Origin of the sequence: Paracoccus aeridis (assembly GCF_004923205.2) — a bacterium.
Classification (GTDB): domain Bacteria; phylum Pseudomonadota; class Alphaproteobacteria; order Rhodobacterales; family Rhodobacteraceae; genus Paracoccus; species Paracoccus aeridis.
On the sequence record NZ_SELD02000002.1, the window covers coordinates 1 to 51,294 of the forward strand.

General features: G+C 69.2%; 64 protein-coding genes and 2 pseudogenes. 57 read left to right on the forward strand and 9 right to left on the reverse strand.

Annotation, left to right across the window (positions count from 1 at the left end):
- Nucleotides 1-114 precede the first annotated feature (114 nt).
- The 29 genes and pseudogenes from ELI80_RS00930 (at nucleotide 115) to rplQ (ending at nucleotide 17,147) form a co-directional block, all read left to right on the forward strand.
- Complete coding sequence (locus ELI80_RS00930; protein WP_161596405.1) at nucleotides 115-828, forward strand: BPL-N domain-containing protein; 714 nt, start codon at nucleotides 115-117, stop codon at nucleotides 826-828.
- Between the two features lie 214 nt (nucleotides 829-1,042).
- Nucleotides 1,043-1,351 carry a 30S ribosomal protein S10 gene (gene rpsJ, locus ELI80_RS00935; protein ID WP_036704922.1) on the forward strand — a complete coding sequence of 103 codons (309 nt, stop codon included), beginning with the start codon at nucleotides 1,043-1,045 and terminating at the stop codon, nucleotides 1,349-1,351.
- Between the two features lie 10 nt (nucleotides 1,352-1,361).
- Complete coding sequence (gene rplC, locus ELI80_RS00940) at nucleotides 1,362-2,213, forward strand: 50S ribosomal protein L3 (RefSeq protein ID WP_136649069.1); 852 nt, start codon at nucleotides 1,362-1,364, stop codon at nucleotides 2,211-2,213.
- Nucleotides 2,210-2,830 (forward strand): 50S ribosomal protein L4, encoded by a 621-nt coding sequence (gene rplD / locus ELI80_RS00945; RefSeq protein WP_136649070.1) that lies wholly within the window; start codon nucleotides 2,210-2,212, stop codon nucleotides 2,828-2,830. The genes rplC and rplD overlap by 4 nt, the downstream gene beginning before the upstream one ends.
- Complete coding sequence (locus ELI80_RS00950) at nucleotides 2,827-3,138, forward strand: 50S ribosomal protein L23 (RefSeq protein WP_136649071.1); 312 nt, start codon at nucleotides 2,827-2,829, stop codon at nucleotides 3,136-3,138. Before rplD ends, ELI80_RS00950 begins: the two co-directional genes overlap by 4 nt.
- Before the next feature lie 114 nt (nucleotides 3,139-3,252).
- The gene (gene rplB, locus ELI80_RS00955; protein WP_136649072.1) at nucleotides 3,253-4,089 is read left to right on the forward strand and encodes a 50S ribosomal protein L2; all 837 of its coding nucleotides are present in this window, start codon (nucleotides 3,253-3,255) and stop codon (nucleotides 4,087-4,089) included.
- Between the two features lie 3 nt (nucleotides 4,090-4,092).
- Nucleotides 4,093-4,371, forward strand: coding sequence for a 30S ribosomal protein S19 (gene rpsS / locus ELI80_RS00960; RefSeq protein WP_136649073.1), 279 nt, complete (start codon nucleotides 4,093-4,095; stop codon nucleotides 4,369-4,371).
- A 6-nt stretch (nucleotides 4,372-4,377) separates the two neighbouring features.
- A pseudogene (rplV, locus tag ELI80_RS00965) lies at nucleotides 4,378-4,746 on the forward strand (50S ribosomal protein L22); the annotation flags it as partial.
- A gap of 113 nt (nucleotides 4,747-4,859) precedes the next feature.
- Nucleotides 4,860-5,576 (forward strand): 30S ribosomal protein S3, encoded by a 717-nt coding sequence (gene rpsC, locus ELI80_RS00970; protein ID WP_136649075.1) that lies wholly within the window; start codon nucleotides 4,860-4,862, stop codon nucleotides 5,574-5,576.
- Nucleotides 5,577-5,588: 12 nt separating this feature from the next.
- The gene (rplP, locus tag ELI80_RS00975; RefSeq protein ID WP_131673288.1) at nucleotides 5,589-6,002 is read left to right on the forward strand and encodes a 50S ribosomal protein L16; all 414 of its coding nucleotides are present in this window, start codon (nucleotides 5,589-5,591) and stop codon (nucleotides 6,000-6,002) included.
- Between the two features lie 217 nt (nucleotides 6,003-6,219).
- Nucleotides 6,220-6,426, forward strand: coding sequence for a 50S ribosomal protein L29 (rpmC, locus tag ELI80_RS00980; protein ID WP_136649076.1), 207 nt, complete (start codon nucleotides 6,220-6,222; stop codon nucleotides 6,424-6,426).
- A gap of 12 nt (nucleotides 6,427-6,438) precedes the next feature.
- Nucleotides 6,439-6,690, forward strand: a complete 252-nt coding sequence (rpsQ, locus tag ELI80_RS00985) for a 30S ribosomal protein S17 (protein WP_136649077.1) — start codon at nucleotides 6,439-6,441, stop codon at nucleotides 6,688-6,690.
- 70 nt (nucleotides 6,691-6,760) lie between these two features.
- Nucleotides 6,761-7,129, forward strand: coding sequence for a 50S ribosomal protein L14 (gene rplN, locus ELI80_RS00990; RefSeq protein WP_131673292.1), 369 nt, complete (start codon nucleotides 6,761-6,763; stop codon nucleotides 7,127-7,129).
- On the forward strand, nucleotides 7,129-7,434 hold the full coding sequence (rplX, locus tag ELI80_RS00995) for a 50S ribosomal protein L24 (protein ID WP_136649078.1): 306 nt from the start codon (nucleotides 7,129-7,131) through the stop codon (nucleotides 7,432-7,434). Before rplN ends, rplX begins: the two co-directional genes overlap by 1 nt.
- A complete protein-coding gene (gene rplE / locus ELI80_RS01000) occupies nucleotides 7,434-7,994 on the forward strand; it encodes a 50S ribosomal protein L5 (protein ID WP_136649079.1) in 561 nt (186 codons plus the stop codon). The genes rplX and rplE overlap by 1 nt, the downstream gene beginning before the upstream one ends.
- A 19-nt stretch (nucleotides 7,995-8,013) precedes the next feature.
- Nucleotides 8,014-8,319 (forward strand): 30S ribosomal protein S14, encoded by a 306-nt coding sequence (rpsN, locus tag ELI80_RS01005; protein ID WP_136649080.1) that lies wholly within the window; start codon nucleotides 8,014-8,016, stop codon nucleotides 8,317-8,319.
- A gap of 11 nt (nucleotides 8,320-8,330) precedes the next feature.
- Entirely contained in the window at nucleotides 8,331-8,729 is a 399-nt protein-coding gene (gene rpsH, locus ELI80_RS01010; protein ID WP_136649081.1) for a 30S ribosomal protein S8, read from the forward strand.
- Nucleotides 8,730-8,739: 10 nt separating this feature from the next.
- Nucleotides 8,740-9,273 carry a 50S ribosomal protein L6 gene (gene rplF / locus ELI80_RS01015; protein ID WP_136649082.1) on the forward strand — a complete coding sequence of 178 codons (534 nt, stop codon included), beginning with the start codon at nucleotides 8,740-8,742 and terminating at the stop codon, nucleotides 9,271-9,273.
- 11 nt (nucleotides 9,274-9,284) lie between these two features.
- Nucleotides 9,285-9,644, forward strand: a complete 360-nt coding sequence (gene rplR, locus ELI80_RS01020) for a 50S ribosomal protein L18 (protein ID WP_131673298.1) — start codon at nucleotides 9,285-9,287, stop codon at nucleotides 9,642-9,644.
- 119 nt (nucleotides 9,645-9,763) lie between these two features.
- Nucleotides 9,764-10,378: a 30S ribosomal protein S5 gene (gene rpsE, locus ELI80_RS01025; RefSeq protein WP_136649083.1), complete on the forward strand. Its 615-nt coding sequence runs from the start codon at nucleotides 9,764-9,766 to the stop codon at nucleotides 10,376-10,378.
- 3 nt (nucleotides 10,379-10,381) lie between these two features.
- Nucleotides 10,382-10,567 (forward strand): 50S ribosomal protein L30, encoded by a 186-nt coding sequence (gene rpmD / locus ELI80_RS01030; protein WP_131673300.1) that lies wholly within the window; start codon nucleotides 10,382-10,384, stop codon nucleotides 10,565-10,567.
- Nucleotides 10,568-10,681: 114 nt separating this feature from the next.
- A complete protein-coding gene (locus ELI80_RS01035; RefSeq protein ID WP_136649084.1) occupies nucleotides 10,682-11,659 on the forward strand; it encodes a zinc-binding dehydrogenase in 978 nt (325 codons plus the stop codon).
- A gap of 169 nt (nucleotides 11,660-11,828) precedes the next feature.
- On the forward strand, nucleotides 11,829-12,332 hold the full coding sequence (rplO, locus tag ELI80_RS01040; RefSeq protein WP_136649085.1) for a 50S ribosomal protein L15: 504 nt from the start codon (nucleotides 11,829-11,831) through the stop codon (nucleotides 12,330-12,332).
- A 129-nt stretch (nucleotides 12,333-12,461) separates the two neighbouring features.
- On the forward strand, nucleotides 12,462-13,832 hold the full coding sequence (gene secY, locus ELI80_RS01045) for a preprotein translocase subunit SecY (protein WP_136649086.1): 1,371 nt from the start codon (nucleotides 12,462-12,464) through the stop codon (nucleotides 13,830-13,832).
- A gap of 39 nt (nucleotides 13,833-13,871) precedes the next feature.
- Complete coding sequence (locus ELI80_RS01050) at nucleotides 13,872-14,591, forward strand: adenylate kinase (RefSeq protein WP_136649087.1); 720 nt, start codon at nucleotides 13,872-13,874, stop codon at nucleotides 14,589-14,591.
- A 107-nt stretch (nucleotides 14,592-14,698) separates the two neighbouring features.
- Nucleotides 14,699-15,067: a 30S ribosomal protein S13 gene (gene rpsM / locus ELI80_RS01055; RefSeq protein WP_136649088.1), complete on the forward strand. Its 369-nt coding sequence runs from the start codon at nucleotides 14,699-14,701 to the stop codon at nucleotides 15,065-15,067.
- Nucleotides 15,068-15,082: 15 nt separating this feature from the next.
- Entirely contained in the window at nucleotides 15,083-15,472 is a 390-nt protein-coding gene (rpsK, locus tag ELI80_RS01060; protein WP_131673306.1) for a 30S ribosomal protein S11, read from the forward strand.
- 117 nt (nucleotides 15,473-15,589) lie between these two features.
- Complete coding sequence (locus ELI80_RS01065) at nucleotides 15,590-16,606, forward strand: DNA-directed RNA polymerase subunit alpha (protein ID WP_136649089.1); 1,017 nt, start codon at nucleotides 15,590-15,592, stop codon at nucleotides 16,604-16,606.
- Nucleotides 16,607-16,724: 118 nt separating this feature from the next.
- Nucleotides 16,725-17,147, forward strand: coding sequence for a 50S ribosomal protein L17 (gene rplQ / locus ELI80_RS01070; RefSeq protein WP_136649090.1), 423 nt, complete (start codon nucleotides 16,725-16,727; stop codon nucleotides 17,145-17,147).
- A 94-nt stretch (nucleotides 17,148-17,241) separates the two neighbouring features.
- Here rplQ and ELI80_RS01075 read toward each other — a convergent pair whose 3' ends face one another.
- A complete protein-coding gene (locus ELI80_RS01075; RefSeq protein WP_136649091.1) occupies nucleotides 17,242-17,517 on the reverse strand; it encodes a hypothetical protein in 276 nt (91 codons plus the stop codon).
- Here ELI80_RS01075 and ELI80_RS01080 point away from each other — a divergent pair.
- From ELI80_RS01080 to ELI80_RS01135, 12 genes are all read left to right on the forward strand, one after another.
- Entirely contained in the window at nucleotides 17,511-18,122 is a 612-nt protein-coding gene (locus tag ELI80_RS01080; protein WP_136649092.1) for an autoinducer binding domain-containing protein, read from the forward strand. The genes ELI80_RS01075 and ELI80_RS01080 overlap by 7 nt on opposite strands.
- A gap of 65 nt (nucleotides 18,123-18,187) precedes the next feature.
- Nucleotides 18,188-18,778 (forward strand): acyl-homoserine-lactone synthase, encoded by a 591-nt coding sequence (locus ELI80_RS01085; RefSeq protein WP_136649093.1) that lies wholly within the window; start codon nucleotides 18,188-18,190, stop codon nucleotides 18,776-18,778.
- A gap of 62 nt (nucleotides 18,779-18,840) precedes the next feature.
- The gene (locus ELI80_RS01090) at nucleotides 18,841-20,166 is read left to right on the forward strand and encodes a replication-associated recombination protein A (RefSeq protein ID WP_136649094.1); all 1,326 of its coding nucleotides are present in this window, start codon (nucleotides 18,841-18,843) and stop codon (nucleotides 20,164-20,166) included.
- Nucleotides 20,167-20,200: 34 nt separating this feature from the next.
- Complete coding sequence (gene crcB, locus ELI80_RS01095; protein ID WP_136649122.1) at nucleotides 20,201-20,590, forward strand: fluoride efflux transporter CrcB; 390 nt, start codon at nucleotides 20,201-20,203, stop codon at nucleotides 20,588-20,590.
- Nucleotides 20,587-21,648 carry an RluA family pseudouridine synthase gene (locus ELI80_RS01100; protein ID WP_136649095.1) on the forward strand — a complete coding sequence of 354 codons (1,062 nt, stop codon included), beginning with the start codon at nucleotides 20,587-20,589 and terminating at the stop codon, nucleotides 21,646-21,648. The genes crcB and ELI80_RS01100 overlap by 4 nt, the downstream gene beginning before the upstream one ends.
- Complete coding sequence (locus ELI80_RS01105) at nucleotides 21,648-22,361, forward strand: HAD-IA family hydrolase (protein ID WP_236641265.1); 714 nt, start codon at nucleotides 21,648-21,650, stop codon at nucleotides 22,359-22,361. The genes ELI80_RS01100 and ELI80_RS01105 overlap by 1 nt, the downstream gene beginning before the upstream one ends.
- Nucleotides 22,358-23,071, forward strand: coding sequence for an ATP12 family chaperone protein (locus ELI80_RS01110; RefSeq protein WP_136649096.1), 714 nt, complete (start codon nucleotides 22,358-22,360; stop codon nucleotides 23,069-23,071). Before ELI80_RS01105 ends, ELI80_RS01110 begins: the two co-directional genes overlap by 4 nt.
- Nucleotides 23,072-23,282: 211 nt before the next feature.
- Nucleotides 23,283-24,314, forward strand: a complete 1,032-nt coding sequence (locus tag ELI80_RS01115; protein ID WP_136649097.1) for an amino acid ABC transporter substrate-binding protein — start codon at nucleotides 23,283-23,285, stop codon at nucleotides 24,312-24,314.
- 113 nt (nucleotides 24,315-24,427) lie between these two features.
- The gene (locus tag ELI80_RS01120) at nucleotides 24,428-25,681 is read left to right on the forward strand and encodes an amino acid ABC transporter permease (RefSeq protein WP_236641266.1); all 1,254 of its coding nucleotides are present in this window, start codon (nucleotides 24,428-24,430) and stop codon (nucleotides 25,679-25,681) included.
- Between the two features lies 1 nt (nucleotide 25,682).
- Nucleotides 25,683-27,134, forward strand: a complete 1,452-nt coding sequence (locus ELI80_RS01125) for an amino acid ABC transporter permease (protein ID WP_136649098.1) — start codon at nucleotides 25,683-25,685, stop codon at nucleotides 27,132-27,134.
- A gap of 70 nt (nucleotides 27,135-27,204) precedes the next feature.
- Nucleotides 27,205-27,954, forward strand: coding sequence for an amino acid ABC transporter ATP-binding protein (locus tag ELI80_RS01130; protein ID WP_136649125.1), 750 nt, complete (start codon nucleotides 27,205-27,207; stop codon nucleotides 27,952-27,954).
- A 32-nt stretch (nucleotides 27,955-27,986) separates the two neighbouring features.
- Nucleotides 27,987-28,844, forward strand: a complete 858-nt coding sequence (locus tag ELI80_RS01135; RefSeq protein WP_136649099.1) for a calcium-binding protein — start codon at nucleotides 27,987-27,989, stop codon at nucleotides 28,842-28,844.
- Between the two features lie 104 nt (nucleotides 28,845-28,948).
- Here ELI80_RS01135 and ELI80_RS01140 read toward each other — a convergent pair whose 3' ends face one another.
- The 4 genes from ELI80_RS01140 to ELI80_RS01155 all read right to left on the reverse strand — a co-directional run bounded on the left by ELI80_RS01140 (nucleotide 28,949) and on the right by ELI80_RS01155 (nucleotide 33,483).
- Nucleotides 28,949-29,809 carry a D-amino-acid transaminase gene (locus ELI80_RS01140; protein WP_136649100.1) on the reverse strand — a complete coding sequence of 287 codons (861 nt, stop codon included), beginning with the start codon at nucleotides 29,807-29,809 and terminating at the stop codon, nucleotides 28,949-28,951.
- Nucleotides 29,810-30,116: 307 nt separating this feature from the next.
- Nucleotides 30,117-31,694 (reverse strand): dipeptide ABC transporter ATP-binding protein, encoded by a 1,578-nt coding sequence (locus tag ELI80_RS01145; protein ID WP_136649101.1) that lies wholly within the window; start codon nucleotides 31,692-31,694, stop codon nucleotides 30,117-30,119.
- Nucleotides 31,691-32,506 carry an ABC transporter permease gene (locus ELI80_RS01150; protein ID WP_136649102.1) on the reverse strand — a complete coding sequence of 272 codons (816 nt, stop codon included), beginning with the start codon at nucleotides 32,504-32,506 and terminating at the stop codon, nucleotides 31,691-31,693. Before ELI80_RS01150 ends, ELI80_RS01145 begins: the two co-directional genes overlap by 4 nt.
- Nucleotides 32,507-32,544: 38 nt before the next feature.
- Nucleotides 32,545-33,483, reverse strand: coding sequence for an ABC transporter permease (locus ELI80_RS01155; RefSeq protein WP_136649103.1), 939 nt, complete (start codon nucleotides 33,481-33,483; stop codon nucleotides 32,545-32,547).
- Nucleotides 33,484-33,638: 155 nt separating this feature from the next.
- Between ELI80_RS01155 and ELI80_RS01160 the strand changes: the two genes are divergently transcribed.
- Nucleotides 33,639-33,893, forward strand: coding sequence for a DUF333 domain-containing protein (locus tag ELI80_RS01160; RefSeq protein WP_136649104.1), 255 nt, complete (start codon nucleotides 33,639-33,641; stop codon nucleotides 33,891-33,893).
- A gap of 41 nt (nucleotides 33,894-33,934) precedes the next feature.
- Here ELI80_RS01160 and ELI80_RS01165 read toward each other — a convergent pair whose 3' ends face one another.
- A complete protein-coding gene (locus tag ELI80_RS01165; RefSeq protein ID WP_136649105.1) occupies nucleotides 33,935-35,566 on the reverse strand; it encodes an MFS transporter in 1,632 nt (543 codons plus the stop codon).
- 226 nt (nucleotides 35,567-35,792) lie between these two features.
- Entirely contained in the window at nucleotides 35,793-36,059 is a 267-nt protein-coding gene (locus tag ELI80_RS01170; protein ID WP_136649106.1) for a GlsB/YeaQ/YmgE family stress response membrane protein, read from the reverse strand.
- Nucleotides 36,060-36,390: 331 nt separating this feature from the next.
- Between ELI80_RS01170 and ELI80_RS01175 the strand changes: the two genes are divergently transcribed.
- From ELI80_RS01175 to ELI80_RS01185, 3 genes are all read left to right on the forward strand, one after another.
- Nucleotides 36,391-37,155, forward strand: coding sequence for a L,D-transpeptidase (locus ELI80_RS01175; RefSeq protein ID WP_136649107.1), 765 nt, complete (start codon nucleotides 36,391-36,393; stop codon nucleotides 37,153-37,155).
- Between the two features lie 113 nt (nucleotides 37,156-37,268).
- Nucleotides 37,269-37,913, forward strand: a complete 645-nt coding sequence (locus tag ELI80_RS01180) for a hypothetical protein (RefSeq protein ID WP_136649108.1) — start codon at nucleotides 37,269-37,271, stop codon at nucleotides 37,911-37,913.
- Between the two features lie 76 nt (nucleotides 37,914-37,989).
- Nucleotides 37,990-38,937, forward strand: coding sequence for a lytic transglycosylase domain-containing protein (locus tag ELI80_RS01185; RefSeq protein ID WP_236641267.1), 948 nt, complete (start codon nucleotides 37,990-37,992; stop codon nucleotides 38,935-38,937).
- A gap of 59 nt (nucleotides 38,938-38,996) precedes the next feature.
- Here ELI80_RS01185 and ELI80_RS01190 read toward each other — a convergent pair whose 3' ends face one another.
- Both ELI80_RS01190 and ELI80_RS01195 read right to left on the reverse strand, forming a co-directional pair.
- On the reverse strand, nucleotides 38,997-40,466 hold the full coding sequence (locus tag ELI80_RS01190) for an ABC transporter substrate-binding protein (RefSeq protein WP_136649109.1): 1,470 nt from the start codon (nucleotides 40,464-40,466) through the stop codon (nucleotides 38,997-38,999).
- Between the two features lie 115 nt (nucleotides 40,467-40,581).
- Nucleotides 40,582-41,292: a CDP-alcohol phosphatidyltransferase family protein gene (locus ELI80_RS01195; protein WP_136649110.1), complete on the reverse strand. Its 711-nt coding sequence runs from the start codon at nucleotides 41,290-41,292 to the stop codon at nucleotides 40,582-40,584.
- A 143-nt stretch (nucleotides 41,293-41,435) separates the two neighbouring features.
- Between ELI80_RS01195 and ELI80_RS01200 the strand changes: the two genes are divergently transcribed.
- The 12 genes and pseudogenes from ELI80_RS01200 to ELI80_RS01255 all read left to right on the forward strand — a co-directional run.
- Nucleotides 41,436-42,257 (forward strand): ferredoxin--NADP reductase, encoded by an 822-nt coding sequence (locus tag ELI80_RS01200; protein ID WP_136649111.1) that lies wholly within the window; start codon nucleotides 41,436-41,438, stop codon nucleotides 42,255-42,257.
- Nucleotides 42,258-42,371: 114 nt separating this feature from the next.
- Entirely contained in the window at nucleotides 42,372-43,061 is a 690-nt protein-coding gene (locus ELI80_RS01205; RefSeq protein WP_136649112.1) for a DUF4142 domain-containing protein, read from the forward strand.
- 161 nt (nucleotides 43,062-43,222) lie between these two features.
- Complete coding sequence (topA, locus tag ELI80_RS01210) at nucleotides 43,223-45,901, forward strand: type I DNA topoisomerase (RefSeq protein ID WP_136649113.1); 2,679 nt, start codon at nucleotides 43,223-43,225, stop codon at nucleotides 45,899-45,901.
- Nucleotides 45,902-46,011: 110 nt separating this feature from the next.
- Nucleotides 46,012-46,392 (forward strand): MliC family protein, encoded by a 381-nt coding sequence (locus ELI80_RS01215; RefSeq protein ID WP_136649114.1) that lies wholly within the window; start codon nucleotides 46,012-46,014, stop codon nucleotides 46,390-46,392.
- Between the two features lie 72 nt (nucleotides 46,393-46,464).
- Complete coding sequence (locus ELI80_RS01220; protein ID WP_136649115.1) at nucleotides 46,465-47,160, forward strand: CoA transferase subunit A; 696 nt, start codon at nucleotides 46,465-46,467, stop codon at nucleotides 47,158-47,160.
- Between the two features lie 96 nt (nucleotides 47,161-47,256).
- The gene (locus ELI80_RS01225) at nucleotides 47,257-47,865 is read left to right on the forward strand and encodes a 3-oxoacid CoA-transferase subunit B (RefSeq protein WP_201740508.1); all 609 of its coding nucleotides are present in this window, start codon (nucleotides 47,257-47,259) and stop codon (nucleotides 47,863-47,865) included.
- Nucleotides 47,855-48,460 carry a putative glycolipid-binding domain-containing protein gene (locus tag ELI80_RS01230; protein WP_201740506.1) on the forward strand — a complete coding sequence of 202 codons (606 nt, stop codon included), beginning with the start codon at nucleotides 47,855-47,857 and terminating at the stop codon, nucleotides 48,458-48,460. The genes ELI80_RS01225 and ELI80_RS01230 overlap by 11 nt, the downstream gene beginning before the upstream one ends.
- Nucleotides 48,457-49,029 (forward strand): hypothetical protein, encoded by a 573-nt coding sequence (locus tag ELI80_RS01235; protein ID WP_136649118.1) that lies wholly within the window; start codon nucleotides 48,457-48,459, stop codon nucleotides 49,027-49,029. Before ELI80_RS01230 ends, ELI80_RS01235 begins: the two co-directional genes overlap by 4 nt.
- A complete protein-coding gene (ybgC, locus tag ELI80_RS01240; protein WP_136649119.1) occupies nucleotides 49,026-49,460 on the forward strand; it encodes a tol-pal system-associated acyl-CoA thioesterase in 435 nt (144 codons plus the stop codon). The genes ELI80_RS01235 and ybgC overlap by 4 nt, the downstream gene beginning before the upstream one ends.
- Nucleotides 49,461-49,591: 131 nt before the next feature.
- Complete coding sequence (tolQ, locus tag ELI80_RS01245) at nucleotides 49,592-50,284, forward strand: protein TolQ (protein WP_136649120.1); 693 nt, start codon at nucleotides 49,592-49,594, stop codon at nucleotides 50,282-50,284.
- A 1-nt stretch (nucleotide 50,285) separates the two neighbouring features.
- The gene (locus ELI80_RS01250) at nucleotides 50,286-50,756 is read left to right on the forward strand and encodes an ExbD/TolR family protein (protein WP_136649121.1); all 471 of its coding nucleotides are present in this window, start codon (nucleotides 50,286-50,288) and stop codon (nucleotides 50,754-50,756) included.
- Nucleotides 50,757-50,760: 4 nt separating this feature from the next.
- Nucleotides 50,761-51,294, forward strand: a pseudogene (locus ELI80_RS01255) (protein TolA); the annotation flags it as partial.

Sequence of the window (51,294 nt, forward strand, 5' to 3'; positions counted from 1 at the left end):
CGGCAACGGATATCGAGGTGAAAGGCCCGTCCCGGAAGGGGCGGGCCTTGTCATTGCACCGGAGCGTGCACAGGCCTCAGCTACAATCACCGAGCGCCGATGAAGGGAGTCCACATGAGGTTCGCGACCATGCCGTGCATGGCCCTTCTTGCAGGCCTGCTGTCGGCCGCTCCCGCCGCGGCCGGCACGGCACTGGTGTATGATGGTCTCGGCATTTGCGACGGATGCGCCGAAGCGGCGGCCGAGGTCGCGCGGCGCGCCGGGCTCACCCCTCGTCTTGTCGGCCCGGCGGGACTGGAGACACGCGCGCTTGCCGCGGCCGAGGTGATCATCGTCGGCGGAGGCGACGACCTGACCGCCCTGCACGAGGGCATCGGACGCCGCCGCCTCGAGATGATCGCGGACTGGGTGGCGGAGGGCGGACACTACATGGGCCTTTGCGCCGGCGCCTATCTTGCCGGCAGGACGGTGGACGACCCGGGCGACGTGCCGGGACTGGACCTGTTCCAGGGCGATGCCTTCGCCTACAGCCCGTTTGCCGCGCGGGTCGAGACGGTGACATGGCAGGGACAACCGCTGAGGATGTACACGCAGGAGGCCCCCGGCTTCGAGCTTGACGACGACTTCGCGGGCAAGATCGTGGCGCATTATGCTGACGGCACTCCGGCGGCCCTGCTCGTGCGCCATGGGAAAGGCCATGTCGCCCTTTCCGGTCCGCATCCTGAAGCGACGGCCGACTGGCTTGCGGCCGACAGCCTTCCGCCAGAGCCGTTGCCGGGACCCGACCTTGCCGCCGACTTCCTGCGCCTGGTGATATCCCGGCGCTAGGACGTCTGCGCGCGCTCTCCCGACTTGACACGGGGGGCGGCATCCCTCAAAAGCCCTCGTTGTCGCCGCTTCGCTCGACAGATCACGAATCGGCTGCACCTGCGCAGGCCGCCCGCCAAGGGGCGGCCTTGCAGTTTTTACCATGGTCCGATGCTGGCGCCGCGTGGTGTGTCGTCAGCCTCTCGACTGAAATCCCCGATAGAGGGATGCTTTGATGCAAAGCCAGACCATTCGTATCCGGCTCAAGGCGTTCGACTACCGCGTGCTCGACGCCAGCACGCTGGAGATCGTCAACACCGCCAAGCGGACCGGCGCGCAGGTGCGCGGCCCGATCCCGCTGCCGAACAAGATCGAGAAATTCACCGTCCTGCGCGGCCCGCACATCGACAAGAAATCCCGCGACCAGTGGGAGATCCGCACGCACAAGCGCCTGCTGGACATCGTCGATCCCACGCCGCAGACCGTGGACGCCCTCATGAAGCTCGACCTCGCCGCCGGCGTGGACGTCGAGATCAAGGTCTGAGGGGGTCATCATGCTGCGGACTGGTCTCATCGCCAAGAAGCTGGGCATGACCCGGCTGTTCCTCGAGGACGGGCGCCAGGTGCCCGTCACCGTTCTCCACATTGACAACCTGCAGGTCGTCGCCCAACGCACCGCCGAGCGGGATGGCTACGTCGCCGTCCAGCTGGGCGCGGGCGAGGCGAAGGCCAAGCGCGTGTCGGCGCCGATGCGCGGCCACTTCGCCAAGGCGAACGTCGCGCCCAAGCGCAAGATCGCGGAATTCCGCGTCGCCGCGGAGAACATGATCAACGTCGGTGAGGAAATCACCGCCGACCACTACTTTGCCGGGCAGTACGTCGACGTCGCCGGCACCTCGATCGGCAAGGGCTTCGCCGGTGCCATGAAGCGGCACAACTTCGGCGGCCTGCGCGCCTCGCACGGCGTGTCGATCAGCCACCGCTCGCACGGCTCGACCGGGCAGTGCCAGGATCCGGGCAAGGTGTTCAAGGGCAAGAAGATGGCCGGTCACCTGGGTGCGGTGCGCGTCACGACCCAGAACCTGCAGGTCGTCCGCACCGACGCCGACCGCGGCCTGATCATGGTCAAGGGCTCGGTCCCCGGCTCCAAGGGCGGCTGGGTCACGATCAAGGACGCCGTCAAGAAGGCGGTCCCCGAGAACGTGATCTACCCCGCCGGCCTGCGCTCGATGGCCGAGGAAGCCCGCCGCCTGGCCGAGGAGGCCGCCGCAGCCGCCGCCGCTGAAGAAGAAGCCGCGCGTCAGGCCGCCGCCGAAGCCGAAGCCGCCGCGATCGCCGCTGCCGAGGCAGACGCCGCCGCCGCACCGGCCGAAGGCGACGCCGCGCCCGAAGGAGACAAGGAATGAAACTCAACGTGATTTCTCTGTCCGCGGGCACCGCCGGGGACATCGATCTGTCGGACGAGATCTTCGGGCTGGAGCCGCGCGCGGACCTTCTGCACCGTGTCGTCCGCTGGCAGCGCGCCAAGGCGCAGCAGGGCACGCACGCGACGCTCGGCAAGTCCGACGTGTCGTACTCGACCAAGAAGATCTACCGCCAGAAGGGCACCGGCGGCGCACGCCACGGGTCCCGCAAGGCGCCGATCTTCCGGAAGGGTGGCGTCTACAAGGGCCCGGTCCCGCGTTCGCACGCGTTCGACCTGCCCAAGAAGGTGCGCGCGCTCGGCCTGAAGCACGCCCTGTCGGCCAAGGCCGCGAGCGGCGAGCTGGTGATCCTGGATAACCTGGACCTCGGCGCAGCCAAGACCTCGGCCGTCGCGAAGGCGGTCAAGGAGCAGGGCTGGAAGCGCGTCCTGGTCATCGACGGCGCCGACGTGAACGAGAACTTCGCGCGCGCCGCCCGCAACCTGGAAGGCGTGGATGTGCTGCCCTCGATGGGCGCCAACGTCTATGACATCCTCAAGCGCGACACGCTGGTGATCACGCGCGCGGGTGTCGAAGCCCTGGAGGCCCGACTGAAATGAGCGCGACGGATCGCAACAAGCCCGAGCACTACGACGTGATCGTGAAGCCGATCATCACCGAAAAGGCGACGCTGACCGGCGAGACCTCGAACGCGGTGGTGTTCCAGGTCGCGAAATCGGCCACCAAGCCGATGATCAGGAACGCGGTCGAGGCGCTGTTCGGCGTCAAGGTGAAGGCGGTCAACACGACCATCACCAAGGGCAAGACCAAGCGTTTCCGCGGCCGCCCCGGCGTCCGCAGCGACGTGAAGAAGGCCTACGTCTCGCTGGAAGCCGGCAACACGATCGACGTGAACACCGGTCTCTGAAGACCGATCGCGCGGCCTCGGGCAAGCCGGGGCCGCGCGGCGCATGACTGAAACGGACCTTCCGGTCCGCGACTGAAACGGACCTCAGGTCCAAGGCAACGGAAGACAGAAAGCATGGCACTCAAGTCGTACAAACCGACGACGCCTGGCCAGCGTGGGCTGGTTCTGATCGACCGTTCGGAGCTTTGGAAAGGCCGCCCCGTGAAGACCCTGACCGAGGGTCTGACCAAGACGGGCGGCCGGAACAACACCGGACGCGTCACGATGTGGCACAAGGGCGGCGGGGCGAAACGGCTCTACCGCGTCGTCGACTTCAAGCGTCGCAAGTTCGACGTGTCCGCGACCGTGGAACGGATCGAATACGACCCGAACCGCACCGCGTTCATCGCGCTGATCCGCTATGACGACGGCGAGCAGGCGTACATCATCGCGCCGCAGCGCCTCGCCATCGGCGACAAGGTCGTGGCCGCGGCCCGCGCCGACATCAAGCCGGGCAACGCGATGCCGTTCTCGGGCATGCCGATCGGCACGATCGTCCACAACGTCGAGCTGAAGCCCGGCAAGGGCGGCCAGATCGCACGTTCGGCCGGCACCTACGCGCAATTCGTGGGCCGTGACGGCGGCTACGCGCAGATCCGCCTGTCCTCGGGCGAGCTGCGGATGGTGCGCCAGGAATGCATGGCGACGATCGGCGCGGTGTCGAACGCCGACCACTCGAACCAGAACCTCGGCAAGGCCGGGCGCAAGCGGCACATGGGCGTCCGCCCGACCGTCCGCGGCGTCGCGATGAACCCGATCGACCACCCGCACGGCGGTGGCGAAGGCCGCACCTCGGGCGGGCGCCACCCGGTGACCCCGTGGGGCAAGCCCACCAAGGGCAAGAAGACCCGCAGCAACAAGTCGACCGACAAGTACATCCTGCGGTCGCGTCACGCGAAGAAGGGGCGCTGATCCATGGCACGTTCTATCTGGAAGGGCCCGTTCGTCGACGCCTATGTCCTTCGCAAGGCCGAGAAGGCCCGCGAATCCGGCAAGTCGGACGTCATCAAGATCTGGTCGCGCCGTTCGACCATCCTGCCGCAGTTCGTCGGCCTGACCTTCGCCGTCTACAACGGGCACAAGCACATTCCCGTTGCCGTCACCGAAGAGATGATCGGCCAGAAGTTCGGTGAGTACTCGCCGACCCGGACCTACTACGGTCACGCGGCCGACAAGAAAGCGAAGAGGAAGTAATCCCCCATGGGTAAGGAAAACAATCCGCGCCGCGTGGCGGAGAACGAGGCGTTCGCCAAGACCAAGATGCTGCGCACCTCGCCGCAGAAGCTCAATCTCGTCGCCGCCATGATCCGCGGCAAGAAGGTGGACAAGGCGCTGGCCGACCTCACCTTCTCGAAGCGCCGGATTGCGGGCGACGTGAAGAAGTGCCTGCAGTCGGCCATCGCCAACGCCGAGAACAACCACAACCTGGACGTCGACAACCTGGTCGTCGCCGAGGCGTGGGTCGGCAAGAACCTGGTCCTCAAGCGCGGCCGTCCGCGTGCGCGCGGCCGGTTCGGCAAGATCATGAAGCCGTTCTCGGAAATCACCATCAAGGTGCGGGAGGTCGATCTGGCCGCCGCCGAGGCCGCCAAGAAGGCCGCGAAGCTGCAGAAGCGGACCGCGTCGAACCGGCAGGCCGAGGCCACCGCAACCCCTGAAGCCGCCGTCGAGGAGCACGCGTAATGGGACAGAAGGTCAACCCCATCGGGATGCGCCTCCAGGTCAACCGCACCTGGGACAGCCGGTGGTATGCAGACGACAAGGACTACGGCAAGCTGCTGCTCGAGGATCTCAAGATCCGCGACTTCATCCACGATGAAGCCAAGCAGGCCGGCGTCAGCCGCGTGATCATCGAACGCCCGCACAAGAAGGCGCGCGTCACGATCCACGCCGCGCGTCCGGGCGTGATCATCGGCAAGAAGGGCGCCGATATCGAGACCCTGCGCGGCAAGCTCGCCAGGTTCACCGACAGCGAGCTGCACCTGAACATCGTCGAGGTCCGCAAGCCGGAACTCGACGCCCAGCTGGTGGCGGAATCGATCGCCCAGCAGCTGGAACGCCGGGTCTCGTTCCGCCGCGCGATGAAGCGCTCGGTCCAGAACGCGATGCGGATGGGTGCGCTGGGGATCCGCGTGAACGTCGCCGGCCGTCTGGGCGGCGCCGAGATCGCGCGGACCGAATGGTACCGCGAGGGTCGGGTGCCGCTGCACACGCTGCGGGCCGACATCGACTACGCGCTGTCGGAAGCCTCGACCCCCTACGGGATCATCGGCGTGAAGGTCTGGATCTTCAAGGGCGAGATCATGGAACACGACCCGCAGGCCCACGAGCGCCGCGCCGCCTCGGCGCAGGAAGGCCCGGCCTCGCGTGGTCCGCGCCGCGACCGCGACGCGCGCTAAGGAGACAGGGAAATGCTGCAACCGAAACGGACCAAGTTCCGCAAACAGCACAAGGGCCGCATCCACGGCGAGGCGAAGGGCGGGTTCAACCTGAACTTCGGCTCGTTCGCCCTGAAGGCAACCGAGCCGGAGCGGGTCACCGCCCGCCAGATCGAGGCGGCGCGCCGCGCGATCACCCGGCACATGAAGCGCCAGGGCCGCGTCTGGATCCGGATCTTCCCGGACGTCCCGGTCTCGTCCAAGCCGACCGAGGTGCGGATGGGCAAGGGCAAGGGCTCGATCGACTTCTGGGCGGCCCGCGTCCACCCCGGCCGGATCATGTTCGAGATCGACGGCGTCAGCGACGACATCGCCCGCGAGGCGCTGCGCCTCGGCGCGATGAAGCTGCCGGTCCTCACCCGGATCGTTCACCGCGAAGACTGGTGATCCCGGCGGGCTCCTGAGGCCTGGTCGAGGTTCTGGGCCCCGCCGGTGACGGCGGGGCCTTTCCGTCGGAAGGTGCGGCTACGGGCGAAAGCCGCCAGCTTCCGCTTGCCATCGGCCGGCGCAGCATGTATGCGCAGGCCTTCATCTCTAACTCCACCGGGAATCAGGGTGGCCCAGGCGACTGGGGCTCTCCGGTGATGTTGAAAGGAAATGGCGCATGAAAGCGCAGGAACTGATGAACCAGACGCCGGAACAGCTGCGCGAGCAGCTGGTGGCGCTGAAGAAGGAAGCGTTCAACCTGCGCTTCCAGCAGGCGACCGGCCAGCTTGAGTCGACCGCCCGCATGCGCGCCGTGCGCCGCGACGTGGCCCGCGTCAAGACCGTCATGAACCAGAAGGCCGCCGCCGCGGCCGCGACGAACTGAGGAGCTTGACCCATGCCGAGACGCATCCTGCAAGGCAAGGTGACCAGCGACAAGAACGAGCAGACCATCACGGTCCTCGTCGAACGCCGCTTCAAGCATCCGCTGCTGCACAAGACCGTCCGTTCGTCCAAGAAGTACCGGGCGCACGACGCGAACAACCAGTTCAAGGTCGGGGACACCGTCCGCATCGTCGAATGCGCGCCGATTTCCAAGACCAAGCGCTGGACCGTCCTGTCCGACGAGGCGCAGGCCGTCCAGGCCTGAGCCGCACCAAGACTGATCGAAACCCTGGGGCCGGACCTGCATCCGGTCCCCAAAGGTCGGGAGAAACCGAATGATCCAGATGCAGACCAATCTGGATGTTGCTGACAACTCCGGCGCTCGCCGGGTGCAGTGCATCAAGGTTCTGGGTGGCTCGCACCGTCGCTATGCGTCGGTCGGCGACATCATCGTCGTGTCCGTCAAGGAAGCCATCCCGCGCGGCCGCGTGAAGAAGGGCGACGTCCGCAAGGCCGTCGTCGTGCGCACCGCCAAGGAAGTGTCGCGCGAAGATGGCACGTCCATCCGCTTCGACCGCAACGCCGCCGTCATCCTGAACAACCAGGGCGAGCCGGTCGGGACCCGTATCTTCGGGCCGGTCGTCCGCGAACTGCGCGCGAAGAACTTCATGAAGATCATCTCGCTTGCGCCGGAGGTGCTGTGATGGCCGCCAAGCTGAAGAAGGGTGACACCGTCGTCGTCCTGACGGGCAAGGACAAGGGAAAGACCGGCGAGATCACGCAGGTCATGCCCAAGGACAACAAGGCCGTCGTCGATGGCGTGAACATCGCGCTGCGTCACACCCGCCAGTCGCAGACGAGCCAGGGCGGCCGCGTTCCCAAGAACATGCCGATCGACCTGTCGAACCTCGCGCTGCTGGACAAGAACGGCAAGGCGACCCGCGTCGGCTTCCGCATGGAAGGCGACCGGAAGGTGCGCTTCGCCAAGACCACGGGAGACGTGATCTGATGCTCGACCAAGCAAGCTACACCCCGCGCCTGAAGGCCGAGTTCCGCGACCGCATCCGTGCGGCGATGAAGGAGGAGTTCGGCTACAGGAACGACATGCAGATCCCGCGCCTGGACAAGATCGTCCTGAACATGGGCGTCGGCGAAGCGGTCAAGGACACCAAGAAGGTCAAGCAGGCCGCCGAGGAACTGTCCCTGATCGCCGGCCAGAAAGCCGTCATCACCCACGCCAAGAAGTCGATCGCCGGCTTCCGCGTGCGCGAGGAGATGCCGCTGGGCACCAAGGTGACCCTGCGCGGCGACCGGATGTACGAATTCCTGGACCGCCTGATCAACATCGCGCTGCCCCGCGTCCGCGACTTCCGCGGCGTCAAGGGCACGTCGTTCGACGGCCGCGGCAACTATGCCATGGGCCTCAAGGAGCAGATCGTTTTCCCGGAGATCAACTTCGACAAGGTCGACGAGGTTCTGGGGATGGACATCATCATCGCGACCACGGCCAAGACCGATGCCGAGGCGAAGGCGCTGTTGAAGCACTTCAACATGCCCTTCAACAGCTGATCGCGCGAGGAATCTGATAATGGCTAAGAAATCCATGATCGAGCGTCAGAAGAAGCGCGAGCGGATGGTGGCGAAGTTCGCCTCCAAGCGCGCTGCCCTGAACGAAATCATCAACGACCAGGACCGGCCGATGGAAGAGCGGTTCAAGGCGACGCTGTCGCTTGCCGAACTGCCGCGCAATTCGTCGGCGACGCGCCTGAACAATCGCTGCGAGCTGACCGGCCGTCCGCGCGCGTATTACCGCAAGCTGCGCCTGTCGCGGATCATGCTGCGCGAGCTCGGCTCGCAGGGCCAGATCCCCGGCATGGTCAAGTCGAGCTGGTAAGGGGGTAACAGATGTCGATGAACGATCCGCTCGGCGATATGCTGACCCGCATCCGCAACGCGCAGATGCGCGGCAAGTCCACGGTCCGCACGCCCGCCTCCAAGCTTCGCGGCTGGGTCCTGGACGTGCTGAAGGCCGAGGGTTACATCCGCGGCTATGAACAGGTGACGACCGACGCCGGTCACACCGAGCTTGAAATCAGCCTGAAGTACTTCGACGGCACCCCCGTGATCCGCGAGCTCGCCCGCGTGTCCAAGCCGGGCCGTCGGGTCTATGCAGGCGCCAGGGAAATCCCGTCGGTCCGCAACGGCCTCGGCGTTTCCATCGTCTCCACGCCCAAGGGCGTGATGTCGGACGCAGCGGCTCGCAACGCCAACGTTGGCGGCGAAGTCCTCTGCACCGTGTTCTAAGGAGGGCAGGATGTCTCGGATTGGTAAGAAGCCGGTCGAACTGCCCAAGGGCGTCACGGCCGAAGTGAAGGGTCAGACCGTCGAGGTGAAGGGGCCGAAGGGCACCCGTTCGTTCACCGCGACGGACGACGTGACCGTCGCGCTGGACGAAGGCCGGATCACCGTCACCCCGCGCGGCTCGTCCAAGCGCGCGCGCCAGCAGTGGGGCATGACCCGCTCGATGGTGGAGAACCTGGCGACCGGCGTGAGCACCGGCTTCCGCAAGGAGCTGGAGATCCAGGGCGTCGGCTACCGGGCGAACATGCAGGGCAAGACCCTGAAGCTGGCGCTTGGCTACAGCCACGACGTCAACTTCGAGGTGCCGGACGGCGTGACGATCACCGCCCCCAAGCAGACGGAGATCGTGGTGGAAGGGATCGACCAGCAGCTGGTCGGCCAGGTCGCCGCGAACATCCGCGAGTGGCGCAAGCCCGAGCCCTACAAGGGCAAGGGCATCCGCTACAAGGGCGAGCAGGTCTTCCGCAAGGAAGGCAAGAAGAAGTAAGGATCACGCAAATGGCACTGAACAAACGAGAGCTGTTCCAGAAGCGCCGTCTGCGCGTTCGGAACAAACTGCGGGCGATGTCCAACGGCCGTCCCCGCCTGTCCGTCCACCGTTCGTCCAAGAACATCAGCGCGCAGCTGATCGACGACGCGAACGGGATCACGCTGGCCTCGGCCAGCACGCTGGAAAAGGACTTGGGCTTCGTCGGCAAGAACAATGTCGACGCGGCGGCGAAGATCGGCTCGGCCCTGGCCGAGCGCGCGCGTGCCAAGGGTGTCGAGGAGGTCGTGTTCGACCGCGGCGGCTTCCTGTTCCACGGCAAGATCAAGGCCCTGGCCGACGCCGCGCGCGAAGGTGGCCTGAAGTTCTGATGATTGCGGGTGGCGGCTGTCGCCACCCCGATGATCCGGGGGCATCGCCTTTCCGCAAGGCGGCCCACCGGGATCGGCACCAACGGCGCCGCCCGTGCGCCAGATAGAAGGAATGCCGCATGGCAGAACGTGAACAACGCCGGGACCGTCGCGACGGCCGCCGCGAAGAGCGTGAGGAAACCCCGGAATTCGCCGACCGCCTGGTCGCGATCAACCGCGTGTCCAAGACGGTGAAGGGCGGCAAGCGCTTCGGCTTTGCGGCGCTCGTCGTCGTGGGCGACCAGCGCGGTCGCGTGGGCTTCGGCAAGGGCAAGGCCAAGGAAGTGCCGGAAGCGATCCGCAAGGCGACCGAACAGGCCAAGCGCGGCCTGATCCGCGTGCCGCTGCGCGACGGCCGCACCCTGCACCACGACATCGAGGGCCGCCACGGCGCCGGCAAGGTCGTGATGCGGACCGCGGTCCCGGGGACCGGCATCATCGCCGGCGGCCCGATGCGCGCCGTGTTCGAGATGCTGGGCGTCCAGGACGTGGTCGCCAAGTCGATGGGGTCGCAGAACCCCTACAACATGATCCGCGCCACCATCGACGGCCTCAAGGCGGAAGCCTCGCCCCGTTCGGTCGCGCAGCGTCGCGGCAAGAAGGTCGCCGACATCATGCCGTCGCACGACCGCGCCCCGGAAGCCCAGCTTGGCACCGACGCGACCGTGACATCGGCCGAAGTGCAGGAGGCCTGATCCATGGGTACCATCGTCGTCAAGCAGATCGGCTCGCCGATCCGCCGCCCCAAGGAACAGCGCGCCACGCTCGCGGGCCTGGGCCTGAACAAGATGAACCGCACGCGCGAGCTGGAAGACACGCCCGCCGTCCGCGGCATGGTCGCGAAGATCCCGCACCTCGCGGTGATCGTCGAGGTCCGGAACTGATCTTCGTCGCCTGACGCGGCTGTTCCGCAAGGGAACATCGAACGCCCCGGCTCGCCGGGGCGTTCTGCTTTCTGAACGCCTGCCATGCGGCAGCCCATTGCGAAAGGATGATCCATGCGCGCCGTCACCCACGACACGTTCGGCGACCCCGCAGAGGTCCTGCGCCAGTCCGACCGGCCCATCCCGCAGCCCGGGCCGCGGCAGGTCCGACTGAAGGTCATCCTGTCGCCCGTCCACAACCACGACCTGTCCACCGTGCGCGGCCAGTACGGCTACCGGCCCGAACTGCCGGCGATCGGCGGGACCGAGGCGGTGGGCATCATCGACGCGGTGGGCGAGGGGCTGGACGCCGGCATGGCCGGGCGCCGCGTTGCCGTCGGCGGCATCCACGGGTCCTGGGCCGAATACGTGCTGGCCTCCGCCACGGGGCTGGTGCCGGTCCCCGACACGATCCCCGACGAAAGCGCCGCGCAACTCGTCGCCATGCCGTTCAGCGCCATCACGCTGCTCGATCATCTCGACGTGTCATCCGGCGACTGGATCATCCAGAACGCCGCGAACGGGGCGGTCGGGCGGATGCTGTCGCGCCTCGCCGCGGCGCGGGGGGTCAACTGCGTGAGCCTCGTTCGCCGGGCAGACGGCGTGGCCGAGCTGCAGGCCAGCGGCATCGCCAACGCCGTCTCCACGGCCGAGAACGGCTGGCAGGACCGGGTGCGCGAGATCACGGCCGGGGCGGCGATCCGCGTCGGGGTCGATTCCGTCGGCGGCACGGCCAGCGGCGATCTTGCCGCGCTCATCGGCGACAACGGGCGGATGGTGGTGTTCGGCTCGATGACCGCGCAGCCGGTGGTGATCCCGCCCGGAGAGTTCATCTTCCGCAACCTGACGCTGCGCGGCTTCTGGGGCTCGTCCGTCATGGCGCGGCTGCCGCAGGAACGGCGGGCCGCGCTGATGGGCGAGGTGATCGGCCGCGTCATGTCGGGCGACTTGCCGCTGCCGGTGGACGGCATCTTCGGGCTGGACCGGCCTGCGGACGCCGTGCGGGCGTCGCTCACGCCCGGGAAGGTCGGCAAGGTGATGTTCCGGCCCTGACCGTAGAGCGGCCACTGAGCCCCGTCCGCTGTCACGCCTGACGCACTCTTGACGCGATGCTGCCGCTTCTGTACCGACCGCGGGTGGCTTCGCGCCACGACTCATGAACAACATGCCGTGTCCGCCCCATCATCGCTTCGGGGGATGTGTCCGGCCAAGGAGAAGCGACATGAAACTGAACGAACTGCGCGACAACGAAGGCGCAACCCGCAAGAAGAAGCGCGTCGCGCGCGGCCCGGGTTCGGGCAAGGGCAAGACCGCCGGCCGCGGCATCAAGGGCCAGACCTCGCGGTCGGGCGTCGCGCTGAACGGCTATGAAGGCGGCCAGATGCCGCTGTATCGCCGCCTGCCGAAGCGCGGCTTCACCAAGCCGAACGCGCTGAAGTTCGCGGTCGTGAACCTGGGCCAGCTGCAGGCCATGGTCGACGCGGGCAAGCTGGCCGCAGGCGCCGACCTGACCGAGGACGCGCTGATCGCGGCGGGCGCCACCAAGCGCAAGCTCGACGGCATCCGCGTGCTGGCCAAGGGCGAGCTGACGTCGGCGCTGAACCTGACCGTCGCGGGCGCGTCCAGGACCGCCGTCGAGGCGGTGGAGCGTGCGGGCGGCCGGATCACCCTGACGCGCCCGGTGCGCGAGCGCGCGGAAAGCGGCGCCGAAGCCTCGGCCGAATAAGCTGTTGAAGGCGTCTGTGCACGCCAATAGATAGATGTCGAGTTTCCAAGCGCCGCCGACCGGGAACCGGGCCGGCGGCGCTGACATGACATCCGGCGCTGCGCGCCGGGCCGCATTCACGAGGGCAGCATGGCGTCAGCCGCAGAACAGATGGCCGCGAACCTCAGCTGGGGGCAGCTGGGCAAGGCCACGGAACTTCGCCAGCGCATCTGGTTCACGATCGGCCTGCTGATCATCTACCGGCTGGGAACCTACATTCCGGTCCCCGGCATCGACGGCGGCGCGCTGCGCAACTTCATGGAACAGGCGCAGTCGGGTATCGGCGGGATCCTGTCGATGTTCACCGGCGGCGCGCTGGGGCGGATGGGCGTTTTCGCGCTGGGGATCATGCCCTACATCTCGGCCTCGATCATCGTCCAGCTTCTGGCGGCGATGGTGCCTTCGCTGGAACAGCTGAAGAAGGAAGGCGAGCAGGGCCGCAAGAAGATCAACCAGTACACCCGCTACGCGACCGTGGCGCTGGCGTTCTTCCAGGCCTACGGCCTTGCCGTCAGCTTGGAGGCGGGGAACCTCGCCCACGATCCGGGGCTGTTCTTCCGCGTGGGCGTGGTCATCACGCTGGTCGGCGGGACCATGTTCCTGATGTGGGTGGGCGAGCAGATCACCGCGCGCGGGATCGGCAACGGCATCAGCCTCATCATCTATGTCGGCATCCTGGCCGAGATCCCGGCCCACATCGCGCAGTTTCTGGCGCAGGGGCGGTCGGGCGCGATCTCGACCCCGGTGGTGCTGGGGATCATCGCGCTGGTCGTGGTGGTCATGGCGTTCGTCGTGTTCATGGAACGCGCGCTGCGCAAGATCCGCATCCAGTATCCGCGGCGCCAGGTCGGGATGAAGGTCTATGACGGGCAGTCCTCGCACCTGCCGATCAAGGTCAACCCGGCGGGCGTGATCCCGGCGATCTTCGCCTCGTCGCTGCTGCTGCTGCCGACCACGATCTCGACCTTCTCGGGCGGTCAGACCGGCCCGGTCATGTCCACGATCCTCGCCTATTTCGGACCCGGGCAGCCGCTGTACCTGCTGTTTTTCACGGCGATGATCGTGTTCTTCAGCTACTTCTACACCCAGAACGTGGCGTTCAAGTCCGACGACGTCGCCGACAATCTCAAGAACCAGGGCGGCTTCATCCCGGGCATCCGTCCCGGCAAGCGGACCGAGGAATACCTCGACTACGTGGTGAACCGGGTCCTGGTGCTGGGCTCGCTGTATCTGGCCGCGGTGTGCCTTCTGCCCGAGGTGATCCGGAACCAGTTCTCGGTCCCGTTCTACTTCGGCGGCACCTCGGTCCTCATCATCGTGTCGGTCACGATGGACACGATCAACCAGATCCAGAGCCACCTGCTGGCCCACCAGTACGAGGGCCTGATCGAGAAGTCGCAGCTTCGCGGCCGCCGCAAGCCCGGCGCGCCCAAGCCGCGCAAGGCACCCGCGCGGCGCTGACCGCCGCGCGTGCATACTGACACGAGGGGGGACGACACGGTGGCGACGAACATCATCCTGCTGGGACCGCCCGGCGCCGGCAAGGGGACGCAGGCCCACCGGCTGGTCGAGGAGCGCGGGCTCGTGCAGCTGTCCACCGGCGACATGCTGCGCGAGGCTCGGACCTCGGGGACCGAGATGGGACGCGTCGTCGCCGACGTCATGGACCGCGGCCATCTGGTCACGGACGAGATCGTGATCGGCCTGATCCGCGAAAAGCTCGAGGCCGGCACCGGCGCCGGCTTCATCTTCGACGGCTTCCCCCGCACGCTGCAGCAGGCCGACGCGCTCGAGGACCTGCTGTCGGGCATGGGCCACCAGATCGACGCCGTGATCGAGATGCAGGTGGACGATGCGGCCCTGGTCGATCGCATCAGCGGCCGCTTCACCTGCGGCAGCTGCGGGTCGGTCTATCACGACCTGACCCGCCCGACCGAGCGCCCCGGCATCTGCGACGTCTGCGGGTCGACCGACCTGCGCCGGCGCGGCGACGACAACGCCGAAAGCCTGAAGACGCGGCTTCTGGAATACTACAAGAAGACCTCACCGCTGATCGGCTACTACTATGCCAAGGGCAAGCTGCGCCCCGTGAACGGGCTTGCCGACGTGGCCGACGTCGCGGCGCAGATCGCGTCGCACCTGCCTTCGGTCCCCGGAAGCGGCGCGGACAACGAGTTGACAGAGGGTGGCGGTTCTACTACGGCACAGTCTCTCGCTTGAGAATCGACCCTTTGGTTGATCGAATCGGGCCCGAAGGCACGCCTTCGGGTCTTTGGTTGTGAAAAAAGGTTCCGGCACCACGGAACCGCAACAGTAAGGATTTACGCGTGGCTCGTATTGCTGGCGTCAACATTCCGACCGGGAAGCGCGTTCCCATTGCGCTGACCTATATCCACGGCATCGGCTCGATGTATGCCGACCAGATCGTTCAGGCCGTGGGGATCGATCCCTCGCGCCGCGTCAACGACCTTTCGGACGCCGAAGTTCTGGCGATCCGCGAATACATCGACGCGAACCTGACCGTCGAGGGCGACCTGCGCCGCGAAAACCAGATGAACATCAAGCGCCTGATGGACCTGGGTTCGTATCGCGGCCTGCGCCACCGTCGCGGCCTTCCGGTGCGCGGCCAGCGCACCCACACCAACGCCCGCACCCGCAAGGGCCCGGCGAAGCCCATCGCCGGCAAGAAGAAGTAAGGAGGGTCCGGGACAATGGCACGCGACAAGACGCGCATGAAGCGCAAGGAACGCAAGAACATCGCCACTGGCGTGGCGCATGTGAACAGCTCGTTCAACAATACCAAGATCCTGATCTCGGACGTCCAGGGCAACGCGATCTCGTGGTCGTCGGCCGGCACCATGGGCTTCAAGGGCTCGCGCAAGTCGACCCCCTACGCCGCCCAGATGGCCGCCGAAGACGCCGGCAAGAAGGCGCAGGAACACGGCGTCCGCACGCTCGAGGTCGAGGTGCAGGGCCCCGGCTCGGGCCGTGAATCCGCGCTGCGCGCGCTGGCCGCCGTCGGCTTCAACATCACCGCGATCCGCGACGTGACCCCGATCGCGCATAACGGCGTCCGCCCGCCCAAGCGCCGGCGCGTCTGACCTGACGACACTTACGCCGGCCCGCGTCGTTCCAGGCGCGGGCCGGCCATTCGCATTTTACCTCGGGCGTTCGCGGCGGCTGGACATGGCGCCGGGAACTGGAATGGAGGCAATCGCATGATCCACAAGAACTGGGCCGAACTGATCAAGCCGCAGCAGCTCGACATCCGTTCCGGCGCCGACGCGTCGCGGGTGGCCACGGTCGTCGCTGAGCCGCTGGAACGCGGCTTCGGCCTGACGCTCGGCAACGCGCTGCGCCGCGTGCTGATGTCGTCGCTCCAGGGCGGGGCGATCACCAGCGTGCAGATCGACAACGTGCTGCACGAGTTTTCGTCCGTCGCCGGCGTTCGCGAGGACGTGACCGACATCGTCCTGAACCTCAAGGGCGTGACGCTGAAGATGGACGTGGACGGGACCAAGCGCCTGACCCTGTCGGCCACCGGCCCGGGCGAGGTCAAGGCCGGCCAGATCCAGGAAACCGCCGGCATCACGATCCTGAACCGCGACCACGTCATCTGCCACCTCGACGAGGGCGCGGACCTGCACATGGAACTGACCGTCGCGAACGGCAAGGGCTACGTTGCCGCCGACCGCAACCGTCCCGAGGACGCGCCGATCGGCCTGATCCCGATCGACGCCATCTTCTCGCCGGTCAAGCGCGTCAGCTACGAAGTCACGCCCACCCGCGAGGGCCAGGTGCTCGACTACGACAAGCTGACGATGAAGGTTGAAACCGACGGCAGCCTGTCGCCCGAGGACGCGGTGGCTTACGCCGCCCGCATCCTGCAGGACCAGCTGGCCGTGTTCGTCAACTTCGACGAGCCGGAATCGGCCGTCCGCGGCGACAGCGACGAGGGCCTGGAATTCGATCCGCGCCTGCTCAAGAAGGTGGACGAGCTGGAGCTTTCGGTGCGTTCGGCCAACTGCCTGAAGAACGACAACATCGTCTATATCGGCGACCTGATCCAGAAGACCGAGGCAGAGATGCTGCGGACCCCGAACTTCGGCCGCAAGTCCTTGAACGAGATCAAGGAAGTGCTGTCGGGCATGGGCCTGCACCTGGGCATGGACGTCCAGGACTGGCCGCCGGAGAACATCGAGGACCTGGCCAAGCGTTTCGACGACCAGTTCTGAGGAATTGCGCGGGGCGGCGCTGCCGCCCCGCGTGACGACCGGGCCGAAGACGCCCCAAGGAGAGCGGTCGAAACGCATCGCCGCCGGACAAAGCAAAACACGACGATAGGAGATCATCATGCGTCACGCCCGCGGCTACCGCCGCCTGAACCGCACCCACGAACACCGCAAGGCCCTGTTTGCGAACATGGCCGGCAGCCTGATCGAGCACGAGCAGATCAAGACGACGCTGCCGAAGGCCAAGGAACTGCGCCCGATCATCGAGAAGCTGATCACGCTCGCCAAGCGCGGCGACCTGCACGCCCGCCGCCAGGCCGCCTCGCAGCTCAAGCAGGACGCGTATGTCGCGAAGCTGTTCGACGCGCTCGGCCCCCGCTATGCCAACCGCCAGGGCGGCTATGTCCGCGTGCTGAAGGCGGGCTTCCGCTACGGCGACATGGCGCCGATGGCGATCATCGAGTTCGTCGACCGCGACACGTCGGCGAAAGGCGCAGCCGACCGCGCCCGCGTCGAAGCCGAATTCGAGATGGACGAGGCGTAAGGCCCGTCCGTAAAGGCTGAAAAAACGAACCCCTGCCCGCGGCCGGGCAGGGGTTTTTCATGTCTTGCGGCGCAGGCGAAACCGCGCGGCGGCTTCAGTCCCGCGGGATGTGAAACTGCCGCGTGACGACATCCGGCCATTGCAGGTGTTCTACAAGCCGCCGCGCGACGACGGTTGCCTCGTCGGCGGACAGGACGCCCGCGGCGCGCATGGCACGCAGGTCATCCCGCCCGCGCGCAGGCAGGATCGACGCATCGTCAGCGTGCGAATCAGATCGTGGCACTTTAACACCAAACTCGGAACACACAGGTACCAGACGAGTTTTCAGATTGACGAAACCTTTGGCAATTTGTCTAAAAAGCCATGTCATCACGTTCTGATATCAACGCGTCTTTGGCCCGCCTGAAGAAGGTCTCGCCGGCAGGATATTTCCTGGCGCTGCACATCCGTTTCGCGGCGCCGCTGATGCAATACCAGACCTATCCGGCCGCTTGGGCCGACCGCTACGTGCAGAACGCCTACGCGTTGCGCGATCCCACCATTGCGTGGGGATTTTCGACCACCGGCTCATGCCGCTGGTCGTCGCTGCCGGTGCCCGATCCGTTCGGCATCTGCAAGGACGCGGCCGCTCACGGCCTGACCTACGGGCTCACCGTGGCGTGCGGCCCGATCAGCTCGCGGACGATCTGCAGCTTTGCGCACGACGAGCGCGAATTCACGGATGACGAGATCGAAATGATCTTGGACACGGTACGACGGCTTCACGAGATTACCGAGCCGCCGGAGAGCCTGACGAAGGCTCAGAAAGAAGCCCTCCGGTGCATCGCGGAGGGTGACCGTCATGCAGCGGCGGCTGCGAAGCTCGGGATCACGGAAAGCGCCTTCAAGGCTCGGCTGATTGCGGCGCGAGAGCGACTTATGGCCCGCACGACCGCCGAGGCGTTGCAACGTGCCAAGGAGTACCGCTTGCTGTAGCGATGGCGCCCTTACCGCGCCGCTCCCGGGGGGGAACCCATCAAAAACCCCCAGGAGATACTTCCATGCAGACCACCACCCTTTCCTTCAGCAACCTCCACGTCCACGGCGAACTGTTTGCAAACCTGTTCCGCGCCCGGCGCGAAAGCTTCATCGTCCAGAAGAACTGGGACCTTCCGCAAGCGGACGGGATGGAGTTTGACCAGTACGACACGCCGCAGAGCCGCTGGATTGCCGTTCACGAGGCGGGCGAGGTGCTGGGCGGCTTCCGGCTGACGCCGACCACCGCCCGCTGCGGCGTCTATTCCTACATGATCCGCGATGCGCAGAAGGGGATCCTCGGCGGGTCGATCCCGACCGACCTGCTGTACGGGGAAGCCCCGGTCGATCCGTCGGTCTGGGAATGCACGCGCGTGTTCGTCAACCACGCGACCCCGCAGGCGATCCGCCGCAAGGTCCACTTCAGCATGGTCGACGCGATGACCGCGTCGGCCCGCGAGGTGGGCGCGTCGCGGCTGATCGCCCTGACCGGCGCGACCTGGCCGCGCTGGTACGGCCGCTGCGGGCTGGAAGCGACCGCGATCGGCCGCGTGATGTGGATCGACGACGGTGACTTCCAGTGCGTGTCGATCAATCTCGCGAGCAAGCTGCACTGACCGGGCGTGTGCAACAGCGGGGGATACCAAGCAACTGGCGGGCAGTCTAACATCTGCCCGCCATGGCCGACCTTTTCGACAGCTCTCCCGACATCGCGCACGCGCCCGCAAGGGCGGCGGCGCGCCCGCTTGCCGACCGGATCCGGCCCGCATCCCTGTCCGAGGTCGTCGGCCAGGACCGCGTGCTGGGTCCCGACGCGCCCCTGGGCGCGATGCTCGCCGCAGGCAGTCTCGGATCGCTGATCCTGTGGGGGCCGCCCGGCGTCGGCAAGACCACCATCGCCCGGCTGCTGGCGCACGAGACGGACCGGGTCTTCGTCCAGATCTCCGCGATCTTTTCCGGCGTCGCCGACCTCAGGAAGGTGTTCGACACCGCCCGGATGCGGCGCGAGCAGGGGGACGGGCAGGGGACGCTGCTGTTCGTCGACGAGATCCACCGCTTCAACAAGGCGCAGCAGGACAGCTTCCTGCCGTTCATGGAGGACGGCACGATCCTGCTTGTCGGCGCCACCACCGAGAACCCGTCGTTCGAGCTGAACGCCGCGCTCCTGTCCCGCGCGCAGGTCGTCGTGCTGGAGCGGCTGAACCTGACCCATCTCGAGCTGCTGGCGCAGCGGGCCGAACGAGAGATGGGCCGCGCGCTGCCCCTGACCGGCGAGGCACGCGACGCGCTGCTGGAAATGGCCGACGGCGACGGCCGCGCCGCGCTGAACCTGATCGAGCAGGTGATGGCGTGGAACACCGGAAAGCCGATCGGACCGGAGGAGCTGGCAAAGCGGCTGATGCGCCGCGCCGCGAGATACGACAAGGCGGGCGACGAGCACTTCAACCTGATTTCCGCGCTTCACAAGTCGGTGCGCGGGTCCGACCCCGACGCGGCGCTCTACTGGCTTGCCCGGATGCTGGAAGGGGGCGAGGACCCGCGCTACCTCGCCCGCCGCATCACGCGGATGGCGATCGAGGATATCGGCCTCGCCGACCCGGCCGCGCAGCGCCACTGCCTCGACGCCTGGGCGCTCTATGAACGGCTCGGCTCGCCCGAGGGCGAGCTCGCGCTGGCGCAGGCGGTGATCTACCTGTCGCTCGCGCCGAAATCGAACGCGGGCTACGTCGCCTACAAGGCCGCGCGGGCCGAGGCGCGGACCACCGGCAGCCTGATGCCGCCCGCGCACATCCTGAATGCGCCGACGGCGCTGATGAAGGACCAGGGCTACGGCGCCGGCTACGCCTACGACCACGACGCCGAGGACGCGTTCTCGGGCCAGAACTACTTTCCCGACGGGATGAGGCGCCCGGTTCTCTATGCCCCGGTCGAGCGGGGGTTCGAGCGCGAGCTGAAGAAGCGGCTGGACTGGTTCGTCAGCCAGCGCGCGAAGCGCGGCGGTTGACTTTGCGCGCCCGGATGCAGAGGACGGCGGCATGATGAAAAGCTGGATCCATGCCGCCCCCTATCTTCAGGTTGCCCTGGGCGGCGCGCTTGGCGCGGCTGCCCGCCTGGGCGTGACCCGGGCCGCGCTGGCGGCGTTCGGGCCGGGCCTCCCGCTCGGCACGCTGGCCGTGAATGTCGCGGGATCGTTCCTGATGGGCGTCCTGTTCGTCGCGCTCTCGGGCCGGGGCGACGGCATGGCGCCGTTCCTGCTGACCGGGGTTCTGGGCGGGTTCACCACCTTCTCGTCGTTCTCGCTCGACACCGTGGTGCTGTGGGAACGCGGCGCGCAGGCGCTGGCGGTCGGCAACGTGGTCGCGAGCGTGGCGCTGTCGGTCCTGGCGCTGGTCGCCGGGCTGGCCGTCGCGCGGGGGATCTGGGCATGAGCACGCCGGTGCAGGTGATCCGCGTCGGCGCGGACGAGGGCGAGCAGCGGCTCGACCGCTGGCTCAGGCGGCAGTTCCCGCAGCTGAACCAGATCGCGATCGAGAAGCTGTGCCGCACGGGCCAGCTGCGCGTCGACGGTGGCCGGGTGAAGCCCGCGACGCGGCTGGAGCCGGGGCAGGAGGTGCGGGTCCCGCCGCTGCCCGACGCGCCCGCGATCCGTGCGCCGCGCGGTCCCCGCGCGGACGCGGGCGTCGGCGACGCTGACGCGAAGATGATCCAGGCCGCGGTGATCTGGAAGGACGAACACGTCATCGCCCTGAACAAGCCGCCGGGCCTGCCGAGCCAGGGGGGGAGCGGTCAGGGCGACCGGCACGTGGACGGCCTCGCGCAGGCGCTGACGTTCGGGTTCAAGGACAAGCCGAAGCTGGTGCACCGGCTGGACAAGGACACCTCGGGCGTCCTTCTGCTGGCGCGCACGGACCGGGTCGCGCGGCGGCTGTCGGAATCGTTCCGGTCGCGGACCACGCGCAAGATCTACTGGGCCGCCGTCGCCGGCGTGCCCAGCCCGCAGATGGGCACCGTCCGCTTCGGGCTGGTGAAGGCCCCCGGCCACGGCCGCGGCGGCGAGGGCGAGAAGATGATCGCCGTGCACCCCGCCCGGGTGGACCAGACCGAGGGGGCGAAGCGCGCGACCACCGACTATGCCGTGCTCGACAGCCTGGGCACCCGCGTCAGCTGGTGCGCGCTTGTCCCGATCACCGGCCGCACCCACCAGCTGCGCGCGCACATGGCGGAACTCGGCCACCCGATCATCGGCGACGGCAAGTACGGCGGGTCGGGGCAGGAGAACCTGGGCGACGGCTGGGGCGCGCAGCTGGGCGGAGAGATCAGCCGCAAGCTGCATCTCCACGCGCGGTCGATCGGCTTCGACCATCCCGTGACCGGCAAGCGCATCACCGTGACCGCGCCGCTGCCCGAACACATGGCGCGCACCTGGAAGACGCTGGGCTGGCACGAGAACGACGTGCCGGCGGACCCGTTCGAGGACCTGACCTGATGGCGGACGCGAAGCCCGACCCGACGCCCGGTCCGACGCCCGGCCTGAAGCTCGTGATCTGGGACGTGGACGGCACGCTGGTGGACAGCGCGGACATGATCATGCGGTCGATGGCGCGCGGCATGGCCGCGGCGGGCCTGCCGGAACTGCCGCCCGCCGCGGTGGGCAGCATCGTCGGCCTGTCCCTGCCGGTGGCGGTCGCGACGCTGCTGCCGGGCACCGATGCGCCCACGCAGGCGGCGGTCGTGGCAGGCTACCGGCAAAGCTACCACGACGACCGCACGCGGGCGGAATCGCCGCTGTTTGCCGGCGCGCGCGAGTTGCTGGACCGGCTGGCCGCCCGCGACGACGTGCTGATGGCGGTGGCCACGGGCAAGTCGCAGCGGGGGTTGACGGCGCTGATCGCGGCGCACGATCTGGGCCGCTACTTCGTGACCTCGCATTGCGCGGACGGGCACCCGTCGAAGCCCGCGCCCGGCATGGTGCTGGCGTGCCTGTCGGACGCGGGCGTTCACGCGGACCGGGCGCTGATGGTGGGCGACACGACCTACGACATCACGATGGCGCGAAACGCGGGCGTTGCCGCGATCGGCGTGGCCTGGGGCCACCACCCCGCCGAGGACCTGGCCGCCGCCGGCGCGCTGGCGGTGGCGCGCGACTTCGCCGAATTGACCCGCCTGATCGAGGGCTGGATCGAAGGGACCCCCGCATGAGCGAATGGAAACCGCGCCGCTTCTGGACCTCGGTCGGCCTGCGGCCCGCGGATGGCGGCTGGCAGGTGGCGCTGGACGACCGGGTCGTGAACACGCCCGGCAAGCTGCCGCTGGTGCTGCCGACGCGGGCGCTGGCGCAGGCGGTGGCCGACGAATGGGACGCCGTGTCCGAGGCGATCGACCCCGGCGTGATGCCCGTCACCCGGGCCGCGAACTCGGCCATCGAGAAGGTCGCGCCGCAGTTCGACGCGGTCGCCTCGATGCTGGCGGACTACGGCGGGACCGACCTTCTGTCCTACCGCGACGACCGGCAGGACGCGCTGGCGCGCGAGCAGGCGGCGGCGTGGGATCCGCTGCTCGACTGGGCGGCCGACACGCTGGGGGCGCGGCTGGCGGTGACGGGCGGCGTGATCCCGGTCGCGCAGGATCCCGGGGCGCTTGCCAGGCTGCACGGCCATGTCGCGGGCCTGGACCCCTGGGGGCTGACCGCGCTTCACGACCTGGTGACGCTGCCGGGGTCGCTGGTCCTGGGGCTCGCGGTCGCGCATGGGCGGCTGACGGCTGAACAGGCGCACGCGCTGTCGCGGCTGGACGAGGATTACCAGGCCCGCATCTGGGGTCGCGACGACGAGGCCGAGGCGGCGGCGCTGCGCCGTCGCGCGGCGATGCTGGACGCCGAGCGGTTCTGGCACCTGTCGCGGCCCGAGTGAGCCGAGACGGGGCGCGCTGCGGCACGCCCAGGGGCTGCAAGCGCGTCCTGCAATCACGATCATCTCTGACGTGTTTCCCCGCGCGAAAATCTTGACGCATCACGCGCCATCGTCAAGATGGCTCTCACCCGGGCGACCTGCCCGCAATGCAAGGGGCCGGATCACGGCCCGCCGTCGGTCCCGAACCACTCGGGCGAACAGAGAGGTCCTGATGACGAAAACGGTTTTCCTTGGTGCGGTCGCGGCTGCCGCCGCCGTCCTGCTGTCCACCGGCGCGCAGGCGGCCGAGGGTGACACCCTGCGCGCCGTCAAGCAGCGCGGCGAGCTGATCTGCGGCGTGAACCCCGGCCTGGTCGGGTTCGCCGCACCGGACGCCAACGGCAACTGGTCGGGTTTCGACATCTCGCTGTGCCGCGCGATTGCTGCGGCGGTCGTGGGCGACGCCAACAAGGTGCGCTTCGTCCCGACCACCGGCCAGACCCGCTTCACCGCGCTGTCGTCGGGTGAAGTCGACGTGCTGACCCGGAACTCCACCGCGTCGTTCCAGCGCGACACCGAGCTGGCGCTCGATTTCCCGGCCGTGAACTACTACGACGGGCAGGGCTTCATGGTCCGCAAGGACCTGGGCGTGACCAGTGCCAAGGAACTGGACGGCGCCACGATCTGCATCCAGACCGGCACCACGACCGAACTGAACCTTGCCGACTGGTTCCGCGCCAACAACATCGCCTACCAGCCGGTCAACATCGATTCCAACGCCGAGGGTGAGCAGCAGTACCTGGCCGGTGCCTGCGACGCCTACACCACCGACGCATCGGGCCTGGCCGCGACCCGCGCCGCCTTCGCGGACCCCGAAAACCACATCATCCTGCCCGAGATCATCTCGAAGGAGCCGCTGGCCCCTGCCGTCCGCCACGGCGACAACAACTGGGGCGACATCGTCCGCCAGACGCTGTTCGCGCTGATCGCGGCCGAGGAATACGGCGTGACGTCGGCCAACCTCGAGGAGCTGTCGAAATCCTCGACCAACCCGGAAGTGCAGCGCCTGCTGGGCGCGACCGACAACCTGGGCGGCATGATGGGCCTTGACGCCGAATGGGCCAAGCGCGCGATCGCCGCGGGCGGCAACTACGGAGAGGTCTTCGCCGCGACCATCGGCGAGCAGACCCCGATCGGGCTGGCCCGCGGCCTGAACGCGCTGTGGACGCAGGGCGGCCTGATGTACGCGACCCCGTTCCGCTGATCCCGGCCTGACAACAGGGCGCGCGGCCCCGTGCCGCGCCCCCGACCTGCGCGACAGACGACGGCCAAGAACGACGGGGAAGCCCCGCACTCATCGGCCAACAGGGGAAACAGATGACGCACCTGCAACCGGCGGAACATCAGCCGTTCCGCCTGTCGATGCTGATTTACGACCGACGCTACCGCTCGCTCACGATCCAGACGGTGGTGTTCATCGGCGTGATGCTGTTCGCGGCATGGCTGGTCAACAACACGATCGAGAACCTGGCCCGCTTGGGCAAGACGTTCAGCTTTTCCTTCCTGTGGGCGCGCGCGGGATACGACATCCCGTTCTCGCTGATCCCCTATGCCGCGACCGACACCCACATGCGGGCGGCGGTCGTGGGCCTGCTCAACACGCTCCTCGTGTCGTTCGTGGGCTGCGTCCTGGCGACGATCGTCGGCGTGCTGGCGGGCGTGCTGCGGCTGTCGAACAACTGGCTCGTCTCGAAGATGATGACGGTCTATGTCGAGATCTTCCGCAACGTGCCGCTGCTTCTGTGGATCCTCGTGATCCTCGCGATCTTCACCGACGTGCTGCCGGCGCCCCGCGACTATCGCGGCGACGATGCCGCGGCGCAGATGATCCTGTTCGACAGCGTGGCGCCCACCAACCGCTACACCGCCATTCCCCGCCTCGCGGTCGAACATGCGCCGGGTCCGGTGGTGATCGCGGGCACGCCGGTCAACGGGGCGCTGGTCGCGTTCGCCGTGGCGCTGGTCGCGGCCTGGCTGGTGTGGAAATGGCTGCGGGGCTGGGCAAGGGCTCGGCAGAACCGGACCGGCCGGCGGCCCGTGACCTGGTGGATCAGCGTCCTGCTGTTCGTCGTGCCGCTGGTCGCGCTGATCAACCTGTTCGGCGTCCACCTGATCCCGCCGACGCTCGCCGGCTTCAACTTCACCGGCGGCGTCAACCTGGACAACGGGTTCGTCGTGCTGGTGCTGGCACTGACCCTTTATACCGGCGCCTTCATCGCCGAGATCGTGCGCGCCGGCATCCTGTCGGTGAGCCGCGGCCAGACCGAGGCGGCGTTCGCGCTGGGCCTGCGCGCGCGCCCGACGATGGGGCTGGTGATCCTGCCGCAGGCGCTCAGGGTGATCGTGCCGCCGCTGATCTCGCAGTTCCTGAACCTGACCAAGAACAGTTCGCTCGCCATCGCCGTGGGCTATCCCGACCTGCGCGCGACGCTCGGCGGCACCACGCTGAACCAGACCGGGCGCGAGATGGAGGCGATGATGCTGATGATGGGCATCTACCTTGTCCTCAGCCTGCTGATCTCGGCCGTGATGAACCTCTACAACGCCCGCGTGCGCCTGAAGGAACGCTGAGATGAGCGAACTGCACGCCGAAACCGTCCCTTTCGTCCGCGGCACCATGCTGCCGCAGGCATCGCCGCCCGCCGCCGAGCGGGGCCTTTACCGATGGCTCAGGACGAACCTGTTTTCCGGCCCGCTGAACACGGTCCTGACCATCGTCGCGCTGTTCGTCCTGTGGTGGCTGTTCCAGCACTTTTACCCTTGGATCCGCCATTCGGTCTGGAACGCGTCCAGCATGGCCGAATGCCGCGCCATCTTCGCCGAGCGCTGGGGCGAGGGCGCGGCGGGCGGCTGCTTCGGGGTGATCCGCGAGCGCTGGAACCAGTTCCTGTTCGGCTTCTACCCGCCCAGCGAGTACTGGCGCCCGACCTCGGCCTTCTGCCTGCTGTTCCTGGCGCTGGCGCCGGTCCTGTTCACCGAAAGCCGGCAGATGCGCTGGATCGTGGTCGCGGTCGCGAGCGTCGGCGCCTTCGCGCTGTCGATGCTTTCGGGCGCGCCGGCACCCGAACTCGTCTGCATCGCCGTGGGCGTGGTCGTCTGGATCGCGGTGATCGAATACGCGCCGCGCGCGGCGCTGGTCCTGACGCTGGTCTTTCCGTTCCTCGCCGTGTGGCTGCTGTGGGGCGGGTCGATCTGGGGGCCCGCGACGATCCTGGGCGGCGCGGTGATCGGCGTCGTCGTCTGGCGGTTGCTGGCGCGCTTCGGGATCCTCGCCGTCGTCGGGGGGCTTGCCGCCGCGGCGCTGTGGTGGTGGTTCCTGTCGGGGGACGCGGCCGCCGACCTGCAGCGGATGCTGCCCCTGTCGCTGCCGCGAATGGAATCGCGCAGCTTCGGGGGGTTCCTGCTGGCGATCACCATCGGCGTCGCGGCCATCACCATGTCGCTGCCGCTGGGCGTGATCCTGGCGCTCGCGCGGCAGTCCGACCTGCCGATCGTCAAGGCCTTCGCGGTGATCTTCATCGAGTTCATCCGCGGCGTCCCGCTGATCACGCTGCTGTTCGTGGCCTCGCTGCTGCTGAACTACTTCCTGCCGCCCGGCACGAACTTCGACATCATCCTGCGGGTCATCATCATGGTGACGCTGTTCGCCAGCGCCTACATGGCCGAGGTGATCCGCGGCGGCCTCGCCTCGCTTCCCCGCGGGCAGTACGAGGCCGCGGGCGCCCTGGGGCTGAACTACTGGAAGATGCAGCGGCTCATCATCCTGCCGCAGGCGCTGAAGGTGTCGATCCCCGGCATCGTCGGCACCTTCATCGGCGTCTTCAAGGACACCACGCTCGTGACCTTCGTGGGCCTGTTCGATCCCTTGAAGCAGCTCGCCGACACGATCCGCGCCACCTTCGAATGGAAGGGCGCCTACTGGGAGCCGTATATCTTCAGCGGCTTCATCTTCTTCATCCTCTGCTTCGGCATGTCGCGGTATTCCATGCACCTGGAACAGCGGCTGAAGCGCGACCATCGCTGAGGGGCCGACAATGACCTATACCCAAGCCGACACCGGCGCACCCGCCCGCATCGACGCCGGCCGATCGGCCATGACGGTGGGCGACGAGGTCGCGATCGACATCGTCAGGATGAACAAGTGGTACGGGACCTTCCACGTCCTGCGCGACATCGACCTGACCGTCCGTCGCGGCGAGCGGATCGTCATCGCCGGGCCGTCCGGTTCGGGCAAGTCCACCCTGATCCGCTGCATCAACCGGCTCGAGGAACACCAGTCCGGCCGCATCGTCGTGGACGGGGTGGAACTGACCCACGACCTGAAGAACATCGACAAGGTCCGCTCCGAGGTCGGGATGGTGTTCCAGCACTTCAACCTGTTCCCGCACCTGACGGTGCTGGAGAATTGCACGCTGGCGCCGATCTGGGTGCGCAGGCTGCCGCGCCGGCAGGCCGAGGAGATCGCGATGCGCTACCTCGAGAAGGTCCGCATCCCGGAGCAGGCCAACAAGTATCCGGGCCAGCTGTCGGGCGGACAGCAGCAGCGCGTGGCGATCGCCCGGTCGCTGTGCATGGAGCCGCGGATCATGCTGTTCGACGAACCCACCAGCGCCCTCGACCCCGAGATGATCAAGGAAGTGCTCGATACCATGATCGAGCTGGCGCAGGACGGCATGACCATGATCTGCGTCACCCACGAGATGGGGTTCGCGCAGGCGGTGGCGAACCGCGTGATCTTCATGGACCAGGGCCAGATCGTCGAGCAGAACAGCCCGCGCGAGTTCTTCAACAATCCGCAGTCCGAACGGACGAAGCTGTTCCTCAGCCAGATTCTGGGGCATTGATCGTCTGAAAAGGTCGCGTGAGGGAGAGTGCGATGAACCAGATGTATCTGTTGCTGTTCGGCGTCCTGGCTCTCGGCGGGCTGGTCGGCCTTGTCAGCGGTTCGGATGACGACGACGAGTTGGAGCCGCTGCCCGACGACATCTTCGACGGGCGCGAGTCGATCGAAGGCACGGACGAGGCCGATACGATCACCGGCAGCGCCCTGGACGAAGTCGTGCAAAGCTACGCGGGCGACGACAGCGTCACGGCGGGCGCGGGCAACGACTACGTCTATTCCGGCAGGGGCGACGACACCGTGGTGGCGGACCCGGGCGACGACGCCGTGTTCCTGGGGGCGGACGACGACCTGTACATCACCGCCAGCCCGGCCGACGACATGGGCAACGACACGATCAGCGGCGGAAGCGGCGACGACACGATCTCGACCGGGCGCGGCGTCCACGTGATTCATGGCGACGACGAGGATGACGACGTCGACGGGGGCGATGACAGCATCACCTCGCTGAACGGGCGCGATTCGATCTTCGGCGGCGACGGCGAGGACTTCATCAGCGGCCTGGACGACGCGGGCACCCAGGCCGAGCGCGCCGACTTCATCGACGGCGGCGATGGGGACGACACGATCCACGGCGACGGCTTCGACACGCTGGACGGCGGCGACGGCTCGGACCGCTACATCCTGCGCGCCGATGCGGACGGCGCGGCGCAGGTGAACTACGGCTCGGGCGACCGCGTGATCGTCACCTACGACGACAGCTATCCCGGCGCGGGCAACCTGACCGTCGAGCAGGACGGCGAGAACTCGCGCGTGCTGCTGGACGGCCGCGTGGTCGCGGTGCTGCCGACGACGCTGGCGGGGGACGTGCGCGCGGAACTGCAGCGGGCCTGACCCGGCGCGACCCGGCCCGGCCCGGCATGTGCAGAAGGCAGCGCCGGGGGCGCGGCCTTCTTCCTGCTTGCCTCCGGCGGGGATATTTTCCCGACAGAAGATGGTCAGATCGCCGCCTTCCGGCTTTCCTCGAGATAGATCTCGCGCAGGCGGGCGGCCACGCGGCCCGGCTTGCCGGTGCCCACCGCCGCGTCGTCGATTTCCACCACGGGCATCACGAACATGCTGGCCGAGGTGATGAACGCCTCGTCTGCGTCCTGCGCCTCGGCGATGGTGAAGTTGCGCTCCTCGATCTTCATCTGCGCCTCGTCCGCCATCCGCAGCACCGCCGCGCGAGTGATGCCGTGCAGGATGTCGTTCGACAGCGCGCGGGTGATGATCGTCCCGTTCTTGACGATGTAGGCGTTGTTCGACGTGCCCTCGGTCACGAAGCCGTCCTCGACCAGCCAGGCGTCGTCCTTGCCCGCGGCCTTCGCCTGCATCTTCGCCATGGACGGGTAGAGCAGCTGCACCGTCTTGATGTCGCGGCGGTGCCAGCGGATGTCGGGCAGGCTGATGACCCGCAGCCCGGTCTGCGCCACCGGCGTGTCGGCCATCCCTGGCTTGTTCCAGGTGAACATGACGACCGTCGGGGGCGTGTCCTCGGGCGGGAACACGAAGTCGCGGTCGCCGCCGTTGCCGCGGCTGACCTGCAGGTAGATCATCCCGTCGGTGATCCCGTTCTCCTCGACCAGGCGGCGGTGGGCCGCAAGGTACGCGTCGTCGTCCAGCGGATTGCGGATCGACAATTCGCCCAGCGACCGCTTCAGCCGCGCCATGTGGCCCGGAAAATCGACCAGCCTGCCGTCCAGCACGCTCGTCACCTCGTACACCGCGTCGGCCATGACGAAGCCGCGGTCGAAGATCGACACCCTGGCCTCGGTTTCGGGAAGGTAGTCGCCGTTCAGGTAGACGATGCGGGTCATGGCTGGCTCCAGCGCGTGGTGGGTCGGTGCGGTGGTGCGCGAGCGGGGGCCGTCCGTCAACCCCGCTGCGGCACGCGGCGGGGCGGCGAGCGGGGGCGCGGCGGATGCGCGGAAAACCGGCGGCGGGATCGGTATACGAAAGTCGACAGTTGACAGCGTGCCGGCGCGTCAGGCAAAAGTGATCGCGACACGGGCAGAGTTGATCCTGCCCCGGCCATACCCAGGACGCCCCGCGGGGAGGCGTGGCGTCCATCAAGGGGGAGGGAGACAGGCCCCGCGCCGCACAGGCCGGGGCCTGTTCATTTGTTCAGGGAAACCCGGGCATCCGCGGCATCGCCTGCGCCAGCCGCACGGCGGCGGCGCTTTGCGGCGCGTCCAGCACGCGGTCGGTCGGGCCGTCCTCGACCACGCGGCCGCGGTCCATCACCAGCACCCGGTCGGTGATCGACCGCACGACCGACAGGTCATGGCTGATGAACAGCCACGCGATCCCGTGGCTCGCCCGCAGCCGCGCCAGCAGGTCCAGCACCTGCGCGCGGACCTGCACGTCGAGCGCGCTCACCGCCTCGTCCAGCACGATCAGGCGCGGGCGGATGATGAGCGCGCGGGCAATGGCGATGCGCTGGCGCTGCCCGCCGGAGAACTGGTGGATGTGGCGGCGCATCGCGTCGGGCGGCAGGCCGACCTCGGCCAAGGCCTGCGCCACGCGGTCGCGCCAGCCGCACGGGCGGCCGGTCAGGTGGAACGGTTCCGCCACAAGGCGGTCCACCCTCCAGCGCGGGTCGAAGCTGCCGAAGGGGTCCTGGAACACGACCTGCACCCGCGCCCGCAGCGCGGCCGGCATCCGCGCCGTGACGGGTTCCCCGTCCAGCAGGATGCGCCCGGATTGCAGCGGATCAAGGCCCAGGATCGCGCGGGTGAGGGTGGACTTGCCGCACCCCGACGACCCCACCAGCCCCACGCTTTCGCCGGGGCGCATCGTGAAGCTGACGTCATCCACCGCGCGCAGCACCGGGTGCGGGGCGAGGGGCGCGGGGCGGGCGAGCGTGTAGGCGCGGACCGCGCGTTCCACCTGCAGGATCGGGCGCCCGGCCGTGGCGGCGTCCGGGGGGCCCGCCCGCGCGGGCTGGTGCCGCGTGGCGGCAAGAAGCGCGCGGGTGTGGGCATGGGCGGGCGCGCGGAACAGGTCCTGCGTCGCGCCTTCCTCGACGATGCGACCGCCCTGCATCACCGCGACCCGGTCCGCGGCCGTCCCCACCACGGCGAGGTCGTGGGTGATGAGCAGCAGCGCCATTCCTTCGTCCGCGACCAGCCCGCGGAGAAGGTCGAGGATCTGTGCCTGCGTCGTCACGTCCAGCGCGGTCGTGGGCTCGTCCGCGATCAGCACGTCGGGGGCGTCGGCGGTCGCCATGGCGATGGCGACGCGCTGGCGCTGGCCGCCGGACAGCTCGTGTGGATACAGCGTCAGCGGGAACCGCTCGCCGGGCATCCCGACGCGGTCCAGCCGCTGCCGCGCGACGGCGCGGGCGGCGTCGCGGTCCATGCCGTGGTGGCGCGTCAGAACCTCGGCCACCTGGTCGCCGATGGTCATGAGCGGGTTGAGCGCGGTCATCGGCTCCTGGAAGATCATTCCGATCCGGCGGCCGCGCACATCCGACATCCGGCGGTCGTCGAGCGGCAGCAGGTTCCGCCCGTCCAGTTCGACCGAGCCCGTCGCGCGCGCGCCGTCCGGCAGCAGGCCCATGATGGCGAGCGCCGTCATCGACTTGCCCGACCCGCTTTCGCCCACCAGCCCGGTGATCGTCCCGGGGGACAGCGTCAGCGACACGTCCGACAGCACCGCCCGCGCGCCGAGCGCGACCGACAGGTCGCGGACCTCGATCATGCCAGCCGCGCCTTCAGCCGCGGGTCCAGCGCATCGCGCAGGCCGTCGCCGAGCAGGTTCAGCCCCAGCACGGTCAGGACGATCGCGACCCCCGGCGCGATCGCGGCATGGGGCGCGATCGCGGCCATCGTCTGCGCCTCGGCCAGCATCCGGCCCCAGCTGGGGGTGGGCGGCTGCGCGCCAAGGCCCACGTAGGACAGCCCCGCCTCGGCCAGGATCCCCAGGCTGAACTGGATCGTCGCCTGCACGATCAGCAGGCTCGCGACGTTCGGCAGCACGTGCTCGACGCTGATCCGGGCCGCGCCCTTGCCCGCGACCTCGGCCGCGCGGATGTAGTCCAGCGTCCAGATCGGCAAGGCGGCGGCGCGGGTCACGCGGGCGAAGACGGGGATGTTGAAGATCCCGATCGCGATCATGGCGTTGGCGGCCGACGGCCCCAGCGCGGCGGTGATGAGGATCGCGATCACCAGCGACGGGAACGCGAAGACCAGGTCGTTGCCGCGCATGATCGCGTCGTCGACCCAGCGCCCGCGCATCGCCGCCGCGGCAAGGCCCAGCGGCACGCCCGCGCCCGCGCCGATCGCGACCGCGAGCAGCGCGACCGACAGCGAGGTGCGCGCCCCCGCCATCAGCATCGACAGGATGTCGCGGCCGAGCTGGTCGGTCCCGAGCCAGTGGACCGAGCCGGGCGGCCGCAGCTTGTCGGGGATCGACATCGCCGCGGGGTCGAACGGCGTCCACGCCAGCGACAGCAGCGCCGCCCCCAGCGCCGCGCCGGCCAGAACCGCGCCCGCGATGAGCCCCACCTTCATCGCCACCGCCTCATCGCCACCGCCTCACAGTCCCAGCCTCATCGCGACCTGAGCCTCGGATCGACCAGCCCGTAGATGAGGTCGACGACGAAGGTCACGACGATCACCGCCGCCACCATCACCAGCACCGAGGACTGCACCACGATCAGGTCGCGCTGGGTGATCGCCTGGAAGATCAGCCGCCCGAGGCCGGGCAGGTAGAACACGTTCTCGATGATGATCGCCCCCGCGAGCAGGAACGAGAACTGCATCCCCATGATCGTCAGAACCGGGATGAGCGCGTTGCGCAGCGCGTGGCGGCGCAGCGCCTGCCCCCGCGTCAGCCCCTTGGCGCGGGCCGAGCGGATGTAGTCCTGTCCCAGCGTCTCGATCAGCGCGGATCGCAGCACCCGCGCGAGGATCGCGGCCTGCGGCAGCGCCAGCGCCACCGCGGGCAGGATCAGGGACTTGATCGCCGCGCCCGGATGCGCCCAGCCGGGAAAGCCCCCCGCCGGCAGCCAGCGCAGCCTGACCGCGAAGACCAGCACGAGCAGCATGGCGAACCAGAAGTTCGGCAGCGCGATGCCCAATTGGGTGCCGCCCATGACCGCCGCGTCGGCCGCCCCGCCGCGGCGCCGCGCCGCCAGCATCCCCGCCGGGAACGCCACCGCGACCGCCAGGGTCAGCGCCAGCAGCGCGAGCGGCAGCGACACCTGCAGGCGGTCCCGGATCATCCCCGCGACCGGCGTCTTGTAGGCGAGGCTGGTGCCCAGGTCGCCCGACAGCACCCCGCCCATCCAGCGCGCGTAGCGAACCGGCCAGGGCAGGTCCAGCCCCATCTGCTCGCGCAGCGCGGCGACCGTGTCGGGCCGCGCGCCCGTCCCCAGCATGAAGCTCGCCGGATCGCCGGGCACCAGGTCGACCACCGCGAAGATCACCGCCGAGGCGATCAGCAGCGACAGCAACACCGAGATCAGGCGGCGGAAAAACAGCGGCATGGCGCAGACGCTAGGGGCCGGCGCGCGCCGCGTCCAGAGCGATACAAGCGGGCGTAGCGGCACCGTTCGACGGCCGCCCAACGCAGACGTGATTGGCGGGCCGGACGCCGCCGTGATCCGGAAGCGCGATCCAGATCATCTTTGGAGAAGCAGACATGACCCGTTTCACCTGCGCGTTCGCCGCCGCGGCGCTTGCCCTGGCCGCACCCCTTGCCGCACAGGCGGCCGCCAACCCCGCGTCGGTCTTATGCGGCGAGATGGGCGGCCAGTCGGTGACGGCGACGCTCGCCTCGGGCGACGAGATCGGCCTGTGCGTCCTGCCGGGCGACAAGATCGTCGAGGAATGGACGTTGCTGCGCATGTTCGACGGCAAGGTGCCCGCGGCCGCCAGCAACCCGTTCCGGTCCTGACCGGCGCACCGGCCGGGCGGCTGCACCTGCCGCCCGGTGCCTCAGGCTCCCGGCACCTGCACCTTGCCGGCCAGCGGCATGTCGTCGGCGGGGGTGACCTCGTGCCGCTCGATCATGCGGTGGACGAGGGGGTCGCCCTCGCCCCGGTGCAGCGCGCGCAGCGACACGGCGGATGCGGCGTCCGCCTTGGTGCGGCGCAGGTTGTGGCGGATGTATTCGTCCCATGTCGCGATGTGGTACGATTCCGACCAGTGATCGGGCTTTTCCAGGTCGCGCAGCAGGGCCCAGTTGCGGGCGCCGTCGCGGCGGCGGATGTTGCGCCGCTCGGCCATCAGGCGCAGGAACTCGGGCACGTCGCGCTGGTCGATGATGTAGTCCACCATGACCATGATCGGCCCCGACCGGCCGCGCAGGTCCAACGCCAGCGCAGGCTCGCGGAACTGGTTGGCGGGATCGAGGTCGCGCTGGCCGAAGTCGGGCTGGCTCAGCCAGAACCCCACCACCGCGCCGAACAGCAGCACCACGCTCGCGACGATCAGCGAGGTCTGGACGGAATAGCTGCCCGCCAGCGCGCCCCAGATCCACGACCCCGCGGCCATCCCCCCGAACGTCGCCGTCTGGTAGAGCGCGAGCGCCCGCGCCACCACCCAGCGGGGCGTGGACAGCTGCACGGTCACGTTGAACAGCGACAGCGCCAGCACCCAGCTTGCCCCGGCCGGCAGCAGCGCCAGCCCCTGCAGCCAGACATTGTCCGTGAGCGCCAGCACCAGCGTGGCCAGGGCGAAGCCCAGGAAGGCGGTGCGGACGATCTGTTCGTTGCTGAAGCGCCCCCGGACGCGCGGGTTCACCGCCGCGCCGAGGATCGCGCCGATCCCGTAGCAGCCCAGCAGCAGGCCCAGAAGCAGCGACCCACTTTCGGGATGGTCCCGCGCGATCAGCGGCAACAGCGCCAGCACCGACACTGCTGCAAGGCCGAACAGCGCGGCCCGCAGCAGCACGCGGATGAGGTTGGGCGACAGCCCGACATAGCGCAGCCCGGCCGCCAGCGCGGGGCCCAGCGGCTCGCGCGCGGTGCGGGCCACGCGGGGCGGCGGGTTCCAGCGGGACATCGCGAAGATCAGCGGCCCGTAGCTCGCCGCGTTGACCGCGAAGGCGGCCGCCGACCCGAACGCCGCCACGATCAGCCCGCCGATCGCCGGCCCCACGCTGCGCATCAGGTTGAACCCGACAGAGTTCAGCGTCACCGCCGAGGGCAGGTCGTCGCGGGACACGAGGTCGCCCATGCTCGCCTGCCACGGCGGGTTGTAGATCGCCTGCCCGAGCCCGATCGAGAAGGTGAAGAGCAGCAGGCTCCACGGCTCGATCCGGCCGAGATAGGTCAGCACGGCAAGCAGCACCGACATCACGGCCATGATCGTCAGCGCGATCAGCATCAGCCGGCGGCGGTCGAAGATGTCGGCCAGGGCGCCGGACAGCAGCGCGAACAGCATGACCGGCAGGGTGTTCGACGCCTGCACCAGCGCGATCAGCGTGGCGCTTTGCGTGAGCTGCGTCATCATCCAGGCCGCGCCCACCGCCTGCACCATCCCGCCGAAGTTCGACACCACCGTCGCGCCCCACAGCGTGCGGAACGCCGGATAGCGGAAGGGCGCGAGGGCGGAGCTTTGCTTCATTCCGTGCCAACCCGGCGCTTGCGCGGCCCGAAGGGCAGGCCGCGGACAGGACGATCGCCCGGCCGCGCCCGGCGGCGTGCGGCCGGGCAGGTTCGCGGGCGGGCGTGGTGCGGCACCATGCGGCAGCGCCCGACCGGGCGCAAGCGGCCGACGGGGCGCAAGAGGGTGATGGAGCGCACGCGGCCAAGGGGGCGCACGCGGCCGACAGGGCCGGGCGGCAGCCGCGTCATCCGCGGTTGAACAGCCGGACCGCCGCCAGCAGGATCACCGCGCCGATGGCGGAAAACACGACCGCGCCAGGCACCCCGCCTTCGGCGCCCATGCGCCAGCCGAGCGCCGGGAACAGGAACGACGCCAGCAGCGCGCCGACGATGCCGACGGCCATGCTGACCGGCACGCCGCCGCGGCGGCCCTTCACGATCGCGCCAGCGAGCCAGCCGGCGATCGCCCCGACGATCAGCGGGACGAGCAGTCCGGCGCCGCTCAAGACCATGTCCGCATCCCCCTTGCCTGCCCGGCCACGCGCCGCGGCGATCCGGCCCATCCCATTAAGCCGGGACGGCTTTTCCCGGTTCCCGCGCGGCGCAAAGACCCTTGCACGACCCCGCCGCGGAAGGCGGCCGGTCCAGCGCGGCCGGCGTCTCGCAACATTTTTGTCACGCCCCGTCATTGATCCCGCTGCGGTTGTTGACGTTTCCCTTGCCCGGCCGGCGAATGATCGGCAGACGAATCGCCTTTCCGGCTCTGCCGTCGGATCGGGCGATTGCTCTCAGCTGCCCTCCGGGCGCGCGCCGCGCCGCCCGACGAACACGAAGGATGACGCGATGCGTTTCGCCCCCCTCACGCTGGCGGTTGCGCTGGCCCTTGCCGCCTGTGCGCCGGCGCCCACGATCGTGCCCGCCCCGACCGACACCCCCGCCGTCGTGCCCGGCATCTACGGCCCGCGCGTCGACACCGGCCCGAACGGCGAACCGATCGAGATCCCGGCGGTCAAGCCTGCCTACCTGACCGAGCGCAACCAGCGCCAGCGCGTCCCCTACAACGGCCCGGAAGCGCCGGGGACGATCGTCGTCGATCCCTATGCGCGCGTCCTTTACGACGTGCTGGAAGGCGGCGAGGCGATGCGCTTCGGGATCGCGGTCGGCCGTGCCGGCACAGGCTTCGCGGGCAGCGGCACGATCCGCCGCAAGGCGGCGTGGCCGTCGTGGACCCCCACCGCCAACATGGTGCGCACCGAGCCCGAGCTTTACGGCCCCGTCCGCAACGGCCTGCCCGGCGGCCCGCAGAACCCGCTGGGGTCGCGCGCGCTGTACCTGTACCAGGGCGGGCGCGACACGCTGTACCGGATCCACGGCACGCTCGACCCGTCGTCGATCGGCAAGGCGACCTCGGCCGGCTGCATCCGCCTGTTCAACCAGGACATCCTGGACCTCTACGACGAAACGCCGCTGGGGACGGCGGTGAAGGTCCGCACCCGCGCCGAAAGCGCCGCGCTGGAAGGCCCGCTGAGCGAGACGCCGGACGGCTATCTCGTGCCGGCCGGGCAGGTCGCACAGGTGGCCGCGCCCGGGGCGCAGGTCGTCCAGTAACGGCGAGGCCTTACCACGCAAGCCGCCCTTCGGCTTGCTTCCGCGCGCGCTTCGGGCCTGATCCCGGGGCGCGCGTCGCGCGTCCCGCAGCGGGCATTCAGCAGGGTTGATCCATGGCCAGGACTCCAGACACCACCTCGCCTTCGCCGGTTGACGCCGCGCTGCTGGACCGGGCGCGGCAGGACAGGCTCGCCGTGCTCGACCGGCCCGCGCTGAACGCGCTGGTTCGCGACCTGCGCGCGCGCCGCGACGTGCTCGCCGGCGCCGATGACCTGCACCGCAGGCCGATCGCCGACGCCCTGCGCCGCGCGGTCGAGGAAAAGCGCGCCCGGCAGGGGCGGGCGGACAGCGACGAGCCGGTGAAGCCTGCGGATGCCGGCAAAGCGTCCGGGGAAAAGCCGAAGAAGCGGGGCGGAGCGGCACGGAAGGTTGCGGCCGGTCCCGCCCTTGGGACCGGAGCCGGCACGGACCAGCCCGCCGCCGCCCGCGCGCCGTCGCCGCCGTCGGAAACCGTGAGCCCCGGCCGGGCCGAGCGCGAGGCGCGCAGGCTCGCCAACAAGGCCGAGCGAGCGGCGCGGCAGGGCGCCGGGCAGGGGCGCGCGCCCGGCAAGGACGCGAACGCCCGCGGCAGGGCAGGCAGCGCGGGCGCCGCCGGGAACGAGGGTCCGAAGACGGCGGGGGCGTCCGCGAAGGACCGGAACGCCAGGGGCGACAACCTCAAGGGCAACGACCGCAAGCCGGGAAAGTCGCGCGCGTAGCCGCTTCGCCCGCGTCTTTTCGTTCCAAGCCGGCGTCCGATCTGTTAACCGGACCCGGTTATCGCGGGGACCCGGAATGACACGGCTTCTGTTCACGATTCTTGCGGCGACCATGACAGCCGGCCTTGGCATCGGGGTTGCCGTCACCGCGGCGCCCTCCGCCGCCGCGCGCGAGGCGGTCGACGTCTATGAGGGCCTGCCCGCCCCGCGGCTGACGGAAAACCGCCGCTGCACCGATGACGGGCGCAGCTGCATCGAGGCCGTGACCTACGTCGCCGACGTCTGCACCACGATCGAGCGCGCGGCGTCAGACAACAAGCTGGACCCGAACTTCCTCGCCCGCCTGCTGTGGAAGGAAAGCCTGTTCGAACCCGATGCCGTGTCGCCCGTGGGCGCGCTGGGCATCGCGCAGTTCATGCCCGAAACCGCCCGCATCCGGAAGCTGGACGACCCGTTCAACCCCGCCAAGGCGATCCATGCCTCGGCCACCTACCTTGCCTATCTCGCCGACGGGTTCGGCAACATCGGGCTGGCGGCCGTCGCCTATAACGGGGGCGAGGGGCGGGCGCTCAGGTTCTACAACGGCAGCTCGGTCCTGCCCTACGAGACGCAGGACTACGTCGAGGCGATCACCGGCCAGAACGCGTGGAAATGGCGCGACGATCCGCCCGCCACGATCGACCTGCGGCTGGACAAGGATCGCCCCTTCCGCGAGGCGTGCATCAAGCTTGCCGCGAACCGCACGCTCAAGGAATTCGGGACCCCGAACCGGGTCTGGCCCTGGGGCGTGATCCTGGCCGCGCATCCCAGCCAGGCGGGCGCGCAGGCGCAGGTCAGCCGGCTGAACCGGCAGCTGCGCCCCATCCTCGGCGGCAAGAAGATCAGCTACATCCGCAAGTCGATGACCGGAAACCCGCGCCGCGTGTTCACGGCGCAGGTCGGCTATTCCTCGCGGACCGAAGCCGCGGCGTTCTGCAACCAGCTGAAGTCGCTGGGCGGCCGCTGCATCGTGCTGAAGAACTGAAGCGCCGGCGCCCGCGGGGACGCCGGCGCCGGATCGCCCGATCTTGACCGCCAGGCGGACTACTCGATCCAGCGCACGCCGGTCAGGTCGTTCGCGGGCGTGGGCGAGTTCTCCCACAGCCCCTCGATCTTGGCGTTGGCGACCCCCGTCTTGGCCAGCTGGAACAGCCAGGCGACCACGTAGTCGTCGGCCAGCTCCTCCTGCGCCTGCCGGATCAGGGCGCTGCGTTCCGCGGGATCGACGGCGGCCTTGAGCCGGTCCATCAGCGCCACGTAATCGGGCCTGGCGTAGTGGAGGTAATAGTCGGGCCGGGCGTAGATATCGATGTCCATCGGCTCGACATGGCTGATGATCGTCAGGTCGAAGTCGCCGCCGTTGAACACGGTCTCCAGCCACTGGGCCCATTCCATGTTGGTGATCTCGGTCTCGATCCCGATCTCGCGCAGCTCGGCCGCGACGATCTCGCCGCCCCGGCGGGCATAGGGGGGCGGCGGCAGGGCAAGGCGCAGGCGCAGGCCGGTCACGCCCGCCTCGGCCAGCAGCGCGCGCGCCTGTTCGGGATCGTGCGGCGATTTCGCGGTCTGGTCCACGTAGTCGGGGCTGTGCGGCGGGGTGTGGCTGCCGATCGGCGTGCCATAGCCGAACATCGCCCCGTTGATGATCGCCTGGCGGTCGATTGCCAGCGCGATCGCCTTGCGGACGCGCACGTCGTCGAGCGGCTTCTTCGCGTTGTTGATCGACAGCATCGTCTCGCCCTCGGTCGTGCCGACGATGACCTTGAAGCGCGGATCGGCCTTCAGCACGTCCAGCGTCTCGGGCGCGGGATAGTTCGGGAAGGCGTCGACGTCCTCGGCCATCATCGCGGCGAAGGCGGCGGTCGGGTCCGAGATGAAGCGGAAGGTGGCTTCCCTCAGGGCGGGCTTCGGCCCCCAGTAGCCGGGGAACGCCGCGATGGTCAGCCGGTCGCCCTGCCGCCAGTCCGCGAACGCGAACGGCCCGGTCCCGACGGGCCGGGTCGCGTTCGTTTCGGCCGAGGCCGGGTCCACGATCACCGCGTCGCCCCAGGCCATCTTGAACGGGAACGCCCCGTCCGGCGCCCTGAGCGTCACGCGGACCTGCGCGGGAGAGATCGCCTCGACCGTCTCGATCCCCTCGAACAGGCCCTTCTGCGCGTTCACGGACCCGTCGGCCCGCGCCCGGTCGAGCGAGAACACCACGTCGTCGGCGGCGAAGTCCGCGCCGTCGTGGAACTTGACGCCCTGCCGCAGGTGGAAGTCGTAGATCCGGCCGCCTTCGGACACGTCCCAGCGTTCGGCGAGCCCCGGCTGGACCGACCCGTCGGGGCCGAACCGCGTCAGCCCCTCGAACAGGTTGGAATAGGTGATCTCGTCGATCGCGGCCGCCGCGCCCGCGGTCGGGTCCAGCGTCGGCGGTTCCAGCACCATGCCCAGCGTGATGGTATCGCGGGCGAACGCGGGTGCGGCGAGCGTGCCCAGCATCGCCACGGTGGTCAGAAGCTTGCGGATCATGATGTTCCCTCCCCGGACGGCCAACCGGGCCGCACGGCGGCTCCGGTTCTTTCTGCGGTGCAGCGTTACCGCATCGTCACGATGGATCAAGCCCCGTGCGTGGTCTGACGATGGATCAGGCGCCGCGACGGCGCCGCTGACGTTCGGGGACGATCTGCTGGACGAGGCCCGCCAGCATCAGCCAGGCCGAGCTGATGACCAGCCCCCACACCGCCCAGCTCTGCGGGTGGAAGTGGACCCACACCGCCCAGCTCGCGAACAGGACCCACCCCGCTGCCATCGGCAGCGACACGGCCCGCCAGCGCTCCGTCCGGACGGGGTGGATGAACTTGATGTTGGTGAACATCGTGAAGGCCAGCGCCACCACCACGATCAGCGTGACGCGCCAGTCGGGCTTGAGCGCGAACAGGACCAGCACCACCATGTTCCAGCAGGCGGGAAAGCCCGCGAAGCTGTTGTCGCGCGTCTTCATCCGGGTGTCGGCGAAATAGATGATCGAGCCGTAGACGATGCAGATGATCGCGACCCAGCCGGTCCACCCGTCCAGAAGCCCCGACTTGAACAGCGCGAAGGCGGGGATGAACACGTAGGTCATGTAGTCGATGATGAGGTCCATCAGGACGCCGTCGTACATCGGCCAGTTGTCCTTGACGCGGTAGCGCCGCGCCAGCGGCCCGTCGATCCCGTCCACCACCAGCGCGACGACCAGCCAGCCGAACATGAGCGACCAGCGTTCCTCGACCGCGGCGAGCATGGCGAGCATGGACAGGACCGCCCCGGTCGCGGTCAGCATGTGGACGGACAGGGCCTGCAAGCGCTTCTTCATGACCCGCCTTGTCGCATCAGGGCCGGGACGGCGCAATGGCGGCGTGGCGTCCGGCCGGGCTTTCGGTTTCGCGGGCGAGCGCCTAGATACGGGCGCGACATCCGGCGTCAGGCGGGGCGCGGCGGCCCCGATGGAAGGCAGCGATGGACGACACGACGAAGCCCCGGCCCGTGATGGCCGCCGACACCCAGACCGTGACCGAGGTCCGGCACTGGTCCGAATGGCTGATGTCGTTCCGCTGCACCCGGCCCGCCTCGCTGCGGTTCCGGTCGGGCGAGTTCGTGATGATCGGCCTGCCCGGCGACAACGGCAAGCCGATCCTGCGCGCCTATTCCATCGCCTCGCCGTCGTGGGACGACGAGCTGGAGTTCTATTCGATCAAGGTCGCGGACGGGCCGCTGACCTCGCGCCTGCGCCACATCCGGCCGGGCGACCCGCTGATCCTGCGCCCCAAGCCCGTGGGCACGCTGGTGCTGGATGCGCTGCTGCCCGGGCGGCGGCTGTGGCTGCTGGCGACCGGCACGGGGTTCGCGCCCTTCGCGAGCCTTCTGCGCGACCCCGACACGTTCGAGCGCTACGAGCAGGTGGTGATGATGCACACCTGCCGCAGTGCGGAAGAACTCGCCTATGGCGGCGCGCTGGTCGGGGCGCTCGGGCACGATCCGCTGCTGGGCGAGATCTTCGGGGACGGGTTCGCGGACCGCGTGCTGTACTATCCGACGACCACCCGCGAGCAGGGGCCGCGCATGGGCCGGATCACCGACAACCTCGTCTCGGGCAAGGTGTTCGCGGACCTGGGCCTGCCGCCGATGAACCCGGCCGAGGACCGGGCGATGGTCTGCGGCAGCCTTGCCTTCAACATGGACGTGAAGAAGGTGCTGGAAGGGTTCGGCCTGAGCGAAGGGGCGAACAGCGACCCGCGCGAGTTCGTGATCGAGAAGGCGTTTGTGGGCGAGGGCATCTGACCCGGCGGGGGGGTCGGACGGGGCCTCTGCATGCGGCCACGTTAATGTTATCAGGAAACCTCGGGCCGAGGCGGGTGTTCCTTCGCCAGACGCTTGTGTCCGAGGAGCTTTCCCATGAAAACCGCTTTCCTTGCTGCCGCGATCGGCCTGGCCGCCGCGGGCGCCGTGTCGGCGCAGACCGCGACGCCGCCGACCGCCGACACGTCGGCCGCCTCGCCCACCGCGCCCGCCGGCGGCGCGATGACCACGGCTCCCGCCGCGACCACCAACACCACCGCGCCGGCCGCGACCACGACGACCACCGCGCCGGCCACGATGGCGAACCCCGACCCCGCCGCGTCGACCATGGCCGCCACCGGCGGCGCCGCCGTCACGATGGCGCCCCTGGAGCCGCAGGACTTCGTCAACATGGCCGCCAGCAGCGGCATGTTCGAGGTGATGTCGAGCGAGCTTGCGATCGAGCGGAGCGCCTCGCCCGAGATCAAGGAGTTCGCCCAGCAGATGGTCGCCGACCACACCAAGGCGAATGACGAGCTGAAGGTCGTCGCCGCCGCGAACAACCTGCAGGTCCCGGCCGAGCCGATGGGCGCGGCCGCCGACCACTGGCAGGCGCTGCAGGACGCCGACGCCGGCGTCTTCGACCAGACCTACATGGACCTGCAGGCGCAGGCCCATGCCGAGGCGATCGACCTGTTCTCGGCCGAGGCGCAGGCCACCACCAACGCCGAACTCGCCGCGTTCGCGCAGAAGACGCTGCCCGTGCTGCAGATGCACGCGGAGCATCTGCAGGACCTCGCGAACTGACGACACCGGCCTTGCAGGCCATCGGGGGCGCCGCGCCGGAAGGGTGCGGCGCCCTTTCCCTTGCCATGCCGCGAGGGGTCACCGGGCCGTGCGTGCCGGTCCGTTGACACCGCCCGCCCGGGTGACCATGTTCCCGCGTCAAGTCGAGCCGGAGGTGCCCAATGCCAGTCGTCGTCGTGGAATCCCCGGCCAAGGCCAAGACCATCAACAAGTACCTGGGCGACGACTACACCGTGCTGGCGTCGTTCGGCCACGTCCGCGACCTGCCGCCCAAGGACGGGTCGGTCGATACCGACGCGGATTTCGACATGAAGTGGGAAGTCGCGGCAGAGTCGAAAAAGCACGTCAAGGCGATCAGGGACGCGCTGGCGTCGGACCCCAACCTCATCCTCGCGACCGACCCCGACCGCGAGGGCGAGGCGATTTCCTGGCACCTGCGCGAGGCGCTTGCCCCCGCGCTCAAGAAGGCCGCCGTCAGCCGCGTGACCTTCAACGCGATCACGAAGAACGCCGTGACCGAGGCGATGGCCAACCCGCGCGAGATCGACCAGCCGCTGGTCGATGCCTATCTCGCGCGCCGGGCGCTGGACTACCTCGTGGGCTTCAACCTGTCGCCGGTCCTGTGGCGCAAGCTGCCGGGCGCCAAGTCCGCCGGCCGCGTGCAGTCGGTCGCGCTGCGGATCATCGTCGACCGCGAGATGGAGATCGAGGCGTTCCGCGCCCGCGAATACTGGACCGTCCACGCGACCCTCGCCACGCCCGCGGGGGCCGAATACCAGGCGCAGCTGGTGACCTATGCGGGCAGGAAGCTGGACCGCTACGACCTCGCCGATGCCGAGGGGGCCGCGCTGGCCGTCAGCGCCGTGCAGTCGCGCGACCTCAAGGTGATCTCGGTCGCCAGCAAGCCCGCCAGCCGCAACCCGTGGCCGCCCTTCATGACCTCGACCCTGCAGCAGGAAGCCAGCCGCAAGCTGGGCCTCGGCGCGCGGGCCTGCATGTCGGCGGCGCAGCGGCTCTACGAGGCAGGCTACATCACCTACATGCGGACCGACGGGATCGACATGGCGCCGGAAGCCGTGATGGCCGCGCGCGACGCGATCAGGGCCCGGTTCGGGGCGGACTACGTCCCGTCCTCGCCCCGCATGTACAAGAACAAGGCCAAGAACGCGCAGGAAGCGCACGAATGCATCCGGCCCACCGACATGATGCTGTCGCCCGACGGCCTGAACGTCGAGCCCGAGCAGAAGAAGCTCTACGACCTGATCTGGAAGCGCACGATCGCCTCGCAGATGGAAGCCGCCCGGATGGAGCGCACGACGGTCGAGATCGGCAGCGCCGACGGGCAGGTGGGCTTGCGCGCGACGGGGCAGGTGATGCTGTTCGACGGCTTCCTGCGGGTCTATGACCAGGGCCGCGACGACGACGAGGGCGAGGACAGCGCCCGCCTGCCGCAGATCGCCGAGGGCGAGCCCGCCGCCAAGCGCGACGTGGTGCCGGAACAGCACTTCACCCAGCCGCCGCCGCGCTACACGGAAGCCACGCTGGTCAAGCGGATGGAGGAGCTCGGCATCGGCCGCCCGTCCACCTACGCCAGCATCGTCACGACGATCCAGGACCGCGACTACGTCCGCAAGGACAAGAACCGCCTGATCCCCGAGGACAAGGGCCGTCTCGTCACCGTGTTCCTGACCCGCTACTTCCCGCGCTACGTGAGCTACGACTTCACCGCGGACATGGAGGGCGAGCTCGACGACATCTCCAGCGGCAACCGCGCCTATCGCGAGGTGCTGCGGCGGTTCTGGCGCGACTTCACCGCCGCGCTTGAAGGGACGAGCGAACTTCGCATCTCCGAGGTGCTGACCGCGATCGACGACGCGCTGGCGCCGCATCTCTATCCGCCGCGGGCGGACGGGGGCGATCCGCGCGAATGCCCGCTCTGCGGCAAGGGGCGGCTGAACCTGAAGACCGCGCGCTCGGGCGGGGCGTTCGTCGGCTGCACCAACTATCCTGAATGCCGCTACACCCGTCCGCTGTCGGGCCCCGAGGGCGAGATGATGGGCGACGTGGTGCTGGGGCAGGACGCCGCGGGCCTCGACATCAGCCTGAAGAACGGCCGCTTCGGCCCCTACGTCCAGCGCGGCGAGGCGTCGGCTGAGGAACCGAAGCCGCCGCGCGCCTCGATCCCGAAGGGGTGGGAGGTCGCGGCGATGGACCTTGAAAAGGCGCTGCGGCTGCTGGACCTGCCGCGCGAGATCGGCCCGCACCCCGACGACGGCGTGATGATCGAGGCGGGGATCGGCCGCTATGGCCCCTTCGTCAAGCACGGCCCGCGCTATGCCAACCTCGCCGAGGTGGACGAGGTGTTCACCATCGGCATGAACCGCGCGGTCGAGGTGCTGGCCTCGAAGCCCCAGCGCGGGCGCGCCGCCGCGGCGGCACCGCTGGCGGAGCTGGGCGAGCATCCCGCGGGCGGCGCGGTGCAGGTGCTGAACGGGCGGTTCGGGCCCTATGTGAAGTGGGGCAAGGTCAACGCCACGCTGCCCCGCGACCTGGCGCCCGAAGCCGTGACGATGGACCGCGCGCTGGAGCTGATCGCCGCCAAGGCGGCCAAGGGCGGCAAGGCGCCGAAGAAGGCTGCGGCCAAGCCTGCCGCAAAGGCTGCGGCCGCCAAGGCGCCGAAGGCGGCGGCGAAAAAAACCGCGCAGGCTGCCGACGGGACAGCCGCGAAGAAGCCGGCAGCGAAGAAGCCCGCGGCGAAGAAGCCGGCAGCGAAAAAGCCGGCTGCCCGGCAGGCCGCACCCAAGAAGGCCGCGAGCCCCGCCAAGGGGGCGGAGGCCTGACCCTCGCGCTCTGGTGATGGGGCGCGGGGCTTCTCACGGGGACGTGGCCTATCATCGGGCGGGTCGGCGTGGTACCTGCCTGTTACAAGGTAACATGAAGGAAGCCTTCCATGCTGAAACCCGCAGCCGCCCTGATCGCCCTGTCGCTTGCCACCCCCGCGCTCGCTACCCCGGCGCTTGCCACCCCGGCGCTGGCCGCCCCCACGCAGGCCGCCGAGGACATGCTGAAAGTCGCGAACTATTCCTGCGCCGACAATGACGTGCTGAGTGTCGCCTACATGAACACCGCGGCCGGGAACGGCTATGCGGTGGTGCTGGTGCAGGACGAACTGCTGGCGATGGCGCAGCAGGTCTCGGCCTCGGGCGCGATCTACAAGACGACCGATCCGAACTACGACTACACCCTGATGACAAAGGGCAGGAACGCGGATCTTCTGGCTGTCACCAACGGCAAGGAAGAATACGTCATGAAGGACTGCGTCACCGACTGATCCCCCTGCCGGTTCGTTGACTTGGGCGGCCCCTCCGTGCAGAACGTCCGCACAGAATTGTTCGGGGGGGTCATGGGAAAGATCTACGACAATGCCGACGCGGCGCTGGACGGGGTGCTGCGCGACGGGATGTCCATCGCCGCCGGGGGGTTCGGCCTCTGCGGCATTCCGGAACTGCTCATCGCGGCGATCCACAAGGCGGGGACCAGCAACCTGACGATCGCGTCGAACAACTGCGGCGTGGACGGCTTCGGGCTCGGCATCCTCCTGGACAGCAAGCAGATCCGGAAGATGATCTCGTCCTACGTGGGCGAGAATGCCGAGTTCATGCGCCAGTACCTGTCGGGCGAGCTCGAGCTGGAGTTCAACCCGCAGGGCACGCTGGCCGAACGGATGCGGGCGGGCGGCGCGGGGATCCCCGGCTTCTACACCAAGACCGGCGTCGGCACCGTCATCGCCGACGGCAAGGAGGTGAAGACCTTCGACGGCGAGGACTACATCCTCGAGCGCGGCTTCGTCGCGGACCTGGCGATCGTGAAGGGCTGGAAGGCCGACACCTCGGGCAACGTCGTGTTCCGCAAGACCGCGCGCAACTTCAACGTCCCCGCCGCCACCTGCGGCCGCGTCTGCGTGGTCGAGGTCGAGGAGATCGTGCCCGTGGGTTCCCTCGATCCCGACGCGATCCACCTGCCGGGGATCTACGTCCACCGCCTGATCCAGGGCGAGCACGAGAAGCGGATCGAACAGCGCACCGTGAGGAAGGGGTAAGCCATGGCCGAGCAGACGAAACCGACCGCCGCCGCTGGTTCCGAGGTGGGCGCGCCCCCTGCTGCCCCCGCCGCGAAGGGCTGGGACCGCAACCAGATGGCCGCCCGCGCCGCGCGCGAGCTGCAGGACGGCATGTACGTGAACCTCGGCATCGGCATCCCGACGCTGGTCGCGAACTACATCCCCGAGGGGATGACCGTGACGCTGCAGTCGGAAAACGGGATGCTGGGCATCGGCCCCTTCCCGGCCGACGAGGACGTGGACCCCGACCTCATCAACGCGGGCAAGCAGACCATCACCGAGCTGCCCCATTCGGCCTATTTCGACAGCGCCCAGTCCTTCGCGATGATCCGCGGCGGCAAGATCGCGATGGCGATCCTCGGCGCGATGGAAGTGGCCGAGAACGGCGATCTCGCCAACTGGATGATCCCCGGCAAGCTCGTGAAGGGCATGGGCGGGGCGATGGACCTGGTGGCCGGCGTGAAGCGCGTGGTGGTGGTGATGGACCACACCAACAAGGCGGGCGAATCCAAGGTGCTGCGCGAATGCACCCTGCCGCTGACCGGCAAGGGCGTGGTGGACCGCATCATCTCGAACCTGGGCGTGCTGGACGTGGTGGACGGCGGGCTTCGGATCGTCGAATGCGCCGACGGCGTGACCGAGGATGACCTGCGCGCCGCGACGCAGGCGACGATTGTCGCCTGAGGCAGGCGTCCGCGCCGTCCGCTGGACCGGCGAGGACGGGCAGGGGCTGGAACACTGCGTCCTGAAGCTGCGGGCGAACGGCCTCGTGCTCGAGGGCATGGTCGCCGGCAACCGCGGGGGCGACAGCTACGGGGCCCACTACATCGTGCGCGCCGACGCGATGGGCCGCACGCGCGAGGTGCGGGTCCGCTATGCCGGCAGCCACTCGCTGCACGTCACCGCGGACGGTGAAGGCAACTGGCACGACGAGCAGAGGGGCAGGGCGATCCACAGACTCCGCGGCTGCATCGACGTGGACATCGGCGTGACCGCCGCGACCAATACCCTGCCGATCCGGCGCCTCGGGCTTGCGGTGGGCGATGCTTGCGAGATCCGCGCGGCCTACGTCGCGCTGCCGGACGAACTCGCGGGGCAGCTCGAGGGGGCCTTCCTGCCGGAGCCGGCAGACCAGCGCTATACCCGTCTGGGCGACCGGCTCTGGCGCTACGAGGGGCTGTTTCGCGACTTCGTCGCAAACCTGCCGGTGGACGACATGGGCCTCGTCCTCGACTATCCGCAACTGTTCCGCCGCGTGGCCACCGGGGCCGCGGCGTGACGGCCGACGAGATCGCGGCACTGTTCACGCAGGGCGGCGACTTTCTCTGCGCGCGCTGGGGGCGGCCGGTCGCGCCGGTGGTGTTCGGGCTGGACGACGCATCGCTCGCGATCTTCCGCGACGCGCTCAAGGCGGTGGTCGCCCACGCCCGCCACCCGCTGACCGACACCGACCCGGAAACCGGCGCGAACCTGATGATCTTCGCCGTGGCGGACTGGGACGACCTGCGCGGCGTCACCGATCTCGACCGTCTCACCGGGCTGGACGACCTGCCCGGGCGGCTCGCGGCGCAGTCGGCTGACCGCTACCGCCTGCTGCGCTTCGACGCGGAAGGCGCGATCCGCGCCTGCATGACCTTCCTGCGGCTCGGCGGCGCGCTGGGGCAGGCGCATCCGGCCGCGCTGGCCGAGGACGCGGGCGTGAACGCGATGCTGAGCTTCGCCAGCCACGTCACGCCGTCCTCCGACCTCGCGGGGCTGATCCGCGCCGCCTACGACCCCGCGCTGCCGCCCTGCGCCCGCGACGCCAGCCACGCGCTGCGGCTGGCGGCAAGGGTCGGTGCGCCATGACCCACCGCCTGCCCGTCCGGGTCTATTACGAGGACACCGACTTGGGCCAGGTGGTCTATTACGCCAACTACCTGCGCTTCATCGAGCGCGGCCGCAGCGAATGGCTGCGCGCGGGCGGCATCGACCAGCTGGCGCTGATGCAGCGGGACGGGATCGCCTTCGTCGCGCGGCGGGTCAACGCCGACTACCTTTCCCCCGCGCGCTACGACGACCTGCTGGACGTCGTGTCCGAACTGCGCGGCATCCACGGCGCCCGGATCGCACTGGCGCAGCGGGTCGAGCGCGGGGGCGCAACCCTGTTCGCGGCCGAGGTCGATCTGGTCTGCGTCGCCGTCCCGTCGATGCGGCCGGTCCGGGTTCCCGCGGCGGTGCGGGCCGCGCTGGACGCGCCCGCCGCCCTGCGCGAACCCGCCCGAGACGGGGACAACTGACGGACATGTGTTGCCCCGCAGGGGTGCCTTCTGGTTAAATCCCGGCCAAAAGACCGCCCGAAGCGGCCAGGCCCCGCATGGATCACCCGCACGCGACTGAGCGCGTCCCGGGCAAGGACAGGCACCGACCCATGGAACAAATCGCCGCCGGAACGCCGGTCGACTTCTCGCTCATCGCGCTGTTCACGCGCGCCTCGCCGATCGTGCAGGCGGTCATGGTGCTTCTGGTGCTGGCGTCCGTCTGGTCCTGGGCGGTCATCATCCAGAAGATCATCACCTTCGCCGGCGCCCGGCGCGACGCCGGCCGGTTCGAGCGGGCGTTCTGGTCGGGCCAGCCGCTCGATGACGTCTACGACCAGATGAGCGGGCGTCCGCGCGGCGCGGCGGAACGGGTGTTCGCGGCCGGGATGCTGGAATGGCGCCGGTCGCAGAAGGACGACGGCGGGATCATCCCGGCGGCGCAGTCCCGCATCGACCGGGCGATGAACGTGGCCATCGGGCGCGAATCCGACCGCCTGAACCGCGGCCTGCCGCTGCTCGCCACGATCGGGTCGGTCGCGCCGTTCGTCGGGCTGTTCGGCACGGTGTGGGGGATCAAGAACGCGTTCGAGGGGATCGCGCTCAGCCAGAACACCAGCCTTGCCGTGGTGGCGCCCGGCATCGCCGAGGCGCTGCTCGCCACCGCGCTGGGCCTTCTGGCCGCAATTCCGGCCGTCGTCGCCTACAACAACCTGGCCGCCGATGCCGACCGCATCAGTTCCAGCCACGAGGCGTTCGCGGACGAGTTCTCGACCATCCTGTCGCGCCAGCTCGAGGAAGACTGAGTTGGGCGCGGGCAGCATGCGCCGCGGTGGCGGCCGCCGCGGACGCGGGCGGCGCAACCAGCCGATGTCGGAAATCAACGTGACCCCCTTCGTGGACGTCATGCTGGTGCTGCTCATCATCTTCATGGTCGCGGCGCCGCTTCTGACCGTCGGCGTGCCGTTGCAGCTGCCCCGCACGGCGGCCGAGGCGATCACCACGGAACCCGAGGAGCCGCTGACGATCAGCGTGCCGCCGTCGGGGCCGCTGGTCCTGATGACAAGCGAAGTGGCCGAGGACCAGCTTGTCCCGACCTTGCGCGCCATCGCCGCCGAGCGGCAGAGCGGGCGCATCTACCTGCGCGCCGACGGCGGCATTCCTTATGCCCGCGTCATGCAGGTGATGGGGGCGCTGAACGCGGCCGGTTTCCGCGACATCGTGCTGGTGACCGATACCGGCGGCCCCCGGATGGACGGCCCCCGGATGGACGGCTGAGGCGATGGATCGCGCCGACCGGATCGGGGCCTGGGTCTCGGGCATCGCGCATGCGGCCCTGATCGCGTGGGTCGCGGTCGGTGGCGCGCTGTTCCGCGGCCAGCCCTCGGCGTCGATCCGCATGACCAACGTCCAGACCATGTCCGAGGCGGATTTCCAGCAGATGGCCGCCGCGACCCGCGGCGCGGGGCCGGTGGGCGAGACCGCGTCCATCCAGCCCGCGCAGCCGCAGGCGCCGGGCGACGAGGTTGTCGTGGGCGGCAACGTCTCGGTCGCGCCGCCCGCCGATCAGGTCGACCCGCTCGCGATGCCCGCGCCCGAGGTCGCGCCCGAAGCGGCGCCGGACCTGTCCGACCTGCGCGCCCCGCAGGAAGCGGTGGCGGTGGCGACCATCGCGCCCCTTCAGCCAGACGCGCCGTTCGAGGCGAGCGGCACCGTGGTCCTGCCCGACGCGGCGCCGGGCCGCGCGGTCGCCGCCGCCGCGCCCCGGCCGGTGCGCCCCGGCCTGCCCGCGGGCGAGGCCCCCGCCGCCCAGCCC

Bases quoted from the DNA above. Each gene is read 5' to 3' on its own strand.
- ELI80_RS00930 (WP_161596405.1), top strand. From the start codon at position 115: ATGAGGTTCGCGACCATGCCGTGCATGGCCCTTCTTGCAGGCCTGCTG.
- rpsJ (WP_036704922.1), top strand. From the start codon at position 1,043: ATGCAAAGCCAGACCATTCGTATCCGGCTCAAGGCGTTCGACTACCGC.
- rplC (WP_136649069.1), top strand. From the start codon at position 1,362: ATGCTGCGGACTGGTCTCATCGCCAAGAAGCTGGGCATGACCCGGCTG.
- rplD (WP_136649070.1), top strand. From the start codon at position 2,210: ATGAAACTCAACGTGATTTCTCTGTCCGCGGGCACCGCCGGGGACATC.
- ELI80_RS00950 (WP_136649071.1), top strand. From the start codon at position 2,827: ATGAGCGCGACGGATCGCAACAAGCCCGAGCACTACGACGTGATCGTG.
- rplB (WP_136649072.1), top strand. From the start codon at position 3,253: ATGGCACTCAAGTCGTACAAACCGACGACGCCTGGCCAGCGTGGGCTG.
- rpsS (WP_136649073.1), top strand. From the start codon at position 4,093: ATGGCACGTTCTATCTGGAAGGGCCCGTTCGTCGACGCCTATGTCCTT.
- rpsC (WP_136649075.1), top strand. From the start codon at position 4,860: ATGGGACAGAAGGTCAACCCCATCGGGATGCGCCTCCAGGTCAACCGC.
- rplP (WP_131673288.1), top strand. From the start codon at position 5,589: ATGCTGCAACCGAAACGGACCAAGTTCCGCAAACAGCACAAGGGCCGC.
- rpmC (WP_136649076.1), top strand. From the start codon at position 6,220: ATGAAAGCGCAGGAACTGATGAACCAGACGCCGGAACAGCTGCGCGAG.
- rpsQ (WP_136649077.1), top strand. From the start codon at position 6,439: ATGCCGAGACGCATCCTGCAAGGCAAGGTGACCAGCGACAAGAACGAG.
- rplN (WP_131673292.1), top strand. From the start codon at position 6,761: ATGATCCAGATGCAGACCAATCTGGATGTTGCTGACAACTCCGGCGCT.
- rplX (WP_136649078.1), top strand. From the start codon at position 7,129: ATGGCCGCCAAGCTGAAGAAGGGTGACACCGTCGTCGTCCTGACGGGC.
- rplE (WP_136649079.1), top strand. From the start codon at position 7,434: ATGCTCGACCAAGCAAGCTACACCCCGCGCCTGAAGGCCGAGTTCCGC.
- rpsN (WP_136649080.1), top strand. From the start codon at position 8,014: ATGGCTAAGAAATCCATGATCGAGCGTCAGAAGAAGCGCGAGCGGATG.
- rpsH (WP_136649081.1), top strand. From the start codon at position 8,331: ATGTCGATGAACGATCCGCTCGGCGATATGCTGACCCGCATCCGCAAC.
- rplF (WP_136649082.1), top strand. From the start codon at position 8,740: ATGTCTCGGATTGGTAAGAAGCCGGTCGAACTGCCCAAGGGCGTCACG.
- rplR (WP_131673298.1), top strand. From the start codon at position 9,285: ATGGCACTGAACAAACGAGAGCTGTTCCAGAAGCGCCGTCTGCGCGTT.
- rpsE (WP_136649083.1), top strand. From the start codon at position 9,764: ATGGCAGAACGTGAACAACGCCGGGACCGTCGCGACGGCCGCCGCGAA.
- rpmD (WP_131673300.1), top strand. From the start codon at position 10,382: ATGGGTACCATCGTCGTCAAGCAGATCGGCTCGCCGATCCGCCGCCCC.
- ELI80_RS01035 (WP_136649084.1), top strand. From the start codon at position 10,682: ATGCGCGCCGTCACCCACGACACGTTCGGCGACCCCGCAGAGGTCCTG.
- rplO (WP_136649085.1), top strand. From the start codon at position 11,829: ATGAAACTGAACGAACTGCGCGACAACGAAGGCGCAACCCGCAAGAAG.
- secY (WP_136649086.1), top strand. From the start codon at position 12,462: ATGGCGTCAGCCGCAGAACAGATGGCCGCGAACCTCAGCTGGGGGCAG.
- rpsK (WP_131673306.1), top strand. From the start codon at position 15,083: ATGGCACGCGACAAGACGCGCATGAAGCGCAAGGAACGCAAGAACATC.
- ELI80_RS01065 (WP_136649089.1), top strand. From the start codon at position 15,590: ATGATCCACAAGAACTGGGCCGAACTGATCAAGCCGCAGCAGCTCGAC.
- rplQ (WP_136649090.1), top strand. From the start codon at position 16,725: ATGCGTCACGCCCGCGGCTACCGCCGCCTGAACCGCACCCACGAACAC.
- ELI80_RS01080 (WP_136649092.1), top strand. From the start codon at position 17,511: ATGTCATCACGTTCTGATATCAACGCGTCTTTGGCCCGCCTGAAGAAG.
- ELI80_RS01075 (WP_136649091.1), bottom strand. From the start codon at position 17,517: ATGACATGGCTTTTTAGACAAATTGCCAAAGGTTTCGTCAATCTGAAA.
- ELI80_RS01085 (WP_136649093.1), top strand. From the start codon at position 18,188: ATGCAGACCACCACCCTTTCCTTCAGCAACCTCCACGTCCACGGCGAA.
- ELI80_RS01090 (WP_136649094.1), top strand. From the start codon at position 18,841: ATGGCCGACCTTTTCGACAGCTCTCCCGACATCGCGCACGCGCCCGCA.
- crcB (WP_136649122.1), top strand. From the start codon at position 20,201: ATGAAAAGCTGGATCCATGCCGCCCCCTATCTTCAGGTTGCCCTGGGC.
- ELI80_RS01100 (WP_136649095.1), top strand. From the start codon at position 20,587: ATGAGCACGCCGGTGCAGGTGATCCGCGTCGGCGCGGACGAGGGCGAG.
- ELI80_RS01105 (WP_236641265.1), top strand. From the start codon at position 21,648: ATGGCGGACGCGAAGCCCGACCCGACGCCCGGTCCGACGCCCGGCCTG.
- ELI80_RS01110 (WP_136649096.1), top strand. From the start codon at position 22,358: ATGAGCGAATGGAAACCGCGCCGCTTCTGGACCTCGGTCGGCCTGCGG.
- ELI80_RS01115 (WP_136649097.1), top strand. From the start codon at position 23,283: ATGACGAAAACGGTTTTCCTTGGTGCGGTCGCGGCTGCCGCCGCCGTC.
- ELI80_RS01120 (WP_236641266.1), top strand. From the start codon at position 24,428: ATGACGCACCTGCAACCGGCGGAACATCAGCCGTTCCGCCTGTCGATG.
- ELI80_RS01125 (WP_136649098.1), top strand. From the start codon at position 25,683: ATGAGCGAACTGCACGCCGAAACCGTCCCTTTCGTCCGCGGCACCATG.
- ELI80_RS01130 (WP_136649125.1), top strand. From the start codon at position 27,205: ATGACGGTGGGCGACGAGGTCGCGATCGACATCGTCAGGATGAACAAG.
- ELI80_RS01135 (WP_136649099.1), top strand. From the start codon at position 27,987: ATGAACCAGATGTATCTGTTGCTGTTCGGCGTCCTGGCTCTCGGCGGG.
- ELI80_RS01140 (WP_136649100.1), bottom strand. From the start codon at position 29,809: ATGACCCGCATCGTCTACCTGAACGGCGACTACCTTCCCGAAACCGAG.
- ELI80_RS01145 (WP_136649101.1), bottom strand. From the start codon at position 31,694: ATGATCGAGGTCCGCGACCTGTCGGTCGCGCTCGGCGCGCGGGCGGTG.
- ELI80_RS01150 (WP_136649102.1), bottom strand. From the start codon at position 32,506: ATGAAGGTGGGGCTCATCGCGGGCGCGGTTCTGGCCGGCGCGGCGCTG.
- ELI80_RS01155 (WP_136649103.1), bottom strand. From the start codon at position 33,483: ATGCCGCTGTTTTTCCGCCGCCTGATCTCGGTGTTGCTGTCGCTGCTG.
- ELI80_RS01160 (WP_136649104.1), top strand. From the start codon at position 33,639: ATGACCCGTTTCACCTGCGCGTTCGCCGCCGCGGCGCTTGCCCTGGCC.
- ELI80_RS01165 (WP_136649105.1), bottom strand. From the start codon at position 35,566: ATGAAGCAAAGCTCCGCCCTCGCGCCCTTCCGCTATCCGGCGTTCCGC.
- ELI80_RS01170 (WP_136649106.1), bottom strand. From the start codon at position 36,059: ATGGTCTTGAGCGGCGCCGGACTGCTCGTCCCGCTGATCGTCGGGGCG.
- ELI80_RS01175 (WP_136649107.1), top strand. From the start codon at position 36,391: ATGCGTTTCGCCCCCCTCACGCTGGCGGTTGCGCTGGCCCTTGCCGCC.
- ELI80_RS01180 (WP_136649108.1), top strand. From the start codon at position 37,269: ATGGCCAGGACTCCAGACACCACCTCGCCTTCGCCGGTTGACGCCGCG.
- ELI80_RS01185 (WP_236641267.1), top strand. From the start codon at position 37,990: ATGACACGGCTTCTGTTCACGATTCTTGCGGCGACCATGACAGCCGGC.
- ELI80_RS01190 (WP_136649109.1), bottom strand. From the start codon at position 40,466: ATGATCCGCAAGCTTCTGACCACCGTGGCGATGCTGGGCACGCTCGCC.
- ELI80_RS01195 (WP_136649110.1), bottom strand. From the start codon at position 41,292: ATGAAGAAGCGCTTGCAGGCCCTGTCCGTCCACATGCTGACCGCGACC.
- ELI80_RS01200 (WP_136649111.1), top strand. From the start codon at position 41,436: ATGGACGACACGACGAAGCCCCGGCCCGTGATGGCCGCCGACACCCAG.
- ELI80_RS01205 (WP_136649112.1), top strand. From the start codon at position 42,372: ATGAAAACCGCTTTCCTTGCTGCCGCGATCGGCCTGGCCGCCGCGGGC.
- topA (WP_136649113.1), top strand. From the start codon at position 43,223: ATGCCAGTCGTCGTCGTGGAATCCCCGGCCAAGGCCAAGACCATCAAC.
- ELI80_RS01215 (WP_136649114.1), top strand. From the start codon at position 46,012: ATGCTGAAACCCGCAGCCGCCCTGATCGCCCTGTCGCTTGCCACCCCC.
- ELI80_RS01220 (WP_136649115.1), top strand. From the start codon at position 46,465: ATGGGAAAGATCTACGACAATGCCGACGCGGCGCTGGACGGGGTGCTG.
- ELI80_RS01225 (WP_201740508.1), top strand. From the start codon at position 47,257: ATGGCCGCCCGCGCCGCGCGCGAGCTGCAGGACGGCATGTACGTGAAC.
- ybgC (WP_136649119.1), top strand. From the start codon at position 49,026: ATGACCCACCGCCTGCCCGTCCGGGTCTATTACGAGGACACCGACTTG.
- tolQ (WP_136649120.1), top strand. From the start codon at position 49,592: ATGGAACAAATCGCCGCCGGAACGCCGGTCGACTTCTCGCTCATCGCG.